Origin of the sequence: Gandjariella thermophila (genome assembly GCF_005405885.1) — a bacterium.
Lineage (GTDB): Bacteria > Actinomycetota > Actinomycetes > Mycobacteriales > Pseudonocardiaceae > Gandjariella > Gandjariella thermophila.
In genome coordinates this window covers 1-55,616 of sequence record NZ_BJFL01000001.1, presented here as the reverse complement: position 1 = coordinate 55,616, position 55,616 = coordinate 1, and the positions used below count along the sequence as shown (strand labels likewise).

At 72.4% G+C, this 55,616-nt stretch carries 55 protein-coding genes (1 of these 55 running past the window's edge); 22 read left to right on the top strand and 33 right to left on the bottom strand.

Annotated features, from left to right (window positions below; translation table 11 throughout):
- Nucleotides 1-786, bottom strand: partial view of a glycoside hydrolase family 27 protein gene (locus tag FFT21_RS00270; protein WP_225977992.1) — the 5' portion only. It extends 495 nt beyond the left edge of the window; the window shows 786 of its 1,281 coding nt (coding positions 1-786); the start codon lies at nt 784-786; its stop codon lies beyond the left edge, outside the window.
- Between the two features lie 236 nt (nt 787-1,022).
- On the opposite strand from FFT21_RS00270, the gene FFT21_RS00265 reads away from it, so the two are divergent.
- Both FFT21_RS00265 and FFT21_RS00260 read left to right on the top strand, forming a co-directional pair.
- The gene (locus tag FFT21_RS00265; protein WP_225977991.1) at nt 1,023-2,279 is read left to right on the top strand and encodes an NsdA family TPR-like regulatory protein; all 1,257 of its coding nucleotides are present in this window, start codon (nt 1,023-1,025) and stop codon (nt 2,277-2,279) included.
- Complete coding sequence (locus FFT21_RS00260) at nt 2,276-2,755, top strand: hypothetical protein (RefSeq protein WP_137811654.1); 480 nt, start codon at nt 2,276-2,278, stop codon at nt 2,753-2,755. The genes FFT21_RS00265 and FFT21_RS00260 overlap by 4 nt, the downstream gene beginning before the upstream one ends.
- 52 nt (nt 2,756-2,807) lie before the next feature.
- Here the strand turns inward: FFT21_RS00260 and FFT21_RS00255 are convergent, their stop codons facing one another.
- Together FFT21_RS00255 and FFT21_RS00250 are read right to left on the bottom strand one after the other, a co-directional pair.
- Entirely contained in the window at nt 2,808-3,791 is a 984-nt protein-coding gene (locus tag FFT21_RS00255) for an adenylate/guanylate cyclase domain-containing protein (protein ID WP_137811653.1), read from the bottom strand.
- Complete coding sequence (locus FFT21_RS00250) at nt 3,763-4,218, bottom strand: universal stress protein (protein WP_137811652.1); 456 nt, start codon at nt 4,216-4,218, stop codon at nt 3,763-3,765. Before FFT21_RS00250 ends, FFT21_RS00255 begins: the two co-directional genes overlap by 29 nt.
- A 391-nt stretch (nt 4,219-4,609) precedes the next feature.
- On the opposite strand from FFT21_RS00250, the gene FFT21_RS00245 reads away from it, so the two are divergent.
- A complete protein-coding gene (locus FFT21_RS00245; RefSeq protein WP_137811651.1) occupies nt 4,610-4,873 on the top strand; it encodes a GlsB/YeaQ/YmgE family stress response membrane protein in 264 nt (87 codons plus the stop codon).
- Nucleotides 4,874-5,085: 212 nt separating this feature from the next.
- Here FFT21_RS00245 and FFT21_RS28685 read toward each other — a convergent pair whose 3' ends face one another.
- From FFT21_RS28685 to FFT21_RS00225, 5 genes are all read right to left on the bottom strand, one after another.
- Nucleotides 5,086-5,256: a hypothetical protein gene (locus tag FFT21_RS28685; protein WP_153816520.1), complete on the bottom strand. Its 171-nt coding sequence runs from the start codon at nt 5,254-5,256 to the stop codon at nt 5,086-5,088.
- Nucleotides 5,257-5,392: 136 nt separating this feature from the next.
- Nucleotides 5,393-7,471: a xanthine dehydrogenase family protein molybdopterin-binding subunit gene (locus FFT21_RS00240; RefSeq protein WP_137811650.1), complete on the bottom strand. Its 2,079-nt coding sequence runs from the start codon at nt 7,469-7,471 to the stop codon at nt 5,393-5,395.
- On the bottom strand, nt 7,468-8,460 hold the full coding sequence (locus tag FFT21_RS00235) for an FAD binding domain-containing protein (RefSeq protein WP_137811649.1): 993 nt from the start codon (nt 8,458-8,460) through the stop codon (nt 7,468-7,470). The genes FFT21_RS00240 and FFT21_RS00235 overlap by 4 nt, the downstream gene beginning before the upstream one ends.
- A 61-nt stretch (nt 8,461-8,521) precedes the next feature.
- On the bottom strand, nt 8,522-9,025 hold the full coding sequence (locus FFT21_RS00230; protein WP_137811648.1) for a 2Fe-2S iron-sulfur cluster-binding protein: 504 nt from the start codon (nt 9,023-9,025) through the stop codon (nt 8,522-8,524).
- Nucleotides 9,026-9,145: 120 nt separating this feature from the next.
- Nucleotides 9,146-10,732 carry a Na+/H+ antiporter gene (locus FFT21_RS00225; protein ID WP_137811647.1) on the bottom strand — a complete coding sequence of 529 codons (1,587 nt, stop codon included), beginning with the start codon at nt 10,730-10,732 and terminating at the stop codon, nt 9,146-9,148.
- A 142-nt stretch (nt 10,733-10,874) separates the two neighbouring features.
- Here FFT21_RS00225 and FFT21_RS00220 point away from each other — a divergent pair, with 142 nt between their 5' ends.
- A complete protein-coding gene (locus tag FFT21_RS00220) occupies nt 10,875-11,270 on the top strand; it encodes a phage holin family protein (RefSeq protein WP_137811646.1) in 396 nt (131 codons plus the stop codon).
- A 43-nt stretch (nt 11,271-11,313) separates the two neighbouring features.
- Nucleotides 11,314-11,745, top strand: coding sequence for a hypothetical protein (locus FFT21_RS00215; RefSeq protein WP_371856677.1), 432 nt, complete (start codon nt 11,314-11,316; stop codon nt 11,743-11,745).
- A gap of 120 nt (nt 11,746-11,865) precedes the next feature.
- Here FFT21_RS00215 and FFT21_RS00210 read toward each other — a convergent pair whose 3' ends face one another.
- The 6 genes from FFT21_RS00210 to iolC all read right to left on the bottom strand — a co-directional run bounded on the left by FFT21_RS00210 (nt 11,866) and on the right by iolC (nt 19,125).
- On the bottom strand, nt 11,866-12,810 hold the full coding sequence (locus FFT21_RS00210; protein WP_137811645.1) for a TIM barrel protein: 945 nt from the start codon (nt 12,808-12,810) through the stop codon (nt 11,866-11,868).
- A gap of 11 nt (nt 12,811-12,821) precedes the next feature.
- A complete protein-coding gene (locus FFT21_RS00205) occupies nt 12,822-14,318 on the bottom strand; it encodes a CoA-acylating methylmalonate-semialdehyde dehydrogenase (protein WP_137811644.1) in 1,497 nt (498 codons plus the stop codon).
- 107 nt (nt 14,319-14,425) lie between these two features.
- A complete protein-coding gene (gene iolD, locus FFT21_RS00200) occupies nt 14,426-16,321 on the bottom strand; it encodes a 3D-(3,5/4)-trihydroxycyclohexane-1,2-dione acylhydrolase (decyclizing) (protein ID WP_443093350.1) in 1,896 nt (631 codons plus the stop codon).
- On the bottom strand, nt 16,318-17,208 hold the full coding sequence (gene iolB, locus FFT21_RS00195) for a 5-deoxy-glucuronate isomerase (RefSeq protein ID WP_137811643.1): 891 nt from the start codon (nt 17,206-17,208) through the stop codon (nt 16,318-16,320). The genes iolD and iolB overlap by 4 nt, the downstream gene beginning before the upstream one ends.
- Nucleotides 17,205-18,074, bottom strand: coding sequence for a Cgl0159 family (beta/alpha)8-fold protein (locus FFT21_RS00190; protein ID WP_137811642.1), 870 nt, complete (start codon nt 18,072-18,074; stop codon nt 17,205-17,207). Before FFT21_RS00190 ends, iolB begins: the two co-directional genes overlap by 4 nt.
- Complete coding sequence (iolC, locus tag FFT21_RS00185) at nt 18,067-19,125, bottom strand: 5-dehydro-2-deoxygluconokinase (protein WP_264081610.1); 1,059 nt, start codon at nt 19,123-19,125, stop codon at nt 18,067-18,069. Before iolC ends, FFT21_RS00190 begins: the two co-directional genes overlap by 8 nt.
- Before the next feature lie 125 nt (nt 19,126-19,250).
- Between iolC and FFT21_RS00180 the strand changes: the two genes are divergently transcribed.
- Together FFT21_RS00180 and FFT21_RS00175 are read left to right on the top strand one after the other, a co-directional pair.
- Complete coding sequence (locus FFT21_RS00180) at nt 19,251-20,330, top strand: LacI family DNA-binding transcriptional regulator (RefSeq protein WP_225977990.1); 1,080 nt, start codon at nt 19,251-19,253, stop codon at nt 20,328-20,330.
- 63 nt (nt 20,331-20,393) lie between these two features.
- Entirely contained in the window at nt 20,394-20,966 is a 573-nt protein-coding gene (locus FFT21_RS00175) for a hypothetical protein (protein WP_137811641.1), read from the top strand.
- A 22-nt stretch (nt 20,967-20,988) separates the two neighbouring features.
- On the opposite strand, the gene FFT21_RS00170 is transcribed toward FFT21_RS00175, so the two are convergent.
- On the bottom strand, nt 20,989-21,747 hold the full coding sequence (locus FFT21_RS00170) for an acetate uptake transporter family protein (RefSeq protein ID WP_137811640.1): 759 nt from the start codon (nt 21,745-21,747) through the stop codon (nt 20,989-20,991).
- Nucleotides 21,748-22,081: 334 nt separating this feature from the next.
- Between FFT21_RS00170 and FFT21_RS00165 the strand changes: the two genes are divergently transcribed.
- Nucleotides 22,082-22,642, top strand: a complete 561-nt coding sequence (locus tag FFT21_RS00165) for a hypothetical protein (protein ID WP_137811639.1) — start codon at nt 22,082-22,084, stop codon at nt 22,640-22,642.
- Nucleotides 22,643-23,139: 497 nt separating this feature from the next.
- On the opposite strand, the gene FFT21_RS00160 is transcribed toward FFT21_RS00165, so the two are convergent.
- Nucleotides 23,140-24,150: a cupin domain-containing protein gene (locus FFT21_RS00160; protein ID WP_192909313.1), complete on the bottom strand. Its 1,011-nt coding sequence runs from the start codon at nt 24,148-24,150 to the stop codon at nt 23,140-23,142.
- A 90-nt stretch (nt 24,151-24,240) separates the two neighbouring features.
- On the opposite strand from FFT21_RS00160, the gene FFT21_RS00155 reads away from it, so the two are divergent.
- On the top strand, nt 24,241-24,888 hold the full coding sequence (locus FFT21_RS00155) for a GntR family transcriptional regulator (protein WP_137811638.1): 648 nt from the start codon (nt 24,241-24,243) through the stop codon (nt 24,886-24,888).
- A 43-nt stretch (nt 24,889-24,931) separates the two neighbouring features.
- Here the strand turns inward: FFT21_RS00155 and proP are convergent, their stop codons facing one another.
- The 6 genes from proP to FFT21_RS00125 form a co-directional block, all read right to left on the bottom strand.
- Nucleotides 24,932-26,383 carry a glycine betaine/L-proline transporter ProP gene (proP, locus tag FFT21_RS00150; protein ID WP_137811637.1) on the bottom strand — a complete coding sequence of 484 codons (1,452 nt, stop codon included), beginning with the start codon at nt 26,381-26,383 and terminating at the stop codon, nt 24,932-24,934.
- A 647-nt stretch (nt 26,384-27,030) separates the two neighbouring features.
- Nucleotides 27,031-28,560, bottom strand: coding sequence for a phospholipase C (locus tag FFT21_RS00145; RefSeq protein ID WP_137811942.1), 1,530 nt, complete (start codon nt 28,558-28,560; stop codon nt 27,031-27,033).
- 154 nt (nt 28,561-28,714) lie between these two features.
- Entirely contained in the window at nt 28,715-29,974 is a 1,260-nt protein-coding gene (gene efeB, locus FFT21_RS00140) for an iron uptake transporter deferrochelatase/peroxidase subunit (RefSeq protein WP_225977989.1), read from the bottom strand.
- Complete coding sequence (locus FFT21_RS00135) at nt 29,971-31,170, bottom strand: EfeM/EfeO family lipoprotein (protein WP_137811636.1); 1,200 nt, start codon at nt 31,168-31,170, stop codon at nt 29,971-29,973. Before FFT21_RS00135 ends, efeB begins: the two co-directional genes overlap by 4 nt.
- Nucleotides 31,171-31,274: 104 nt before the next feature.
- A complete protein-coding gene (locus FFT21_RS00130) occupies nt 31,275-31,757 on the bottom strand; it encodes a patatin-like phospholipase family protein (protein WP_137811635.1) in 483 nt (160 codons plus the stop codon).
- 146 nt (nt 31,758-31,903) lie between these two features.
- Nucleotides 31,904-32,389: a DUF4383 domain-containing protein gene (locus FFT21_RS00125; RefSeq protein WP_137811634.1), complete on the bottom strand. Its 486-nt coding sequence runs from the start codon at nt 32,387-32,389 to the stop codon at nt 31,904-31,906.
- Nucleotides 32,390-32,791: 402 nt separating this feature from the next.
- On the opposite strand from FFT21_RS00125, the gene FFT21_RS00120 reads away from it, so the two are divergent.
- Entirely contained in the window at nt 32,792-33,019 is a 228-nt protein-coding gene (locus FFT21_RS00120) for a hypothetical protein (RefSeq protein WP_137811633.1), read from the top strand.
- Nucleotides 33,020-33,073: 54 nt separating this feature from the next.
- On the top strand, nt 33,074-33,697 hold the full coding sequence (locus FFT21_RS00115) for a TetR/AcrR family transcriptional regulator (protein WP_137811632.1): 624 nt from the start codon (nt 33,074-33,076) through the stop codon (nt 33,695-33,697).
- A 102-nt stretch (nt 33,698-33,799) separates the two neighbouring features.
- Here FFT21_RS00115 and FFT21_RS00110 read toward each other — a convergent pair whose 3' ends face one another.
- Nucleotides 33,800-34,477 carry a thioesterase II family protein gene (locus FFT21_RS00110; protein WP_192909312.1) on the bottom strand — a complete coding sequence of 226 codons (678 nt, stop codon included), beginning with the start codon at nt 34,475-34,477 and terminating at the stop codon, nt 33,800-33,802.
- 304 nt (nt 34,478-34,781) lie between these two features.
- On the opposite strand from FFT21_RS00110, the gene FFT21_RS00105 reads away from it, so the two are divergent.
- Complete coding sequence (locus FFT21_RS00105) at nt 34,782-36,326, top strand: S1C family serine protease (protein ID WP_137811630.1); 1,545 nt, start codon at nt 34,782-34,784, stop codon at nt 36,324-36,326.
- A gap of 250 nt (nt 36,327-36,576) precedes the next feature.
- Here FFT21_RS00105 and FFT21_RS00100 read toward each other — a convergent pair whose 3' ends face one another.
- From FFT21_RS00100 to FFT21_RS00075, 6 genes are all read right to left on the bottom strand, one after another.
- On the bottom strand, nt 36,577-37,566 hold the full coding sequence (locus tag FFT21_RS00100) for a zinc-dependent alcohol dehydrogenase family protein (protein ID WP_137811629.1): 990 nt from the start codon (nt 37,564-37,566) through the stop codon (nt 36,577-36,579).
- Nucleotides 37,563-38,393, bottom strand: coding sequence for a carbohydrate ABC transporter permease (locus FFT21_RS00095; RefSeq protein WP_137811628.1), 831 nt, complete (start codon nt 38,391-38,393; stop codon nt 37,563-37,565). Before FFT21_RS00095 ends, FFT21_RS00100 begins: the two co-directional genes overlap by 4 nt.
- Before the next feature lie 76 nt (nt 38,394-38,469).
- The gene (locus tag FFT21_RS00090) at nt 38,470-39,426 is read right to left on the bottom strand and encodes a carbohydrate ABC transporter permease (RefSeq protein WP_137811627.1); all 957 of its coding nucleotides are present in this window, start codon (nt 39,424-39,426) and stop codon (nt 38,470-38,472) included.
- 2 nt (nt 39,427-39,428) lie between these two features.
- Nucleotides 39,429-40,793, bottom strand: coding sequence for an ABC transporter substrate-binding protein (locus tag FFT21_RS00085; protein ID WP_137811626.1), 1,365 nt, complete (start codon nt 40,791-40,793; stop codon nt 39,429-39,431).
- A gap of 100 nt (nt 40,794-40,893) precedes the next feature.
- Entirely contained in the window at nt 40,894-41,655 is a 762-nt protein-coding gene (locus tag FFT21_RS00080) for a DeoR/GlpR family DNA-binding transcription regulator (RefSeq protein WP_137811625.1), read from the bottom strand.
- Between the two features lie 361 nt (nt 41,656-42,016).
- Nucleotides 42,017-42,823 carry an SAM-dependent methyltransferase gene (locus FFT21_RS00075; protein ID WP_225978026.1) on the bottom strand — a complete coding sequence of 269 codons (807 nt, stop codon included), beginning with the start codon at nt 42,821-42,823 and terminating at the stop codon, nt 42,017-42,019.
- Nucleotides 42,824-43,125: 302 nt separating this feature from the next.
- Between FFT21_RS00075 and FFT21_RS00070 the strand changes: the two genes are divergently transcribed.
- The 5 genes from FFT21_RS00070 to FFT21_RS00050 all read left to right on the top strand — a co-directional run bounded on the left by FFT21_RS00070 (nt 43,126) and on the right by FFT21_RS00050 (nt 47,386).
- A complete protein-coding gene (locus FFT21_RS00070; protein WP_137811623.1) occupies nt 43,126-45,555 on the top strand; it encodes a beta-glucosidase family protein in 2,430 nt (809 codons plus the stop codon).
- 14 nt (nt 45,556-45,569) lie between these two features.
- Nucleotides 45,570-46,241 (top strand): TetR/AcrR family transcriptional regulator, encoded by a 672-nt coding sequence (locus FFT21_RS00065; protein WP_137811622.1) that lies wholly within the window; start codon nt 45,570-45,572, stop codon nt 46,239-46,241.
- Between the two features lie 174 nt (nt 46,242-46,415).
- Nucleotides 46,416-46,697: a metal-sensitive transcriptional regulator gene (locus tag FFT21_RS00060; RefSeq protein WP_137811621.1), complete on the top strand. Its 282-nt coding sequence runs from the start codon at nt 46,416-46,418 to the stop codon at nt 46,695-46,697.
- Between the two features lie 30 nt (nt 46,698-46,727).
- Entirely contained in the window at nt 46,728-46,931 is a 204-nt protein-coding gene (locus tag FFT21_RS00055) for a heavy-metal-associated domain-containing protein (RefSeq protein WP_137811620.1), read from the top strand.
- Nucleotides 46,932-47,092: 161 nt separating this feature from the next.
- Nucleotides 47,093-47,386 (top strand): hypothetical protein, encoded by a 294-nt coding sequence (locus tag FFT21_RS00050; protein ID WP_137811619.1) that lies wholly within the window; start codon nt 47,093-47,095, stop codon nt 47,384-47,386.
- Nucleotides 47,387-47,629: 243 nt separating this feature from the next.
- On the opposite strand, the gene FFT21_RS00045 is transcribed toward FFT21_RS00050, so the two are convergent.
- Complete coding sequence (locus FFT21_RS00045) at nt 47,630-47,815, bottom strand: hypothetical protein (RefSeq protein ID WP_137811618.1); 186 nt, start codon at nt 47,813-47,815, stop codon at nt 47,630-47,632.
- A 148-nt stretch (nt 47,816-47,963) separates the two neighbouring features.
- Here FFT21_RS00045 and FFT21_RS00040 point away from each other — a divergent pair, with 148 nt between their 5' ends.
- Nucleotides 47,964-48,524, top strand: a complete 561-nt coding sequence (locus FFT21_RS00040) for a QsdR family transcriptional regulator (RefSeq protein WP_137811617.1) — start codon at nt 47,964-47,966, stop codon at nt 48,522-48,524.
- A gap of 148 nt (nt 48,525-48,672) precedes the next feature.
- Nucleotides 48,673-49,236, top strand: coding sequence for a hypothetical protein (locus FFT21_RS00035; RefSeq protein ID WP_137811616.1), 564 nt, complete (start codon nt 48,673-48,675; stop codon nt 49,234-49,236).
- A 141-nt stretch (nt 49,237-49,377) separates the two neighbouring features.
- On the opposite strand, the gene FFT21_RS30610 is transcribed toward FFT21_RS00035, so the two are convergent.
- The 3 genes from FFT21_RS30610 to FFT21_RS00020 all read right to left on the bottom strand — a co-directional run bounded on the left by FFT21_RS30610 (nt 49,378) and on the right by FFT21_RS00020 (nt 52,374).
- On the bottom strand, nt 49,378-49,764 hold the full coding sequence (locus FFT21_RS30610; protein ID WP_137811615.1) for a TetR family transcriptional regulator: 387 nt from the start codon (nt 49,762-49,764) through the stop codon (nt 49,378-49,380).
- A complete protein-coding gene (locus FFT21_RS00025) occupies nt 49,647-51,947 on the bottom strand; it encodes an MFS transporter (RefSeq protein ID WP_137811614.1) in 2,301 nt (766 codons plus the stop codon). Before FFT21_RS00025 ends, FFT21_RS30610 begins: the two co-directional genes overlap by 118 nt.
- Nucleotides 51,948-52,155: 208 nt before the next feature.
- Complete coding sequence (locus tag FFT21_RS00020) at nt 52,156-52,374, bottom strand: hotdog family protein (RefSeq protein ID WP_137811613.1); 219 nt, start codon at nt 52,372-52,374, stop codon at nt 52,156-52,158.
- 177 nt (nt 52,375-52,551) lie between these two features.
- Between FFT21_RS00020 and FFT21_RS00015 the strand changes: the two genes are divergently transcribed.
- From FFT21_RS00015 to FFT21_RS00005, 3 genes are all read left to right on the top strand, one after another.
- On the top strand, nt 52,552-53,460 hold the full coding sequence (locus tag FFT21_RS00015) for a haloalkane dehalogenase (RefSeq protein WP_137811612.1): 909 nt from the start codon (nt 52,552-52,554) through the stop codon (nt 53,458-53,460).
- A 131-nt stretch (nt 53,461-53,591) separates the two neighbouring features.
- Nucleotides 53,592-54,317 (top strand): PP2C family protein-serine/threonine phosphatase, encoded by a 726-nt coding sequence (locus FFT21_RS00010; RefSeq protein WP_137811611.1) that lies wholly within the window; start codon nt 53,592-53,594, stop codon nt 54,315-54,317.
- 112 nt (nt 54,318-54,429) lie between these two features.
- Complete coding sequence (locus tag FFT21_RS00005) at nt 54,430-55,269, top strand: polysaccharide deacetylase family protein (RefSeq protein WP_225977988.1); 840 nt, start codon at nt 54,430-54,432, stop codon at nt 55,267-55,269.
- Nucleotides 55,270-55,616 lie beyond the last annotated feature (347 nt).

Here is a 55,616-nt window from a genome sequence, read left to right as displayed (position 1 = left end):
GAGCGCCGCGTTCACCTCGATGATGTCGCTGATGCCCAGGCAACCGGCGCCGCGCAGGCCGGTGTGCCATGCCGCGGTGATGTCCTGGGTGGTGCGGCTGAGGTTGGCCAGCCCGGACCAGTCGTGCGTCTCGCCGGGATTGGCGTCCTGGTGGCTGTTGGCGTTGATGCTGTAAACGATCGGCCGGCCGGTGGCGCGCAACGCGTCCCGCATCAGCCGGAACCCGGCCACCAGATCGCCGAGATCCCCAGACGGGGAACACCAGTCGTACTTCAGGTAGTCCGCGCCCCACGCGGCGATCGTGCCCGCGTCCTGTACTTCGTGCCCCCTGCTCCCGGTCGCACCCGGGTAGTCGCCCGCGTACTGGGCACAGGTCCGCGTGGCCGGGGACAGGTAGATGCCGAACCTCAGGCCCCGCTCGTGCACATAGCGAACCAGCGCCGGGATGCCGCCGGGGAACCGGTCCGGTGCCGCCCGGAGCTGCCCGTCCGGGCCGCGTCGCGGGTCGAACCAGCAGTCGTCCACCACCAGGTACCGGTATCCGGCGTCCCGCATTCCACTGGCCACCAGCGCGTCCGCCACACCCCTGATCTTGGCCTCGTCGATGTCGCAGCCGAAGGCGTTCCAACTGTTCCACCCCATCGGTGGCGTCGCGGCCAACCCGTCCCGCCCCATCGCCGCCGGGCTGTCGTCCGGACCCTGCGGCACCGCGGCCGCCGCGCCGGCCAGCACCAGCAGCAGCACGGCGACGAGCAGCAGCCGCCCGGTGAGCACGGCGGTCGCCACGCGGACTCGATGCAAGACATACCCCCGCCTCGTATCGATATTCGGGCTGGCACGGCGCCAGCCGGCGCGCCACCCAGCCGACCCTAGGGGCCGCTCCTGTGAGCACCCTGGACGTCGCCGAAACACCGGGCAGCACCTCCTGCCGGCGACCCCATCGGGGAAGAGGTAGCGAGCGCTCTGTCTCGCTCCGTGTGAACGCGGACACACTCGGCTTGAGATCAACTAAGGGAGTACGGGTGTCAGAACCCAATGACCTGCTGCGATTCGCCCGCGAGCGCGCCCCATCGCCTACCTCGCCAGGCGAACCGCTGACTCGGCAAGAACTCGCGGACCTGGTGAACGCCCACATCTACCGCGTCACGGGCAGAGTGACCGCGGTCGACGCGAACCACGTGGGCAAGTGGGAGCGTGGTGTTATTCGTTGGCCCGCCGCCCACTATCGGGCAGCGCTCCGCGCGGTGCTGGATGCGCCGAGCGATGCCGATCTCGGTTTCACCAACCCTCGACGGGCTAACTTGGACAGGGTGAATCGCAAGACCTTCCTCAAGAGCGCGTTCGGCGTGGGCGCCGGCGCGTTCGTGTTACGTCCGGGCGAGGCGCACGCCCTACCAGCGGGCGACACCCGGTCCGCGATCGGAGGGCCCACGGCTTGCTACCGCCGGATGGAGTCGACCGTGTCGTCCGAGTATCTCGGCCCCGCCGTGGCGGCTCACCTGCGTCTGTCTTACGCCCTCGTCGCCGAGCAAGCGCGCACACCCAGCGGTTTCGGCCTACTCGCGGAGATCGCGGGGCTTGCCGCATGGCTGTCCGCCGACCGCGGCGACTCGGCTACCGCACGCCGCCGCTACGCCGAAGCCATCGGCTACGCGCAACAGGCCGCCCATCCACTGCTCGCCGGGTACATGACGGCCAGCCTCGGCCAATTCGCGGTGGACGGCGGTTATCCCCGTCAAGGGCTCCGGCTGCTGGATCGTGCCGTCACTCAACTCGGCGCCTCCGCTCCCGACTCTGCACACGCGTGGCTGGCTTCGCTGCGTGCGGTCGCACATGCAGCGCTCGGCGAGCGTCTGCCCAGCATCGCCGCGCTCAAGGATGCCGAACGGCTGACCGGCCGGGCTCGGGGAGAACCCGTGTGGCCATGGGTTTTCAGCTTCGACTCGGCCAAGGCTGCTCGTTACCAGGCTGCTGCGCTTGGTCGGCTCGGCGATGTGCGCGCCGCGCGTGCGGCCTACCAGGCTGCGTCGCCCGCGCTGACGGCGCCCAAGCCTCGGGCTCTGGCACAGGTGGAACATGCGCACGTCCTGGCCGGCGACGGTCACGTGGCCGAGGCGTGCGCGCTTGCGGCAGAAGCGCTTGCTACCGGGCAGGCGTACGGCAGTGAACGCGTCGCCATGCGGGTTCGTAATTTCCGCGCCACATTGCCGTTCCGGACGGCAGAGGCCCGCGAACTCGACGCGGCTCTCCAAGCCATATATGACACGGGTGCCCCATGACCACGGTGGCGGTCACGGGGCATCGGGGGCTGTCGGAGGCGACCGAGCGGCTGGTGGCGGAGGCGCTGCGCGCGGAGATCGACCGGCGGGCCGGGGCGGACCTGGTCGGCGTGTCCTGCCTGGCCGACGGGGCCGACACACTGTTCGCCGAGGCGGTGCTGGCGGCGGGCGGGTCGCTGGTGGTCGTGGTTCCCGCCGAGCGGTACCGGGACGGGCTGCCGGCGTCGCACCACGCCACATACGACGCGCTGCTGTCCCGGGCGGCCGAGGTGGTCCGCCTGCACCACGTGAAGTCGGTGGCCGAGGCGCACATGAATGCCAGCCTGCGCATGCTGGACCGGGCGGACGAGTTGCTCGCCGTGTGGGACGGCCTGCCGGCGCGAGGTTTCGGCGGCACCGCGGACGTGGTGGCCGCGGCCAGGGAGCGCGGCGTGCCGGTCACCGTGGTGTGGCCGGACGGCGCTCACCGGGACTGACCACAGTAGACGGTCCACGGGTGGCCGACCGCTGGAGGGTTTTCGGGGACGGTCAGCGGGCGCGGCGCAGCACCCAGGCGTGCAGCCCGCGGAATCCCTGCACCCGGGTGGGGCCGATGGGTTGCAGCGCGTACCGGGGATCGCCGCGCAGCGCGGTGGCCAACTCGCGGTCCACCAGCACGGAGGCCGGCCGAGCCAGGGAGGTCAGCCGGCTCGCGATGTTCACCGTCGACCCGTAGACGTCGCCGAAGCGGGCCAGCACGGTGCCCTGGGCGAGGCCGATCCGCAGCGGCGGTACCTCGGCGGCCTTGTCGATCGCCTCGTTGAGCGCCAGCCCGATCTCCGCGCCGGCCGCCGCGGTGTCCGCGACGAACAGCACCTCGTCGCCGACGGTCTTGACGATCCGCCCATGGTTCTCCGCGACCACGCCGGTGGCCAGGTCCTCGAACTCGTCGATCAGCCCGGCCAGCTCGGCTTCGGTGAAGTCCCGGATCAGGCGGGTGTAGCCGACGATGTCGGCGAACCCGATGACCTGGGTGCGCGCCACCGGACCGGAGCCGGCGCCGTCGAGTTCCCGGATCGCGGTGGCCGCGAGGTGGCGGCGCCAGACGTAGCTCTGCAGCTCCTCCATCACCGGCAGGACCGCCTTGGCGAACTCCACGGTGGTCGGCATGTCCTCGGCGAACGCCTCGCCGAGCACAGCCTTGAAGATGCCCACCTCCCACTCGGCCAGCCGGGACATGGTCTGCGCCAGAGAGCGGGCCACCGCCGTTTCGATCTCCGGCGGGATGACCTGGGCGGCGACCAGTTGCACCATCAGCCGCAGCGCGGCGACATCGGCGTCGGTGAACACCACGTCGTCGTCGCCGACGTGCGCGAATCCCATCGCCTGCCAGAGGCGCTCCGCGCGGCCCACGTCGACGCCGGCGGCCGCGGCCACGTCCGCCTTGCGGTACTTCGGTTCGCCGCCGAGCAGGGTGTCTTCGATCGGCAGGTCCGGTCGCGTGCTATCGGGTCGTTCGTACGACGAGTACATCGCAGTCCGCCCGGCGCGCCACCTCGGACGGAACCGAGCCCAGAATCCTTCCCTTCAGCGTGTTCAGCCCCCTGCTACCCACGACCAGCAGGTCGGCCGAGCGGTTCTCGGCCTCGTCGAGCAGCGAGCTGACCGGGGCGCCGAGCACCGCGACCGTCTCGATCTCGCTGGTCAGGCCGGCCGCGCGGGCGCGGTCGGTGGCCTCCCGGAGGGTGTCCTCGGCCGGGGCGGACCCGATCACCTGGAACGCCTCCTCGCGCAGTTCGTCCTGCGCCCGCTGCTCCTCCTCCTCACTCGTCGGATAGTAGGCACAGACGATGACGAGGTCCGCGGAGGAGTCCCTGGCGACCTCGGCGGCGCGCTCCACGGCGCGCAGCGATGGCTTGGAACCGTCCGTTCCGACGAGGACCTTGCGGTAGCTTGACATCGACTCTCACTCTCCGGCGACGACCGCCGCTTCCGGTGGGGACGTCAACACCAACGACCGCGGGCGGCGGCCGTCACGGTCGCCGGCGCCCGCCGGGCGTGTTGCCCGCCACGCGTACCGGGAACCGTGCCCGGGCCGTGCCCGGGCCCACCGCCGCCGCCCGCCCACATTTTCTTCGTCGAAGCACGCGTCCTGGTCGGTTTCGCAAACCGTTCCAGACGCCGCCGACCGTTCACCGCCGGGACATACCCGCGCTGATTCCCGCCGCCAGGTTGCCAGGTAATCCCGCCGTCGATCGGCGGGAAGGCATGGCGGCTCGCTCAATGGGGTAGTACGACGGCAGCGCCACGCATCGACACGACAGGGCGCGGGAGCCGAAAGGAGCATCACAATGGGCATTCTGAGTTGGATTCTCTTCGGCTTGATCGCCGGAGCGATCGCGAAGTTCATCATGCCGGGCCGAGATCCGGGCGGAGTCATCGTCACGATCCTGATCGGGATCGCCGGTGGTCTGCTCGGCGGCTGGCTGGGCAGCTCCGTCTTCGGCAGCACCGGCGTCACCGGGTTCAACGGGATGAGCTTCCTGTGGGCGGTGATCGGTTCGCTGGTCCTGCTGCTCATCTACCGCCTGGTCGGTCACCGCGTCCGGGCATGAGATGACCAGGTAGGTCATCCAGACCCGTGAGGCCCGGCTCGGCGGACAAGCCGAGCCGGGCCTCACGGGTCCGCTCCTGTTCTGCCCGGTGGTGCCCCGCGCGGGTCGCGGAAACGGACGCGGCCGGTGGGTTCCGGTCCGAGAACCGGGCCCACCGGCCGCGTCGTGTCGGGACTGTGCGTGCCTTGCTCTTCTTCGGTGGCCGGCACCGGTCAACCGCGTGCCGGCACGGGTAGCCGGGCGAGGCGGCGGCGCATTCCGCCGCCGAGGGTGGACCTGCCGACCAGCCAGCCACCCAGGCTGACGGCCCACCGGAACTTCCTCATCCGGCCGAGCAGGTATCCGCCGACGACCGCGGCGCCGACCCTGACCAGCACGTTCATCCCGTTGCCTCCTTTCCGGCCCCGGCGGGAAGCCGCCGCGCGGAAATGCGGAGCTCAGGGACGCAGCAGCACCTTCACGGCGCCGTCCCGCTTCTTCTGGAAGATGTCGTAGCCGTGCGGCGCCTTATCCATCGGTTCAGCGGAGGAACTTCTCCGGGGTCAGCGGCAGGTCCCGGACCCGGACGCCGGTGGCGTGGTAGGCGGCGTTGGCGACGGCCGCGGCCGCGCCCACGATGCCGATCTCCCCGATCCCCTTCGAACCCATCGGGTTGACGTGCGGGTCCTCCTCCTCGATCCAGATCGCGTCGATCGAGCGGACATCCGCGTTGGACGCGATGTGGTAGCCGGCGAAGTCGTGGTTGGCCACCTGCCCGAACCGGACGTCCATCACGCTGTCCTCGTGCAGCGCCATGGACAGTCCCATGGTCATCCCGCCGATGAACTGCGAGCGCGCGGTGCGCGGGTTGATGATCCGGCCGGCGGCGAACACGCCGAGCATCCGCGGCACCCGGACCTCGCCGGTGTCGGCGTGCACCCGCACCGCGGCGAACTGGGCGCCGTAGGCGTGCATGGCGAACCGTTCGAGGTCCGGGTTGTCCGGGGTGGCGCCGCCGGCCTCGTCGCCCTCCTCGGGGTCGGGGAACTTCTCCCGGAAGGTGCGTGCCGCGTCCACGATCGCCGAACCCCAGGAGGTGGTGCCGGACGAGCCGCCGGCGACCGAGCCGGGCGGCAGCGCCGAGTCGCCGATCCGCAGGTCGACGGCGTCCGGCGGGACGTCCAAGGCGTCCGCAGCGATCTGGGCGAGCGACGTCCAGGCGCCGGTGCCGATGTCCACCGCGTCGATCTGCACCCGGTACCGCCCGCCGGCCAGCCGGCGCACCGTGGCCGCCGAGCCGGGCAGGCGGAACACCGGGAAGGTGGATGCGGCCACACCGGTGCCAAGTAGCCAACCGTCCTCCCGGCGCACCCCGGGCGTCGGGTCGCGCCGCCGCCAACCGAACCGGTCGGCGCCCTCGCGCAGGCAGCGGATGAGGTTGCGGCTGGAAAACGGCAGACCGGTCTCCGGATCGATCTCCGGTTCGTTGCGCACCCGGAACTCGATCGGGTCGAGGCCGCAGGCGATGGCCATCTCGTCCATGGCGCACTCGAGCGCGAACATGCCGGGGCATTCGCCCGGCGCGCGCATCCAGGTCGGGGCCGGCACGTCCAGCGCGGCGAGCCGGTGCGTGGTGCGGCGGTTCGGCGCGGCGTACATGCTCCGGGTGGCCACCGCGGTCTGCTCGGCGAACTCCTTCAGCCGCGCGGTCTGCTCCACCACGTCGTGCGCGATCGCGGTGAGCCGGCCGTCCGCGCCGGCGCCCAACCTGATCCGCTGGATGGTCGGGGTGCGGTAGCCGACCAGGGAGAACATCTGCTGGCGGGTGAGCGCGAAGGACACCGGCCGGCCGGGCACCGCCCGCGCACCCATGGCGGCGAGCACGGTGTTGGCGTGGATCGTCTTCGACCCGAACCCGCCGCCGACGTACGGGGCGATCACCCGGACCTGGTCGGTGGCCAGCCCGAACAGCCGCGCGATCGTGTCCCGCACGCCGTGCGGCCACTGGGTGGACTCGTACAGGGTGAGCGTGTCCCGTGCCCACAGCGCCACGGTGGCGTGCGGCTCCATCGGGTTGTTGTGCTCCATCGGCGTGGTGTACGTGCGGTCCACGGTGACCGCGGCCGCCGCGAGCGCGCCATCCGGGTCGCCCTCGGTGGTGTCCGTGGGGTAGGTCGGGTTGACCACCTCGGGCGCGTACAGCCCGGCGGAGTCGGCGCGCAGTTCCACGTCGTGCGGCAGCTCGGCGTAGCTGACCCGGACCAGGTCGGCGGCCTGCCGCGCGATCTCGGTGGTCTCCGCGACGGCGGCGGCGATGATCTGGCCGCGGTAGGCGACCTCGTCGGAGGCGAGCACGGCCAGTTCCGGATCATCGCCGGGGGCCAGCCGGGGCGCGTTGCCGGGGGTGAGCACGGCGAGCACCCCGTCGAGGGCCTCCGCGGCGGTGGTGTCCATACCGGTGATCCGGCCCCTGGCGACGGTGGCCTGCACCGGGTGCAGGTGGGCGGTGTCCGCGGCGAGGTGCTCGGCCGCGTACGGCGCGGTGCCGGTGACCTTGGCGTGGCCCTCGAGGCGTTCCAGCGGCGCGCCGATCGACTTCGGCTCGATCAGGCCGGTCATGGTTCCTCCCGCCGGGTCAGCTCGCGCAGCGTGGCGACGATGGTGTTGCGCGCCATCGGCACCTTGAACGCGTTGTCCCGCAGCGGCCTCGCGCCGGCCAGTTCGGCTTCCGCGGCGGCGCGGAAGGCGTCGTCGGTGGCCGGTGCGCCGCGCAGCGCCTCCTCGGCGCGCCGGGCCCGCCAGGGCTTGTGTGCGACACCGCCGAGGGCGACGCGGACGTCGCGTACGGTGCCGCGTTCCACGTCCACCGCGGCGGCGACGGAGACCAGCGCGAACGCGTACGACGCGCGGTCACGCACCTTGCGGTAGGTGGAGCGGGTGGCCATCGGCAGCGCGGGCAGGTCCACCGCGGTGATCAGCTCGCCGTGTTCCAGCACGGTATCGTGCTGCGGGGCGTCGTCGGGCAGCCGGTACAGGTCGATGATCGGGATGCTCCGGGCGCCCTTGACGCCCTCCACCTGCACCACCGCGCCCAGCGCGGTCAGCGCCACGGCCAGGTCGGAGGGGTGCACCGCGACGCAGTGCCGGGAGGCGCCGAGGATCGCGTGGTCGCGGTGATATCCCTCCAGCGCCGAGCAGCCCGATCCGGGCCGGCGCTTGTTGCACGGGGTGGTGACGTCCTGGAAGTACGGGCACCGGGTGCGCTGCATCAGGTTCCCAGCGGTGGTGGCCACGTTGCGCAGTTGCCCAGAGGCGCCGGAGAGCAGCGCGGCGGAGACCATCGGGTAGCGCTGCCGGATCACCGGATCCACGGCGAGGTCGCTATTGCGCACCGTGGCGCCGATCCGCACCCCACCCCCGGCCAGCGGTTCGATCATGTCGAACGGCAGGTGGCTGACGTCGACCAGCAGGTCGGGGGCGGCCACGCCCAGCTTGAGATGGTCGACCAGGTTCGTGCCCGCCCCGAGGAACGCCGCACCGGGACGCGCGGTCACGGTGGCGACCGCGCTGCGCGTGTCCTCGGCGCGCTGGTAGTCGAACGGGATCACCGGGTGCCCCTCCGTTCCACGGGTTCGGTCGGGACCGCCGTCGCGCCGTCCGGCAGGCGGATCAGCGGACCGCCTCCCGGATCGCGGCGACGATGTTGGCGTAGGCGCCGCAGCGGCACAGGTTGCCGCTCATCCGCTCGGCGATCTCCTCGTCGGTGAGTTCCACGGCACCGGAGAGGTCGGCGGTGACATGGCTGGGCCAACCGGCCTCCGCCTCGGCGAGCATGCCGACCGCCGAGCAGACCTGTCCGGGCGTGCAGTACCCGCACTGCAGGCCGTCGTGGTCGAGAAGGGCCTGCTGGATCGGGTGCAGCCGCTCGCCGTCGGCCAGGCCCGCCGCGGTGACGATCTCCGCGCCGTCGTGCGCGACGGCGAGGGCGAGGCAGGTGGTGGCCCGGCGGCCGTCCAGCAGCACCGTGCACGCGCCGCACTGCCCGTGGTCGCACCCCTTCTTCGGGCTGGTGATGCCCAGCCGCTCGCGCATCGCGTCCAGCAGCGTGGTGCGGGTGTCCACGACCAGCCGGTGCGGCTCGCCGTCCACGCGGAGACCGATCTCCACGTCCATGATCCGCCACCTCCCCGCGTGCCGGGCGTCACCTCACCCTTGCCCAGCCACGCCGGGACCACCCAGGGCCTTTCGGCCCACCGCGGTGTCGGCGTCCGGCCCGACGGCCGGGGGTGGCTGTCAGATCTCCAGGCGGGACTCCTCCAGGTCGAACTCGCGAATGATCCGGTTCATCACCTCGTTGGAGATCTCGCCCTCGTTGCGCAGGCGGATCAGTTCCTGACGCTGGGTGTGCAGCACGGTGCGGACCATGCGCTGGTACGCCAGCGACCGTTCCTCGTAGCCGTCATCCTCGATCTTGCCGGCCCGGGCGGCCAGGCGCCGCTTGCGGTACTCGTACATGCCACGCATGCGTTCCACGGTCTCGTCCCGGGTCCATTCGAGCTGCGCGAGCGCGTCGATCTCCAGCAGTGCCGCCCTGGTGGCGGCGAGCCGGGCGCGCAGTTCCTCCTCCGCCACCTCTCCCCCGTCGTCGCCGAGCCGCAACCGCCGGATCAGCGCCGGCAGCGAAAGGCCCTGCAGCACGAGCGTGGCGAAGATGACGGCGAATGTGAGAAAGATGATCAGGTCCCGCCCCGGGAATGCCGCGCCCCCAACGGTGGCCAGCGGCAGCGCCAGCGCCGCGGCCAGCGACACCGCGCCCCGCATGCCGCTCCACGCGAGCACCAGCCGCGGGCGCGCACCCACCCGGCGAGCGCGCTGGCTTTCTCGGCGGTCCAGCGCACGGATCAGGTAGGGCATGGTGAACAGCCACACCAGCCGAGCCAGGACGACCACGGCGCTGACGGCGAGCGCGTAACCGGCGAGCGACGCGACGGACCACCCGTGCAGCCCACTGACCACGGTGCGCAGTTGCAGTCCGACCAGGACGAACAGGATCGCGTTGAGCAGGTAGTTGAGGATGTCCCAGACCATCAGGCCCTCCAGCCGCACGCGCGGCGGGATGATGGCGGGACCGCGGATGCCCATGTAGATGCCGGTGGTGACGGCGGCGAGCACCCCGGAAGCGCCGATCGCGTTGGCCGGGATGAACGCGGCGTACCCGCTGAGCAGCGAGATGGTGACGCTCACCTGCGGGTCGGCGGTGTGTTGCCGGATGAGCGCGACGGCCCAGCCGACCGCGATGCCGATCGCGACGCCGCCGGCCGCACCGCCGACGAACCGCAGACTGGCGTCGCCCAGGGAGAAGCCGCCACCGGCCACCGCGGCCAGCGCGACCTTGTAGGTGACCAGGGCGGTGGCGTCGTTGAACAGCCCCTCCCCTTCCACGGAGCTGATCAGCCGGCGGGGCAGCCCGAGCCGCCGCATGATCAGGGCCGCGGCCAGCGGGTCGGTGGGTGAGACGATCGCGCCGAGCGCCACCGCCGCAGCCCAGGGCAGCGCGGGCACAAGGGCGTGCGCGACCGCGGCGACCGCGGCCGTGGTGGCCAGCACCAGGCCCACCGAACTGAGGGTCAGCGAGCGGAGGTTCCGCCGCAGGTCACCGAAGTTGGCGAAGAACGCCGCCCCGTACAGCAGCGGTGGCAGGAAGACCACCAGGACGACGTCCGGGTTGAGCGCGACCGTGGGAATCCCGGGGACGAACCCGATCAGCGCGCCGCCGATCACCAGGACAATGGGATAGGGAACGGACACCGCCCGGGCCAGCGCGCTGAAGCCGGCCACCGCGACCAGCAACCCGGCGATAAGGATCTCGGCCTGACCCATCACGGCCGCCTAACGTCGGGAGACACCCGCGCCTCGTCACGCTTCGTTCAGGTCGCCGAGTGTAGCCGGAGCGGCGGCCGCGGACCCGGCGAACGCGGTGGTGTGCGGCGGCCGGTGGTCCGGCCGTGGGATGATCGGGGCGATGCGACTCCTGGTGCACCTCCTGATCACCGCGGCGGCGCTGTGGGTGACCACCGCGCTACCCGGCATCGAACTCGGGGGCGGTTCGCAAGCCGCGCGCATCGGCACGCTGCTCGTGGTCGCGCTGCTGTTCGGCGTGGTCAACGCGGTGGTCAAGCCGGTGGTGAAGGTGCTGGGCTGCGCGGTGTACCTGCTCACCCTCGGCCTGATCGGCCTGGTGGTGAACGCGCTGCTGTTCCTGCTCACCGCGTGGCTCGCCGGCAAGCTGCAGTTGCCCTTCCACGTGTCCGGGTTCTGGCCCGCCTTCTGGGGCGCGATCATCGTGTCCGTGGTGAGTTTCGTGCTGCACCTGGCCCTCGGCCGGTTCGAACGCCCGGTGCGGGAGGAGTCCGAATGATCACGGCGGGTTGCGGGCGCGCGCGCAGGCGGAGGGTCCAGCCGTGAACCACGCGCTGGCCACCGCCGCCGGGGCGATCGCGTTCCTCTGGCTCGGGATGGTGCTGGCCATCTCGTTCGTCGAGGCCCCGCTGAAGTTCCGCGCGCCAGGGGTGACCATCCCGCTCGGCCTGGGTATCGGGCGGATCGTGTTCCGCGCGCTGAACCGGATCGAGGCCATGCTCGCCGTGGCGGTGGTCGGCGTGCTGGCCGCCGCGCACCCGGCGGTGGGCGTGCTGTGCGCGACCGCCGTGGTCGTCGTGGTGCTCGCCGGGCAGCTCGCGGTGATCCGCCCCCGGCTGAACCGCCGCTCCGACCGCGTGCTCGCCGAGGGTGACACCGGCCAGCGCTCCTCCGACCACCTGGTCTACGTGGCCACTGAGCTGGTCAAGGTGGCCGGCCTGCTCGCGCTGGGGGTGCTGGCCCTGACCGGCTGACCGGGCCGCCGCCGCGCCTGGTCGACACCGCGTCGCCGTCCCGTCGCGGCGCGTCGGCGTCATCGAAACGGCCGTTCACCGGCTATTGACAAGCCCTGTGACCGCCGCCATAGTGGCAAATCACTTTCGCGCGCTAGTAGCGCGCTCTAGGTGACGCAGCGCCACGGCGGGCGGGTCGGGCAGTCGCACGGTGCCCAGCTCGCCGACGGTTTCGCACTGGATGTCGTAGCCGTACTGGCAGTTGACGAACACCTCGACGTCCACCCGCACGCCCTCGGCCGGGTTGGGCACGCCGGCCGGCGGCTCAACGCACACGCCCCGCCGGACCGCCTCGCCGAAGGACAGGTTCTCCGCGGCGACCTGGGCCAGCACGTCCGGGTCCATCTGCTTGATGTGCACGTAGTCGATGCGCTCGCCGTACCGGCGGATCAGGTCGAGGGTGTCGCCCCCGCCGTAGGCCACGTGCCCGGTGTCCAGGCAGAGGTTGGCGTACCGGGCGTCGGTGGAGTCGAGGAACCGCTCGATCTCCGCCTGGGTCTGGACGTGGCTGTCCGCGTGCGGGTGCAGGCACAGCCGCACGTCGTACTCCTCCAGCAGGATCCGGCCCAGCTCGTCGGCCGCGGTGCCGAGTGCGGCCCACTGCGCCGCGGTCAGTATGGGCTCCTCGGTGAACCCGCCCGTCTTCTCGTCCCGGTACATGGTCGGGATGAACACCAGGTGGTGTGCGCCCGCGGCGGCGGTCAGCTCGGCCACCCTGCGGGTGTGCGCGAGCATCTCGTCCCACTCGTGCGGGCGGTGCAGCGCGCCGAACGTGGTGCCGCCGGAGACCCGCAGCCCTCGGGAGCCGACCTCGTCCGCCAGCCGCCGAGGGTCGGTGGGCAGGTAGCCGTACGGGCCGAGCTCGAGCCACCGGTAGCCGGCCTGCACCAGCTCGTCCAGGAACCGGGTGAACGGCACCTGGTGCTCGTCGGAGGGAAACCACACGCCCCAGGAGTCCGGTGCGGAGCCGAGGCAGAGGTTGCCGGCGACGGTCCGGGGCAGGATGCGGTCGGACGCCGTTGTCATGGAACTCCCATCTAGTGGGACGTTGGGAAGTGGAAGGCGGCCTCGACGGACCGGTTGACGTGCGGCCAGCGGGAGGTGACCACCTTGGCGCGGGTGTAGAAGCGCACGCCCTCCGGGCCGTGGATGGGGCTGTCGCCGATCAGCGAGTCCTTCCAGCCACCGAAGGAGTAGAACGACATCGGCACCGGGATCGGCACGTTGACGCCGATCATGCCGACCTTGACCTCGCGCTGGAACCGGCGCGCGGCCGCCCCGCTGGAGGTGAAGATCGCGGTGCCGTTGCCGTACGGGTTGGCGTTGATGATGTTGATCGCCTCGTCCACGGTGTCCGCGCGCACCACGGACAGCACCGGCCCGAAGATCTCCTCCCGGTAGGCGTCCATGGCCGGGGTGACGTGGTCGAGCACGGACGGGCCGACGAAGAAGCCGCTCTCGTGGCCGGGCACGGTGTGGCCGCGGCCGTCCACCACCACGGTCGCGCCCTGCTCGGCGCCCCGCGCGACGGCGTTCTCCACCCGCTGCCGCGCGGCCTGGGTGACCAGCGGTCCCATCTCGCTGCTCGGGTCGTCGCCGGGGCCGATCCTGACCTCCCGGGCCTTGCGAGCCAGCACGTCCACCAGGGCGTCGCCGGCCTCGCCGACCGCGACGCCGACCGAGACGGCCATGCAGCGCTGGCCGGCGGAGCCGAACGCGGCGGCGGTGAGGTGGTTGGCGGCGAACTCCAGGTCGGCGTCGGGCAGCACCACCGCGTGGTTCTTCGCGCCGCCGAGGGCCTGCACCCGCTTGCCGGCGGCGGTGGCGCGCTCGTGCACGTACTTGGCGATCGGGGTGGAGCCGACGAAGGACACCGCGGCGACGTCCGGGTGGTCCAGGATGGCGTCCACCGCCACCTTGTCGCCGTGCACCACGTTGAACACCCCGTCCGGCAGCCCGGCCTCGGCGTACAGCTCGGCGATGCGGTTGGACGCGGACGGGTCGCGCTCGCTGGGCTTGAGCACGAAGGTGTTGCCGGCGGCGATGGCGATGGGATGCATCCACAGCGGCACCATGATCGGGAAGTTGAACGGGCTGATCCCCGCGCACACGCCCAGCGGTTGCCGGAAGGAGTGCACGTCCACGTCCCGGGAGACCTGGTCGGAGAAGCTGCCCTTGAGCACCTCGGCGATCCCGCAGGCGTACTCGACGACCTCCCGGCCGCGGACGATCTCGCCGCGCGCGTCGTCGACCACCTTGCCGTGCTCGGCGGAGACCAGCCGGGCCAGCTCGTCCTCGTGACGCATCAGTAGCTCGCGGAACGCGAACATGACACGCATGCGCTGGGTGAGCGAGGAGTTCGACCACGACTCGAACGCCTTGGCCGCCGCGGCCACCGCGTTGTCCACATCGGAGGGTTCGGCGAGCAGCACCTCGGCCTGCTGCTGTCCGGTGGCCGGGTTCCACACCGGCCCGGTGCGGGTGGAGCCGGCCGACGTGGCGGCCCCGTTGATCCAATGCTCGATGGTCCTCACGGCGAACTCCTGGTTGTCTCGTGCTTTCGGGCATGTGCCACCGGCGCGACGCCGGGGCCTCGCGTTGTCGGATGTTCGGCTGTGCCGCGTCGCGCCGGCGCGGCCGGTCAGAGGTAGTGGCGCTGGTTCCGCTTGGCGCGCCGGTAGTCGGCGTAGGCCCGGCGCGTGCTGTCCAGTTCGGACACCTCGCTGACCGGCACGTCCCACCAGGCGCTGCCCGGCGGGTTGGGGCCGAACAGGTCGGTCTCCACGTAGACCACGGTGGTGCGGTCGGCGGCCCTGGCCTTCTCGATGGCGGTGCGGAACTCGGCCACCCCGGATGCGCGCAGTACGTTCGCGCCGAGGCTGGCCGCGTTGGCCGCCAGGTCCACCGGCAGCACGTCCCCGTCGAGCAGGCCGGTTTCCCTGCTGCGGTACCGGTAGGCGGTACCGAACCGCTGCGAACCCAGCGACTCCGACAGCGAGCCGATGGAGGCGAAGCCGTGGTTCTGCACCACCACCACGATCACCTTCAGCCGCTCGGCGACCATGGTGACGATCTCCTGCGCCATCATCAGGTAGGAGCCGTCGCCGACCAGGACGAACACCTCGCGGTCCGGGGCGGCCATCTTGACCCCGACCCCGGCGGCCACCTCGTAGCCCATGCAGGAGTAGGCGTACTCCACGTGGTAGGCCTTCGGGTCCGAGGCGCGCCAGAGCATCTGCAGGTCGCCGGGCATGCTGCCGGCGGCGTTGATCACCACGTCGTGCTCGCCAGCGAGTTCGTTGAGGGCCCCGAGGATCTCGGTCTGCGCCGGCAGCGGGCCGTGACCGCGGTGGAAGCACTCGTCGGCGGTGCGCCGCCACGTCTCGGCCAGTTCCCGGGTGCGGGCCCGGTAGGCCTGGTCGACCTGCCACCCGGCCAGTGCGGCGGCCAGCGCGTCGAGCCCGTGCCGGGCGTCCGCGACGACCGGCAGCGCGGCGTGCTTGACCGCGTCCAGCCGGGCCACGTTGAGGTTGACGAAGGTGACGTCGGGGTTGCCGAACACGGTCTTGCTGGCGGTGGTGAAGTCGCTGTACCGGGTGCCGATGCCGAGCACCACGTCGGCGTCGGCGGCCAGCGCGTTCGCCGCCGAGGTACCGGTGGAGCCGATGCCGCCCACCGCGCACGGGTGATCCCAGGGCACCGCGCCCTTGCCGGCGTGCGTGTCGGCCACCGGGAGGCCGGTGGCCTCGGCGAAGGATCGCAACTGCTCGGTGGCCTCGGAATACACCACGCCGCCGCCGGCGACGATCAGCGGCCGGCGCGCCGAGCGCAGCAGCTCGGCGGCGCGCTCGATCGTCGGGGCTTCCGGCACCGGGCGGCCCACGCTCCACACCCGGTGCCGGAAGAACTCCACCGGCCAGTCGTACGCCTCGGCCTGCACGTCCTGCGGCAGGCACAGGGTCACCGCGCCGGTCTCCACCGGGTCGGTGAGCACCCGCATGGCGGCGAGCGCGGCCGGGATGAGTTGCTCGGGCCGGCTGATCCGGTCGAAGTACTTGGACACCGGGCGGAACGCGTCGTTGACCGACACGTCGCCGGCGCGGGTGTCCTCGAGCTGCTGCAGCACTGGGTCCGGGACGCGGGTGGCGAACATGTCGCTGGGCAGCAGCAGCACGGGCAGCCGGTTGGTGGTGGCCAGCGCGGCGCCGGTGACCATGTTGGTCGAGCCGGGCCCGGTGGAGGCGGTGCAGGCGAAGGTGGCCAGCCGGTTGCGCATCTTGGCGAACGCGGCCGCGGCGTGCACCATGGCCTGCTCGTTGCGGGCCAGGTAGTAGGGCAGGTCGGCCTCGCCGGTGCGGGCGGCCTGCAGCAGCGCCTGGCCCAGCCCGGCGACGTTGCCGTGCCCGAAGATGCCCCACACGCCGGGGATCAGCCGCTGCTCGACGCCGTCCCGCTCGCTGAACTGGTTGGCCAGGAACCGCACCAGGGCCTGCGCGGTGGTGAGCCGAACGGTCTGCTGGGTGGACACCGCCCTCACCCGTCCCTCCTGGTCGTGCCGAACGGCAGCCGGGGGTCGACCCGCTGGGACTCCCAGGTCTGCCGCACCCAGCCGTGGGCCGGGTCGTCGCAGATCAGCCAGGCGCGTTCCGGGCCGGGCCCAGCCATCACGTTGAGGTAGTACAGGTCGTAGCCGGGCACCGCCATGGAGGGGCCGTGCCAGCCGTGCGGGATGAGCACCACGTCGCCGGAGCGCACCTCGGCGAGCACCTCGATCGGCCGGTCCACCGTCCCGTAGACCCGCTGGTAGGCCATGCCCGGCCCGGCCGGGCCGTCGGCGACCTCGAAGTAGTAGATCTCCTCGAGCTCGCTCTCCCCCTCGCGCGCCTCGTCGTGCTTGTGCGGCGGGTACGAGGACCAGTTGCCCCCGGGGGTGAGCACCTCGCACACCAGCAGCCGGTCGGCGTCGAAGGTGTGCGGCAGGCAGTAGTTGTTCACCTGGCGGCTGCAGGTGCCGGCGCCGCGCAGTTCGGCGGGCACCTGCTCGGCGGCGCCGTAGCGGGCCGGTAGCCGGCGCTCGCAGCGCGCCGAGGGCAGCGCGAACCGGCCGCCGCCGGCGCTCTCCACCACCGCCTCGGCGTCCCGGGGCAGGTAGGCGAAGTCGGTCACGGACGCGAACACGTCCGGCCGGCCAGCCAGCTCGAATGGCTTCTCGTCCACGGTCACCGTGCACGAGCCGGCGAGCGGCAGCACCAGGTGCTCGGCGTCGCCGGTGCGGATGGTCTCGCGCTGCCCGGGGGCGAGTTCCAGGACACGCAGCCCGGAGAAGCCCCACCCGGCCGACTCCGGCGTGACGACCAGGCTGAACGGCCCCTCGGCCGTGCTCCCGGCCGGCCGGTACAGGTCGCGGTGCTCGGTTACGGTCACAGCAGGCTCACCGCCTTGTCGACAGCCCCGGCCACGTCCCCGTCGGCCGGGTACAGCAGGGAACGTCCGACAACGAGGCCCTGCACGGTAGGCAGGGAAAGCGCCTTCTGCCAGGCGGCGAACGCCGCATCCGCGTCGGTCACCTCTCCGCCGAGCAGCAGCACCGGCAGCGTCGAGGCGGCCAGCACCCGCTCCATGTCGTCCACCACCGGCAGCTTCAGCCAGGTGTAGGCGCTGCGCCGGCCCAGCCCGGCGGCGATGGTGATGGAGGTGATCACCGCCTCCGGGGACAGGTCGTTGCGGATCCGGCCGTCCACCCAGCGGGAGAGGAACGGCTCCACCATGGCGATCAACCCGCGGTCGGCCAGGTCGTTCACGGCCCGCGCGCAGCCTTCCAGGGTGGCCGCCGTGGCCGGGTCCTCCAGCGCGATGCGGGTGAGCATCTTGCCGCCGTCGAAGCCCATCGCGGCGATGGTCGCCGCGTCGTAGCCGGTGAACCGGTCGTCGATCTCGAAGCTCGATCCGGCCACACCGCCTCGGTTCATCGAGCCGAACACCGACTTGCCGTCCAGCACGCCGAGCAGCAGCAGGTCCTCCACGATGTCGGCGGTGCCGAGCACCCCGGTCACCCCGGGCCGGGACAGCGCCACGCACAGCCGGTCCAGCAGTTCGCCGCGGTCGGCCATGGCCAGCGGGTCGTTGCCCACCGCGTTCGCCCCGCGGGCCGGGTGGTCGGCGGCGATGATCATGGCCCGGCCGGTCTCGCCGAGCGGGGAGGCGGCCGGTACCCGCCGGGCGGCGGCCTCGGCGATCGCCTCGGGGTTGCCCACCCGGGCGCGGACGATCTCGGGAACCCGGTCAGCCACCGGTCACCTCGCTCCGTGCCTGTTCCCGAACCCACCCCGGGGTGTTCCGGTGCTCGGCCTCGCACGCCTGCCCGGTTCCGGGCCAGGCCGCCAGCCTGGCCTCCACCTCGGCGGTGGTGGGCATCGCGTCCGAGCAGGCCAGTTGCCCGGCCACGTGGGCGCCGGCGGCGTTGGCGAAGGCGATCATCCGGCGGGTGGCCCAGCCGGCGAGCAGGCCGTGGCACAGCGCGCCGCCGAAGGCATCACCGGCGCCCAGGCCGTTCACCACGTCCACCGGCACCGGTGATACCCGCACCGGCCCCGCGCCATCCACCGCGAGCACACCCCTCGGTCCCTGCTTCACCACGGCCAGCCCGACGCCGCGGTCCCGCAGCGCGGCGGCAGCGGCGTCCGGCTCGCGCACGCCGACCGCCGTCTCGCACTCGTCCAGGTTGCCCACCGCGACCGTGACATGCGGCAGGGCCTTGCCGATCCACGCCCGCGCCTCCTCCCGCGAGGTCCAGAACATCGGCCGGTAGTCCAGGTCCAGCACGGTGATCCCGCGCCGGCCGCGGGCCGCCAGCGCGGCAAGCGTGGTGCTGCGGCTGGGCTCCTGGCACAGCCCGGTCACCGTCACCCAGAAGATCCGCGCCGCCCGGATGGCGTCCATGTCCAGGTCGTCCTCGGTCAGGTCGAGGTCGGGCGCCGTGGGGAAGCGGTAGAAGTACAGCGGGAAGTCGTCCGGCGGGAAGATCTCGCAGAACGTCACCGGGGTGGGCAGGTGCGGCGACTCGCCGACGAATCGGGTGTCCACGCCGTAGCCGTGCAGCGCGCGGCGGACGAACCGGCCGAACGGATCCGCGCCGGTCTTGGTGACCACGGCGGCGCGGCGGCCGTGCCGGGCCGCGGCCACCGCCACGTTGGTCGCGCTGCCGCCCAGGTACTTGCCGAAGGAGGTGACGTCCTCCAGCCCGACGCCGACCTGCAACGGGTAGATGTCGACGCCGATGCGACCCATGGTCACCACGTCGAACGGAACCTGCGTGGTGGGGTCAGCGCGCCAGGCGGCCACCCGCACACCTCCCTGTGTCTCGACACCCTCTAGCGCGATCTACTAGCGCGCTCTAGGTAGAGGTATGCTGCTGGTGCTCACCCGGGAATGTCAATACCCTCGGCCGGCGCAGACATGGAGGGGCGGTGCGAGAGCAGCAATCCGGCGGTGACCGCGGCGCGGCGGACGGCCGGCGCCGGGACAAGCGACCCACCATGGCCGATGTCGCGGCCCGCGTGGGCGTGTCCCGGGCGCTGGTCTCGCTGGTGTTCCGGAACGAACCCGGCGCCAGCCAGGAGACCCGCGCCCGGGTTTTCCAGGCCGCGGCCGAACTCGGCTACCGCCCGGACAGCGCCGCCCAGATGCTCGCCCGCAGCCACAGCAAGGTGCTCGGCGTCGCCGCCACCGTGCGTAACCCCTTCCACGCTGACCTCGTGGAGGCCATCCACCCGGTGGCCGAACGGCTCGGCTACGACGTGCTGCTGTCCGTCACCGCGCCCACCCGGGACGAGGTGAAGGCCGTCGAGGCATTGCTGAGCCACCGCTGCGAGGGGCTGATTCTGCTCGGTCCGAATACCGAGCCGGAATACATCGCCGATCTCGGCCGCCGCATTCCCGTCGTGGTGGTCGGCCGCCGTTTTCCCGGCCGCGGCGTGGATTCCGTGCACACCGCGGAGGCCAAGGGCGTGCGCCAGGTGATCGACCACCTGGTCGAGTTGGGCCACCGGTCGATCGTGCACGTCGACGGCGGCCGGCAGCCCGGGTCGGTGGAGCGGCGGCGCGCCTATCAGTCGGCGATGCGCCGGCACGGGCTCGCCGGAGAGATCCGGGTACTGCCCGGCGACCACACCGAGGAGTCCGGCGTGCAGGCGGCGGAGACGCTGCTCGCCGAGCCCCGGCTGCCCACCGCCGTGCTGGCCGGCAACGACCGGTGCGCGCTGGGCCTGCTGGACGCGCTACGGCGGGCCAAGGTGGACATTCCCGGCCAGGTCTCGGTCGCCGGCTACGACGACAGCCACATCGCCCACCTGTCCTACGTCGACCTCACCACCGTCCGGCAGGATCCGGACCGGTTGGCCGAGCTGGCGGTGCGGACCGTGGTGGAACGCCTCGGTGGCGCCGACCTCCCGGCCCGCGAGCAGGTACTGGAACCCAAGCTGGTGGTACGCGGTACCACCGGCCCTCCGCCGGGCCGTGCCGAGGAGGCGGCCGGCGCAGGCGGGTGACGTGCTTTCCAGTCGGCGGCTGACCGTCCCGACAATTGGCGGTAACCGGACAACCGGAAACGTGTGCGCGGGCCGAAGGTTTTCTGCGGAGCGCTACCGGACGCCGAAACGCAGCAACAGCTCCGCCAGATGCTCTCCGCCAGCCATGACGGCGTCGCGGACGACCTGTGGGACGCCGAGGGCGGCCCCGCCCTGGTGACCAGGATGGCCGGCATGCTCGGGCTCACCGGGACCCAGCCGCCGGACGATCCCGGCGAGTGGGGCGACACGCTGACCACCGCGCGCGACGTGGTGACCGTCTACCGCTACATCGCCAACCGGCTCGCCGCCCCAGACCGCGACCTCGTCCTGAGCGCCCTGACCGAAGCACCGCGCACCGCCACGGACGGCTTCGACCAGTACTTCGGCATCCCGGACGGGCTGCCGCACACCCCCTGGGCGATCAAGCAGGGCTGGGGCACCAGCGGTGATGCGGCGGTGATGAACAGCACCGGCCTGGTGGGGCCGAGCCAGCGGTACGTGGCCGTGCTGCTGGCCTCGGCCCCGGCCAGCGCCTACGGCATGCTGCCCCAGGCGGTCACCGCCGCTGCCGGCGCGCTGGCCGGCCTGCTCGGCGCGGCCGGGGCCGGCCAGTGACCGTCCGGCCAACGGCGGCCGATCACTGGCCCACCTTCACCCCCGGCTCGCCCAGCTCGTACTGGATCGGCTGGCTCGGAATCATGCCGGGCCGGTTCGCGCGGCCGCGGCCGCCGATCGGCAGCACCACCCGGCCCAGGGTGCCCTGCAGCAGCATCGCGCTGGCGGTGTAGAAGGCGAGCACGGCCGCGGCCACGAACAGGTTGCCGGCGATCGGCACCGCGGCGCCGATTCCCGCGGTCCACCCGATGGCCAGGATCGTGGCGGCCACCGCCAGGACGACCAGGGTCGCCGACAGGGCGAGGTTCTCCGGCACGGCGGCCAGCGCGCACATCCACGTCACCGCGGCGAGCACGATGAACCAGTAGCCGGCGCCCACCAGCGCACCCGGCGCGGTGAACAGCACCGGCGACCACAGCGTGATCACCGAGTACAGCCCGAAGGCCAGCCAGAACGCGCCCCACATGCCGTGGACCGCGGTAGCGAGGCCGTCGCGGGCGCGGAAGGACCACATCCCGGCAAGGAACTGTGCCAGGCCCCCGAAGAAGAACGCGAACGGGAAGAGGACCAGCGGGGTGGCCGGCCCGCCGTACCAGCCGGCGAGGTTCGCCGCCACCATGAACGTCGCGCCGGCGAGACCGTACAGCCCGAGGATCGACGGCGCGGCCACCGGCTGGAGCGAGATCTGGGTGTGCGACCGCCAGAACGAGACGTCCCGCCCCTCCGCGGCCTCACGCTGGCCGGGCACCGACGGGGCCTGTTCCGCTGACGCGTGTGTCATGGCAACCTCCGACAAGACGACGTCCACGAGTGCCGACCCACGCCCGGCACGGGCGACGTCGCCGCCCGCCCGAGCTCCGGGCCGCCCGATGGGCGGGCACGTCGGACACGGCGGTGCCCCCCACCGACGCGCACCGGCTACCCGCACCCGGTCCGAATATGCGCGGATATGCCGATTCGCCCGTTTCTCCCCGGGCCCGCTGTGCACCCACGGTGACCGCTTGCTCGCGGTCGTGCGCAACCACCGCACGTGAGCACGGCGTTTCCGCGGCGGGAAAAGAGGGCATCTAGGGACCGATCAGACATTCGGATGTCGCCGCCTGGAGGAGGACGTGATGGCCGCGCCCACGATCGTCGGCATCGTCGCGGTGATGGTGATCGTGCTGGTGCTGCTCTCCATGCTGGTCCGACAGCTGGCGCAGCACCGCCACCTGCGGCGGGTGTTCGGGCCCGAGTACGAGCACGCCGTGGCGAGCGCGGAGAGCCGCCGCGCGGCCGAGCGGGAACTGGCTGAGCGGGAGAAGCGGCACGACGATCTGGAACTGCGGCCGATCCCGCCCACCGCCCGCGAGCGCTACACCCGCCGCTGGAACCAGGTCCAGGAAGAGTTCGTCGACAAACCCACCGAGGCGGTCGCCGAGGCGGATCAGCTACTAACCGAGCTGATGGCCGAGCGCGGATACCCGACCCAGGGATTCGAGCAGCAGCTCGGCGATCTGTCCGTGGAGCACGCGGAGACGGTCAGCTCCTACCGCGAGGCGCACGCCATCTCGCAGCGCAACCGCAGCGGCGAGGCATCCACCGAGGAGTTGCGCACCGCGATGGTGCGCTACCGCGGCCTGTTCGACGACCTGCTCCGGCACGGCACGCCCGGCGGGGGAGCCCGGTCGCGCTGACGATGGCCTGACGGCGGCCCGGGCGCCGCGAGTCCCGGCCGTTGGCGTCACCCACCTGCCGACCAGACCGTTGCCCCACCGCGAGCGCTCCGAACCCGAACGCGGGTGATCGGCTCCGCGGGCGGCGACGGGTTAGCCGGCGGCGTGTCGAGGTATCTCACGGGCATGTGGTTGCTTCGACCGCCGGGCGCCGACGGAGCACGGCGATGACCCACTCCGACAGCGGGCCGCGTGGTCGCGGCAGGGTCGGCGTGGTCGCCATGCGGTCCACGACGGTGGCGGGCATCGCTCCTCCGGTGTCCGCGCGGTCGCGTCCGGCACGCGGCGCGGCCGCGGTGGGCGGGTCCACGCCAGGACTACCCTCGGTCGCACCGGTCGGACACTGAAGGTCCGCCCGCGTTGTCCGCCGCAGCCTGCCACGACCGGGTGACCGCGTCCGTTTCCGCCGCGCCCGCCGGCGCCCCGGACCAGCCGTTCCGGGCGCCACCGTCGGGGCATCAGCGGCGGTCGCTGAACCGGATGTCCAGCGAGCGCAGGTAGGTCTGCAGGCCCGCGTCCTGCACCGGGATCAGGTGCGCGTCCGCCCCCGACTCGTTGACGTGCGCGTGCCACTTGCCGGGCGGGGTGACGAACGCGCCACCGGGTTCCCAGTCCACCCGCTGCGGGTTGACGATGTTGCCGCGCTCGTCGAGGCGGTCGCCGAGCAGCGTGTAGCAACCCGGGCGGCAGTCCAGGATCAGGTCGAGCGCGACCGACTGGTGCCGGTGCGGTCGCTGTGTCTGCCCCTCGGGCAGCAGCCCGAACATCGCCCACAAAACGTGCGTGATGGTCAGCGTCTGCTCTTCCTCGGCGTTGGCGAGCAGCACGCTGACCCGGTTGCGCTCGTTGGCGCCGGGTTGCTCGGCGATCCGCCGCAGCTCCGACACGGCGCGGGCACGCGGGAACTTGGTCGGCCGGAAGCGGGGCCGGGTCGCGGTGGCGCCGAGGTAGCGCAGCAGCGGCTCGTCGGTCACCCAGTAGATCGCCGCGTCGGACTCGGCGTGGTGGGTGCCGCGGCTGCCCGCCGGCAGGGTGATGAAGTCGCCCTTCTCCCAGCGCACCAGCCGGCCGTTGACCGCGGAGAAGCCCCGGCCGCGCAGCACGTAGTACAGCTCCGAGGTGGCGTTCGGCTCGGTGCGGATCGACTCGTCCGCGCGGATCCGCAGGAAGTTGGCGACCAGGCCGGGGCTGGTCGCCGGACCGGAGTCGACGCCGAGGTGCTCGGCGAGGTCCAGCGGGACGATCCGGGTCGGGCCGTCCGCGTACAGCTCGGGGGCGAAGCGCTCCACCGGCACCCGGCTGACGTGGCCGGAGCCGATTGGGTTGGCGGCCTTGGTGTACTCGAAGTACCGGGCGTCCTCGGTCCAGTCCTCGAACCGGCCCTCGAAGCCGTACTCGGCGACGTTGACCAGGGGCGCGGGCACGGTCGGGTCCAGCTCGTCGGTCGCCGGCTCGCCGATCGCGGTCATCGGTCATCCTCCCCAAGTGTGAGATACGACTTGTATCTATAACGCTGCCCTACCGTATTCGCCGAACCGACCAGTGGCAATGGAGACGGGATGGCGCAGCAGACGGCGGCGAAGGACCGGGCCTACCGGTACACCAAGGACCGGGTACTGAACGGCACCTTCGCCGGCGGTGAGTTGATCAGCGAGGGGCAGGTCGCCGACGCGCTGGGGATGAGCCGAACCCCGGTGCGCGAGGCGTTCCTCCGGCTGGAGGCGGAGGGGCTGCTGCGGCTGTACCCGAAGCGCGGCGCGGTCGTGGTGCCGGTGTCAGCCCGCGAGGTGGAGGCCGTGCTGGAGGCCCGGGAACTGATCGAGAGCCACGCGGTGACCAAGCTGCTGGCCAAGCCGGCGGCGGTGCGGGAGGCGGCGGTCGCCCGGCTGCGGGAGCTGCTCGCCGCCCAGACCGAGCTGCGCGAGCGCGGCGACGTGCGCGGATTCGTGGACGCCGACCGCCGCTTCCACAGCACGATCGTGGCCGAGGCGGACAACCCCATCCTGTCCGAGCTGTACGAGTCGCTGCGCGACCGGCAACTGCGCATGGGGGTGGACGCGCTGGTGCGCGACCCGGACCGGCCGCGGACCATCCACCGGGAACACACCGAACTGGTGGAGCTGATCGAGCGCGGCGAGCCGGATGCCTTCCGCAGCCGGCTGGCGCACCACCTCGGCGGTACCCGGCGCACCCTGCTGGGTCCCTGACCACGGGTGCCGGCAGCGGGCCCCGCGGCCAGGGACGGGGCGCTCAGCGCGTCGCGTTGACCAGTTCGCGGGCGTCCTCAATGGACTCCACGGCCGGTGCGGACCCGGCGAGCGGCCGGTTCGCCGACTCCCGCGTGAACCACAGCGAGACCGCGCCGATCACACCCGCGATCATCAGGTAGTACGCCGGCCAGTTCAGCTCGCCCGTGCCGCTGACCAGCGCGGTCATCACGGTGGCAACGGTGCCGCCGAACAGCGACACGGAGATGTTGAACGCGATGGACAGCGAGCCCTGCCGGATGTGCGTGGGGAACAGCGCCGGCAGCGTGGACGGCAGCGACCCGCTGAAGATCACCAGCGTCAACCCCATGATCAGCAGGCCGAAGAACACCGGCACCGTGTGGCTGTTCTCGATCAGCAGCAGCGACGGGATGGACAGCACCACCAGCGCCACGCAGCCGATCATCACCACCGGCTTGCGGCCGAACCGGTCGGAGGCCCGGCCGACGAAGGTCACCGCCGCCATCATTACCAGCATGACCGCGATCTGCAGCAGGTAGGACTCGGTGTCGCCCATGGCGCGCCCGCCGCGCGCGGGTAACTCGGTGCTGAGGTAGGTGGGCATGTACGAGGTCAGCATGTAGTTGGTGACGTTCCACACCAGCACTAACCCCACGCACTGCAGCAGCGCCGGCCACTGGCGCAGGAAGATCGCGCGGAACTCCTCCGCGGTGGCGCTGCGCTCGGCCTGGGCCCGCTCGGCGTGGGCGCGCTCGGCGGCTTCGGTGAGCCGGGCGAAGGCCGGCGTCTCCTCCAGCTTGATCCGCAGGTAGAGGCCGACGATGCCGAGCGGTCCGGCGATCAGGAACGGGATGCGCCATCCCCAGGACAGCAGCTCCTGGGCGGACAGCGTGGCGCTGAGGATCGTGACGATGCCCGCGCCCATGACGTAGCCGGTGAGCGTGCCGAACTCCAGCCAGCTCCCCAGGAAGCCGCGGCGGCGGTCCGGCGCGTACTCAGCGATGAAGGTCATCGCGCCGCCGTACTCGCCACCGGTGGAGAAACCCTGCACCAACCGGGCGAGCAGCAGGAAGACCGGTGCGGCGATGCCGATCGAGCCGTAGCCGGGGATGACGCCGATGCAGAACGTGCCGATCGCCATCATGATCATGGTGACGGCGAGCACGCGGGTACGGCCGATGCGGTCCCCGAGCGGGCCGAAGAACAGCCCGCCCAGCGGGCGCACCACGAACGCGGCGGCGAAGGTGCCGAACGCGGCGAGCATCTGCACCGTCGCGTTCGACCCTGGATAGAACACCTTGCCGATCGTCGTCGCGATGTAGGCGTAGACGCCGAAGTCGAACCACTCCGTCACGTTGCCGATGGCCGCGGCGGCCACGGCGCGCTTCATCGTGCCGGGGTCGACGACGGTGATGTCATCGAGGCTCAACCCGGCCGAGCCGTCGCCACGGCCGGAGTTGGCGCTCTCCGTCATGCGGAACACCTCGCTCGTTCGTTTGTGGACGCGCAACCGTCGACCGCGTCGCCGCGGCCGCCGGCTGACCGGCGACCAGCGGCTTCGCGGCCCGGCCCGGCGCGGCGCACCGCCGCAAGCGTGCGGCTGGCGCCCGTGCGCGTCCGCGAAGGCCGCTCAGCGTCCGGCGCCGGGTCGACGTCCCTCGCCGGGCCGGTTCGCGGCCGCCGGCGCCGACGGATCGGGCGCCCTCGACTCGTCCGATCCGCTGGTCCCGGCGCACCGCCGAAGCCGGGCGACGCCCTCGCGCTGCCGGCCGGGGCGGCCGTTCCGCGGGAGCACGGGTTCCGCCACGCCCGCGCTGGGACGCTGAGCTTCGTTGTGCTGTCACATCCGGGTGGGATCCGAGTGGGCTCGATAGACGTCCTTCCGTCCGCGTGGTCTCGGCACCGCGGCGCGCGGGCGACCGGCCGCCGTGCCGGTCAGCGGGCGGCCGGCCGCTGACCGGCACGGGGCCACCCGGTGATCGGGACCATAGCCACCCGATCACGGGGCGTGCCAAATGGTTGAACAGGGTGCGACATAGATCACCCTCCGCGGTGCCCGACACACGGCGGCCCCTTCCCCGGACTGCCGGGGAAGGGGCCGCGCACCTTCCCAGGCGGAGGTCAGTGGCCGACCACCGCACCCGTCTTCGGGTCGAGGATCAGTTGCTGCGCCTGCGGGCGGCGGAAGTCGAACATGCCGTCCAGGCTGCTCGCCCGGCTGTCGAACGACGCGTCACCGATCCGGCCGGTGTGCCAGTTGTCCTCGATGAACCGCAGTACCGAGGTCTGGTCGGTGAGCTGGTGGTCGACGAAGTTCTGCCGACTGAACGGGGACACCACCAGCAGCGGCAGCCGCGGCCCGTAACCGCAGCGGTCCGGGTAGCCGCCCTGCGCGGACCGGGCCGAGCACAGCGGCTGGTCCACGGCGGCGTCCTGGGATCCGTTGACGATCGGCGAGGCCTGGTGGTCGTACCAGCCGTCGGAGTCGTCGTAGGCCAGCACCACCGCGGTGGACTTCCACTCCGGCGAGCGCTGCAGCTTGTTAACGGTGTCCACGACGAACGCCTGCTCGTCCAGCGGGTCGGAGTAGCCCGCGTGACCGTCCTGGTACTCCGGCGCCTTGAGGAAGCTCACTGCGGGCAGGTTGTGCGCACCCAGCGCGGCGTCGAAGTCGGCCAGATCGTACTGGTGGTTGGCCTGGTCGGTCTGCCCGATCGCCGCGGTGGAGCTGGGCGGCAGGTGCTTCTCGTTGGCGGTGGACCTGTAGTACTGGAACGGCTCGTGGTGCGGGCTGTAGTCCACCACCGAGTTGCCGCCCACGTTGCGGTGGGTGGAGCCGCAGACGGCGTAGCCGTTCTGCGTGCCGGTGGGCCGGAAGCCGCCCTGGAACCAGCCCCAGGTGACGCCGCGCGCGTTGAGCAGGTCACCGATGTTGCGGCCACTCATCGCACCGAGGTTGTTGGACGCGGTGTGGTTCTTGTCCGAGCAGTCGTCCCAGGCCGGATCCGGGTCGTTGATGACGGTGCCGACGCCGCGGGCGTTCGGGGACTGCGTCACGTACGGGTCGCTGACCGGCTGGTGGGTCTTCGGGTCGACCGCCTGGATGCCGTGGGTCTGCCCGGAGATCAGGTTGATCGCGCCAGGGGTGGACGGCCCGAACACCGTGTTGAAGGAGTTGTCGTTGAGCGCGTAGTGCTGCGCGTAGTTCCACAGCCCGGTGACGGTGTTGCCGTCGTAGTAGTCCATCACCAGGCCGGGCTCGCCGAACAGCACCGGCTGGCCGGTGCACTTGCTGCGCTCGGTGTTCTCGACGAACTTGTCCATCTTGCCGCCGTCGAACGCCTTCTGCTCCGAGTCGTAGTCGTGGTCCTGGTCGCAGGTCATCGCCTGGGACGGGGACAGCCGCTTCGGGTTGTAGGCGTTCGGATTGTGGGTCAGCAGCTCCGGCGTGAGCCCGTTGACCTTCGGCGTGTCCGGCGCCGGGGTGAACTTCGTGCCGTCGGTGTTGGCGGCGTGCGGGTAGGTGCCGAAGTAGTGGTCGAAGGAGATATTTTCTCCGAAGATCACCACCAGGTGCTTGATCGGAGTTTCGGTGTGGAAGCCGTCCGCCTGCACCGGCACCAGGTTCTTCGGGCTCGCGTTGCTGACCATCGTGCCGATGACCACGGCAACCACGGCGGCGGTGCCGATGGCGCCGCCCGCGAGCAGCCCCCGCTTTCTGGACCGCTTTCCGCTGTCGTCCTTCACATTCCCTCCACGTGACGCGATCCTGGTCGCGAAACCGGACGTCGGGGCCTCCCTGCCGTCAGCCCAACATCGACCGTCCGAAGTAGTCGGTGCCGTCCCGGACGCCGGGCAGCACGAAGAAGTAGCCACCGCCGAACGGCGAGATGTAGTCGGCCAGCGGCTCGTCGGCCAGCCGCCGCTGCACCGCCTCGAACTGGCGGGCGATGTCCTGCTGGTAGCAGCAGAACAGCAGGCCCATGTCCAGGTTTCCGGCGGGGTCGACGCCGCGGTCGTAGTTGTAGCTGCGGCGCAGGATGCGGCTGTCGTCGGTGTCCGGCCGGCGCGGGTTGGCCAGCCGGATGTGGCTGGTGAGCGGGATGACGTCGCCGGTGGGGTCGTCGTCGTATCCGGGCTCGTCGTGCTCGGCGGCGCCGGTCAGCGGAGCGCCGGTGTCCCGCCTGCGGCCGAAGATGTTCTCCTGCTCGGAGATGGAGATACGGTCCCAGAACTCCACCAGCATCCGGATCAGCCGCACCACCAGGTAGCTGCCGCCGGCGGTCCACGCCGGCTCGCCGGGGCCGGCCCACACCAGGCGGTCCATCGCGGCGGGGTCGCGGACGTCCGGGTTGGCGATGCCGTCCTTGAACCCCATCAGGTTGCGTGGTGTCCCGCTGGGCCGCGGCGCGCTGGTGAACCCGTTCATCCGCCAGCGCACCTGGGCCGCTCCCCTGGTGTGCCGAGCGACGTCGCGCAGCGCGTGCAGCACGGTGTCCGCGCTGCGCGCGGCGAACTGGATGCTCAGGTCGCCGTGGCAGTGCGCGGGGTCGAGCCGGTCGTTGGGGAAGGTGGCCATCGGGGTCAACCGGGCGGGCCGCCGGTCGGCTAACCCGTACCGGTCGTCGAAGAGCGAGGCGCCGACGCCGACGGTGACGGTCAGCCCGTCGGCGGGCACGTCCGGGCCGAGCACTCCGGAGTCGGCGGGCGGCCCGGAGATGCCCACCGGAGCCGGGGTTCCGCCCGAGGTGAGCGCCCTGGCCCGCGCGGTGATCGTGCGGAACAGGTCGGTGAGCTCCGCCCGGTTCGCCGCGATCACGTCGAAGCTGACGAAAGCGGTGTGCGCCGCGGGTTCGGCGAGCACGCCGGCCTGGTGCTCGCCGTGGAACGGGACGGTGGTTTCGGCCGGTGTGGCGTCCACACCGGACGGTCGGGCGGCGGCACCGATCGCCGCCCCACCGGCGGCGGCGCCGGCGAGTCCGGCGCCGAGCAGCGCGCCGCGCAGCAGGTGGCGCCGGGGCAGCAGCGCGCCGCCCTCCTCCGGCTGGGCGTTGGGCGCGCTCACGACGTCCTCCTGGCCTGGCAGATCTCCGCGATCGGCGCGAGCAGTTCGAGTAACTGGCCGGTGGCGCCGTTGATCCGCGCCCGCGCGCCGGCGGGCAGTTGGTCCAGCGGTGTCCAGCCACCCCCGGGGCGCGCTGCCGCGGCGAGTTGCCTGGCAAGCCGGTCCATCCAGGCGTCCACTTCGGACATCGCGGGATAGCGGGGTGCCAGCAGCGGGCGGAGCACGGCCAGCACCTCGCGGGTGCCGTCCAGGTTGGCCGCGGCGGTGGCCAGGCTGGTACCGCTGCCCGCGTCAGCGGCTCCGGTCAACTCGAACCGCTCGGTGTCCTCGAGGATCTCGTGCGCACGCCGGCCCAGGTCGTTCGGATCGACCTGCTGGTTCGGGAAGTCCGCGCGCAGCGCGGCGGTGTCCGCGGCGAGCGCGTCCGCCGCGGCGGCCAGCCCGGCCGCGTCCTCGCCGTGCCACAGGCCGTACTCGACCCGGTGGAAGCCGGTGAAGCCGGGATCGTGCACCCCGCCGGGCAGGCCATCCGGCCGGCCGTCGATCCGGTCCGCGACGTCGCCGAACGCGCCGTAGGCGGCGCCGAGCCGCTCGTAGGCCAGGTGGGCGGGCAGCCAGGCGGCGCGCGCCGCGTCCAGGTCACCAGCGCGCACCGCGTCGCGCAGCGCCGCCGTCCTGGTGACCACCTCGTCTAGCCCCGCGGCCACGTAAGCCTGGTACTGCCGCACCGGTCCGAGCAGGTCGTTGCTGGTCACCGGGACCACCGCCGGCCCGCCGGTGCCGGTGCCGGTGATGTGCACGCGCGGGCCGCTGATCGGGGCGGCCCCCTCCGGGGCGCAGCGGAACGCGTAGGTGCCCGCACCGAGGTCGACCCGCATCGGCCGGGTGACGCCCGGGCCGAGCCCTTCCACCTCGCCGTACACCGCGCCGGTGGCCGTCTCGACCAGCGCCACCTCCTCGCTGGTCGTGTCGGTGTTGCGGAGTTGGAAGGTCTGCTGGCCGGGCCGCGGATCGGTCCACCCCTCGCCGCAGTGGCTGTGCGACACGCTGATCGTGCCCTGCGCGGCGGCCGGCGCGACGTCCCCGGACAGGCGCTGCCAGGCCAGGACGGCCGCGGCGCCGACGGCGAGCACGACCAGCGCGGCCAGCGCCTGCCAGCGGGTGGGGCGCCACGGCGGGCGGGCAGCGGGCCTCAACGACACTCCTCTCGCGCATGGGCGGGGCCGAGCCGGATCCTAGGAGCCGGGCGGCCCCCTTCCAGCCCGCCAAACGTCGCTACCTGCAGACATTCACCGGGCCTTCACCCGCATGTAGGCACGCAACCGGCAAACCGGACAGTCCGCCAGCGGCTGCCGCGGCGCGGGCGGGCACCGCCGGCGCCCGGGGACCCCGGGGCGCGGGCGATCTCAGGAGGCCACCGCGCCGAACCCGTCCAGGCGGCGCAGAGAGTCATCGGGTCGACCGGGAACGCGTAGTTGGCCATGCCCAGTGCCCGCCGGATGCCCCGCGACGGCGCGAACGGCAGGTCGTGCAGTAACGCCTCCAGCGGCTGGGCCACTTCGACCGGAAACAGGTCGTGGCCACCGAGGTCCCGCCATAAGGTGGCGAGGTCGTCGACGCCGTCCGGGGTGGGATCGGCCGGGTAGTGCACGCCGTTGAGCGCGCCCACCGAGTTGCCGACCGCGACGTGCGGCCGGATGTCGGCGTCGGTGAGCGCGCGGAGCATGCCCACCTGCACGGCGCCCAGGCTTCCCCCGCCCCACAGCACGAACGCGGTGGTCATCGTCGACCTCCCGACTCCCCCGGTGATGCCGGTTCGCCGAGCCGTTCCGGGTCGCTGGTCACCATTCCTCCGGGATCCGCGGTGGACGCCGTGCCGGCGAGGCGGGCGCTCCGGGACGCGCAGGATCCGTCCGGCCGGCGGGCGGCTCAGCGGCGGCCGGCAGCGGCGCCCGCGTGCCGCCGCCCTCGGGGCGGCTTGCCGCGGTGGTCCGGCGCGCGATGCGTCTCGAACGCGTTCGCCGACACGGCCATCGCGACCGCCATGCCATAGATGAACAGCACGATGTGCAGCGCGTTGTCGGCCGGGTTGAGGTTGTAGGACGTCGGGTTGCCGCCGTTGGCCGAGCCCCACACGAACAGAAGCAGGTAACCGAACGACTGCAGCAGGCACACCGCGACGAGTGCTCGCCGCCCGGTCAGCGCCACCGCCGCGGCGACGGCCGTGACCAGCAGCAGCACGCTCTGCAGCCCGTTCAGCTTGAAGAACCACACGAGCGACTCGGTCTGGCCGGTGAACGGGCGCACGCCGGCGATCACCAGTCCCGCGACTCCCAGGGCCAGCAGCACCACGGCCTCGACGGCCATGGCCACGCGGGCCCCGCGGAGCCGCCGACGATCATCCGTCGGTGCCATGTGTCCACCTCCGGCTCTCTACGGTTGCGTTCCCCGAGTACCCAACCGGATTGGCCACCAACCGGCCGGCCGCGTACCCGCCGGATAGCCGCCGGCCCGGGGCCGGCGGGCGGTGCCCGGAGAACCGGACCAGCAAACCCCTTGTGGCGCTTGCGACCGACGCTGGCGGCGCGGGAGCGCGGCCGCATACCGTTTGCCGGGAACCAGGCCCCGACGCCGGTTTCGCCCGGCGGCCCCACCACACAGCAGGCCGCCGTTCCCGCCGGGTACGCGGGACGGTGGTCGGGAAGGACCCGGCGATGCCGCCCCAGGTCGACCAATCTCCGGAAGCCCCGCGCACCCGCGGTCCGCTGCCGGTCACGGTCCCCCTCCCCGACACCGGCACCCGGCTGATCACCAGCCATGCAAACTGACCCGGATGCGGCCGAGTCGCGGTCCACCCTGCTCCCACCGCCCGAGCGGAAAATACGCGGCGGCCAACCGCTGGACCTGGCGACCAAGGCGACGGCCGCGGCGCTCGCCCAAGTCGGCGAGGTCCTGCTGACGGTGTTGAGCCCGCGCCCCTGGTACCAGCGGATCCTGGAGTACGAGGTGGGCGGCGACCGCGATGAGGAGCCCGGCGACGGGTGAGAGATGCGCGCTGAGCAATCTTACGTGGCACGCACTTTCTGCTAGCCTCGCCTGGTGGCCGGCACCCGATCCCCCGCACCCGGCCTGCGGGAACGGAAGAAGCAGCAGACCCGGCAGGCGCTGAGCCGGGCGGCGGTCCGGCTGGCGGTCGAGCGCGGGCTGGGCAACGTCCTGGTCGAGGACATCGCGGCCGAGGCGGGCGTGTCGCCGCGCACCTTCAATAATTACTTCGGCAGCAAGGCGGAGGCGATCTGCGCGCGCCACCTCGACCGGGCTCGCCAGGTGGTCGCCGCGCTGCGGGCCCGGCCGGCGGGCGAGCCGCTCTGGGAGGCGGTCACGCAGGCGGTGCTGGCGCAGTTCGGCGGCGAGGAGCGGGCACCGGACCCGGAATGGACCGCCGGCGTCCGCCTGATGACCGGCGAACCCGCCCTGCAGGGCGAGATGTTGCGCGCCGACGCGATCGCCGAGCGCGAACTGGCCGCGGTGATCGCCAAGCGGACCGGCACCGACGCCGACCGCGATCTCTACCCCGTGCTGGTGTCCGCCGCCGCCGGCGCGGCCACCCGGGCGGCGACCCACCGGTGGCTGCGCGCCGACCCGCCCGTACCCATGGGGCCGCTGCTGCGTGAGGCACTCGGTCTGCTCGCCGCCGGGTTGCCCGCCCCCTCCACCACGTAGTCCACAGCGGACTCTTCGGAATCCGGGGGCCCGCGACGCGTCGTGCCCGCGGCGGGCCCGGCCCGCGGGAGCGCGCACCGGGTTCGGCACGCCTGGTTCGTTTCAACGTCCGGACACCGGGCGCAGTTCATCACGCAGCGCGGGCAGCACGTCCGGGTGCTCGTAGGCGAAGAAGTGCCCGCCGGAGAAGGCGCGGACCCGGCAGCCGCCGCTGGTGTGCCGCTCCCAGCCGGCCAGTTCGGCGACGGATGCGCGCTCGTCGTCGGTCCCGCCGAACGCGACGATCGGGCAGGCCAGCGGCGGGCGCGGCCGGTAGTGGTAGGTCTCCACGGCCCGAACGTCGGCGCGCAGCACCGGCAGCAGCAGGTCCAGCAGTTCCGGGTGCTCCACCACCTCCCGCGGCGTTCCGCCCAGCTTCAGCAGCCCCGCGACGAACTCCTCGGTGGGCAGGTCGTGGATGGGTGGCTGGTCGTCCGGCCGGTCCGGCGGGCGCCGCCCGGACAGCACCAGCAGCCGGGGCGGGACCTTCCCGCGCGCGGCCAGGGCGCCGGCGGTCTCGAAGGCCAGCAGCGCGCCCATGCTGTGCCCGAAGAACACCGGGGGACGGTCCAGCCACCGGGCCAGGACGGGGACGAGCCGGTCGACCATCGCGCCGATGGCGGTCAGCGGCTGCTCGTCAAGCCGGCGTTCCCGGCCGGGCGGCAGCACCGCGCACACCTCGACGCCCTCCCCCAGCGCCCCGGCCCCACCGCCGGAAGGCGGCGCTGCCGCCGCCGGCATGCGGGAAGCAGAACAACCTGACCCGCGCATGCGCGCTCGTCCGGAAACGGACAATCCAGTTGCCAGCCGCGCTCAACGGTATCCTCCGTGTGTTCGCCGTCGCCGATGATCCGCGCTCCGGCACTATCCCAGCCCTCTGATCATGGGCGCTGCACAACCCGGTGATTGCTGCCGGGATGCCCGTTTCCGCGGCCGTGTCCCTCAGCGGATCCATGGACATCGTCAAGGAATCTCTCAGGAAACGCGGGTTTGCTGGAGGCGGCGAAAGGATCGCCGTGGCGCACGGACGTGCGGAGGGAACACCATGAGCTTCGAGCAGGGCGACGCGCCCGGCCGGCAGGAGCGTGGGCGAGGCCACCCGCGGGGCGACGCACCGTGGTCCCCGTCCGGCGAGGACCATCCCCACGACGCGACCGGGCAGTGGTATCCGCACCCCGGCTCGGGCAGGGTTGGCGAGGAGCCGAACTGGGGCACCGGCGACACCGGACAGTGGTTCTTCGGTGCCGGCGCACAGGTCGGTGACGAGTCGCCCTTGTCGCCGGGCGGTACCCGGCGGTGGTCCGGCGCCGGGCAGGCGTACCACGGTGCCGGCGGCCCGGGCGGTACCGGCCCGAACTGGACGGCGGCCGGCGGCTGGCCGCCGCCACAGTACCCGGCGGGATTCCCGCGGCAGCCGCGCCGGCCCCGGCGCCGGGTCGGCCTGGCGCTGCTCGTGGTCGCGCTCTCCGTGCTGGTCGGCCTCGGGGTCGGCCGGTACGCCCTGCAGAACGCCGCCGGCTTGGCGCCGTCCATCGCGGCGCAGGACAACCCGCCGTCCAGCCAGGGCTCCCCCGGCGCGACGGCCACCAACTCGCTGAACGTGGCGGGCATCGCCGCCAAGGTCGACCCGAGCATCGTGAACGTCAACACGGTGCTCGGCTTCCAGAACCGCCAGGCCGCGGGCACCGGCATCGTGCTGACCTCCGAGGGCGAGGTGCTGACCAACAACCACGTCGTGGAGGGCGCGACCAGCATCCAGGTCAGCGACGTGGGCAACGGCCGCACGTACAAGGCCACCGTGGTCGGCTACGACCGCTCCCACGACGTCGCGGTACTCCGCCTGCAGGGCGCCTCCGGGCTGCGCACCGCGTCGATCGGCGACTCCAGCAAGGTCGCGGTGGGCGACGCGGTGCTCGGCCTCGGCAACGCGGGCGGCGGCGGGGGCACGCCGGTTCCCGCCGCCGGCACCGTCACCGCGCTCGGCCAGTCGATCACCGCCGCGGACGACCTCAACGGCAGCTCTGAGCAGCTCAACGGGCTGATCCAGGTGAACGCCAACATCCAGTCCGGCGACTCGGGTGGCCCGCTGGTGAACGCCTCCGGCCAGGTGATCGGCGTGGACACCGCGGCGTCCACGGGCTACCAGTTCCGGGGCCGCGGCGGCCGGGGTGCCGCGCGCGGCGGGCAGGCCGCCGACGCGCAGGGCTTCGCCATCCCGATCAACCAGGCGATGTCCATCGTGAAGCAGATCGAGTCCGGGTCCGGCACGTCCACCGTGCACATCGGCGAGACCGCGCTCCTCGGGGTTTCGGTCAGCTCCGCGGGCGGGCAGGGCCTGCCGGAGGGTGAGTCGCCCGGCACCGGCGCCGTCGTGCAGCAGGTCATCTCGGGTTCGCCGGCGGAGCAGGCCGGGTTGGAGCGCGGTGACGTGATCCTGTCCCTGGACGGGCAGAGCGTGGACTCGGCGACCGCGCTGACCAACCTGATGGACACCCACCACCCCGGCGACCGGATCACCATCACCTGGACCGACCAGACCGGCCGGCAGCACACCGGCACCGTCGTGCCGGTCAGCGGGCCGGTCGGGTGAGCCGGTCCGCCGAAGAGCGGGTGCCGCTGCCGAGCGAGCCGGCGGCGCCACCCACAGCCGTCCGGCCGACCTAGAACACGTTCTATTATGCTGCGCATGCCGGGGCGCCGCGAGACGGAACGGTCGGAGGGTCCACCATGGCCGCTGCCACCCCGACGCCGGTGCCGCGCCGGCCCGTACCCGCGCCGCAGGCCGGGGCCGGCGACGAGCAACCGCTCGCCGAGGCCGCGGCCTGCGGCGACACCAGCGGTTAGGGGATGACCTGTACCTTGCGCCCCTTTCCGGCCCGGAACTGCTCCAGGCCCTCGGCGTAGCGGTCCAGCGGCAGCCGGTCGCTGATGAACACCTCGGGGTCGAGCACGCCGCCGGCGAAGAGGTCGGCCGCCCGCTCGTAGCTGTGCAGGACGGCCATCGAGCCGGTGATGGTGATCTCCTGGTTGTAAATCTTGTACGGCTCGATGGTGGCCCGCGCCGCGTAGTCGGCGACGCCGAACTGCAGGAAGGTGCCGCCCTTGGCGACCCGGCCCAGGCCGTCCTGGATGGCCGCCGCGTTGCCGGTGGCGTCGATGACGACGTCCCAGCCCTCGGGACGGTCCAGTTCGTCGGCGCTGGTCGCCGTCGCGGTGCAGCCGAGCAGCCGCGCGGTGGCGAGCCGGTCCGGGTTGATGTCGACGACCTCGACGCTCGCCGCGCCGGACAGCTTCCCGAGCTGCAGCATCATCAGCCCCATCGTGCCGGAGCCGTAGATCAGCACGTGGGCGGCGAGCTGGGCGCGCAGCACGTCGTAGCCGCGCACCGCGCAGGACAGCGGTTCGATCAGCGTCGCGTCCTCGGTGCGGACGTGTTCGGGCAGCTTCACGCAGTTGGCCACCGGGGCGAGGGCGTACTCGGCGGCGCCGCCCGGTTCGGACACGCCGATCGCGGCCCACCGCTCGCACAGGTTGTTGCGGCCAGCCCGGCAGTACCGGCACTCGAAGCAGTACAGCGACGGGTCGACCGCCACCCGGTCGCCCACCGCGACCTCGGTGACCTCGGTGCCGACCGCGGCCACCGTGCCGGCGAACTCGTGGCCGGGCACCACCGGCAGGCGGGGGGCGAACTCGCCCTGCAGGATGTGCAGGTCGGTGCCGCACAGCCCGCACGCCGCCACGTCCACCACCACCTGCCTCGGCCCCGGCGTCGGGTCGGGCACGGTCGCCACGTCGACCTTTCCCGGGGTGCTGATCACGGCTGCCTTCACTTGACGGCTCCCAACGACAGGCCCTGGACGAGTTTGTCCTGGGCGGCGAATCCGGCGACGAGGACGGGCAGGGAGATCACCGTGGCCGCCGCGCACACCTTGGCCAGGAACAGGCCCTGGCTGGTGACGAACCCGGTGAGGAACACCGGCGCGGTACCGGCCACCACCCCGGTGAGCACCCGCGCGAACAGCAGCTCGTTCCAGCTGAAGATGAAGCAGATCAGCGCGGTCGCGGCGATCCCCGGTGCGGCGACCGGCGCCACCACCCTGCGCAGCGTGGTGAGCAGTCCCGCCCCGTCCAGGGCCGCGGACTCCATGATCTCCTTGGGCACCTCGGCGAGGAAGGACCGCATCAGCCACACCGCGATCGGCAGGTTCATCGAGGTGTAGAGGACGGCCAGCAGGGAGATGTTGTCCAGCAGGCCGGTGTACTGCGCGAACAGGTAGACCGGGAGCAGCCCGGCCACCATCGGCAGCATCTTGGTGGACAGGAAGAAGAACAGCACGTCCGTCCACTTGCGAACCGGCTTGATGGCCAGCGCGTACGCGGCCGGGATGGCCAGCAGCAGCACCAGCACGGTGGAACCGACGCTGGCGGTGGCCGAGTTGATCAGCGGCGGCCACGGGCTGACGCCGGTGCCCGCGCCGAAGAACTCGGCGTAGCCCTGCAGGGTCAGCGGCGCGGCCACCGAAGGCGGGTTGGTCGCCGCGTCCGGCTCGCTGTGCAGCGCGGTCAGCACCATCCAGGCCGCGGGCAGCACGAACAGCACTCCGGCCAGCCAGGCGACCGCACCCCACGGCCGCCACACTCTGCGCGGATTTCTCATCGCGCGCCCTCCTCCGCCCGGTCGCCGAGCCGGGGGGCGCGAGCATGGTTGCCCCGGTGGGTGCGGCTCGCCCTGATCATTGGTATTCCTTCCGGAGCAGCGACGACACCACCCGCAGCGCGAACGTGGCGATGACGATGGACGCCGCGACCACGATCACGCCACTGGCCGACGCCTGGCCGTAGTCGTGCGCCTGGTAGAAGGTCTGGTAGATGGTGTACGGCAGGTTCGCGGTGCCCAGTCCACCCGAGGTGATGGTGAACACCGCGTCGAAGTTCTGCACGATGTAGATGGAGCCGAGCAGCGCCGCCAACTCCAGGTACTGGCGCAGGTGGGGCAGGGTGACGTAACGGAAGATCTGCCACGCGCTGGCCCCGTCGATGCGGGCGGCCTCGACCGCGTCGGTCGGGCGGCTCTGCAGCCCGGCGAGCAGGATCAGCATCATGAACGGGGTCCACTGCCAGATCAGCGCCGCCTCGACGGCGATCTTCGGCATGGTGCTGATCCAGTCCGGCTGCGGTGGCCGGGTGCCGCCGAAGGCGTGCCACACCGCGGTGAGCACGCCGTTGAACAGCCCGTACTCCGGGTTGTAGAGCACGTGCTTCCACAGCAGGGCGGCGGCCACCGGGACGATGAGGAACGGCGCGATGAACATGGTGCGCACCACCGGCCGGCCGCGGAACGGCCGGTCCAGCAGCAGCGCGACCCCCAGCCCCAGGACCAGGCTGACCAGCACCACGCTGGCGGTGAGCACGGCGGTGGTGAGCATGGCGGAGCGCAGGTTGGGGTCGGTGACCACGGTGGCGTAGTTGTCCAGGCCGGCGAAGCCGCGGTGGGTGGGGTCCAGCGCGTTCCACCGCAGGAACGAGATCACCAGGGTGGCCGCGAACGGCACCTGGGTGACCACGATCAGGAACAGCAGTGCGGGAAGCAGCGGGGCGCGCCGGGCCCACCGGGCCGCCCGGCTTGCCCCGCCGGCCGGCGCGGCGCCGGCCAGGCGCCGCGCCGGAGCGGGAATCGTCCGCGCGGTCATGGTCACTTGCCCCGGTACTTGGCGGCGACCTTCTCGGCGAGTTGCTGGCCGGCGTCGAGGGCGGCGTCCACCGACTCGCTGCCCGCGATCGCCGCGCTCACCCGCTGCGACACCTGGGTGCCCAGGTCGGTGAACTCGGGGATGTCGACGAACTGGATGCCGATGGTCGGCCGGGGCTGCACACCGGGGTTGCGCGGGTCGGCGCCGGCGATGGCCTGCTCGGTGGGCGCGGCGAACGCGCCGGCGGCCTTGAGGTAGTCCGGGTTGGTGTAGGTGGAGGCGCGCTTGCCGGCCGGCACCTTGGACCAGCCGAGCTTGCTGCCGACCAGGTTCTCGTAGTCCTTGCCGGACGCCCAGGAGATGAACTTCCACGCGGCGTCCTGCTTCTTGCTGGCCTTCTGCACGCCCCAGGCCCAGGTGTAGAGCCACTGGGAGTTCTTCGTCCTCACCACCGGCGCCTGCGCGTAGCCGATCTTGCCGGCCACCGGCGAGTCCTGCGTCTCGAGCTGGCCGGCCGCCGAGGTGGCGTCGTACCACATGGCCACCTTGCCCTGGGTCATGTTGTTGAGGCATTCGGAGAACCCGGCCTGCGGTGCGCCCGCCTCGCCGTGTGCCCGCACCAGGTTGACGTAGAAGTTGGTGGCGTCCTTGAACTCCGGCGCGTTCACCTGGGGCTGCCAGTCCTTGGTGAACCAGGTGCCACCGAAGGTGTTGACCACGGTGGTCAGCGGCGCGAACAGCTCACCCCAGCCCGGCTGGCCACGCAGGCAGATGCCCTTCATGCCGGGCTGGGCACCGTCCGCCGCCGCGGCGAGGTCGGCGACCTGCTGCCAGGTCGGGTTGGGCGGCACGCTGAGGCCCTTGGCGGCGAACACGTCCTTGCGGTACATCAGAAATGACGACTCGCCGTAGAACGGCTCCGCGTAGACCTTTCCGTCATCGGCGGTCAGCGACTGCCGCATGGACGGAAGAATATCGTTCTGGTCAAAGGCGGTGTCCTTGGCGATATGGTCGTCGAGCGGGGCGAGCCAACCGTTCTTCGCGTAGAACGGCACCTCGAAATTGCTCACCGTGGCCACGTCGTACTGGCCGGCCTGGCTGGAGAACTCCTGGGTGATCTTGTCGCGGACGTCGTTCTCCGGCAGTACCGTGTAGTTGACCTTGATGCCGGTCTGCTTGGTGAAGTTGTCCGCGGTGAGCCGCTGGATGTCCACCATCTGCGGGTTGTTCACCATAAGCACGTTGATGGTCGACTGGTCGCCGGCCGCACCACCACCGCCCGCACCCGCGCAGGCCGTGCCCGCCACCGAAAGAAGGGTCACGCCGGCCGCGGCGAGTGCGGCTCGGCGAATTCGGGATGACGTCATCGTCCTCTTCTCCTCACACCGCGGAATCGAACGGGACAGGGCATGGGAGTACCCCGCGCGGGACTCCGCCTTGGGTCGTTCTTGGGTTGTCGCCCCCGGGTCAGGCTCTGATGACCCGGGGGCCGAGCAGCGCGTATCGGTGGGCCTCCGCGGCCGGCAACGATGAATCCGTGATTATCGCCTCGAAATCGGCGACCTCGGCGAAGCGGTGGAACGTGGCGACACCGAACTTCGTGTGTACACCAACGAAGATGCGGCGCCGCGCGGCGCGCACCGCCTGCGCCTTGACCGCACCCACCGCGGGGTCCGGAGTGGTCAGTCCCTGCTCGCGGGAGATCCCGTTGGCGCCCAGGTAGGCCAGGTCGATGACCATCTCGCCGAGCATGCGGGTGGCCCAGTGGTCCACCGTGGCCATGGTGCGGCCGCGCAACCGGCCACCGAGCAGCAGCACGGTCACCCGTGGGCACTCGGACAGCGCCGAGGCGGTGGGCAGCGACGCGGTGACCACGGTCAGCGGCTGGGTCAGTGGCAGGGCCTCGGCGACGAGTTGCGGGGTGAACCCCTCGTCGACGAACACCGTCTCCGCGTCACCCAGGCGTTCCGCCGCGGCACGCGCGATCCGCCGCTTCTCCGGTACGTGCGAGGACGACCGGTAGGCCATCCCCGTCTCGAACCCGGCGCTTTCCACCGGGACCGCTCCGCCGTGGGTGCGGCGGACCAGCCCGTGCTCGTCCAGCAGGCGCAGGTCCCTGCGGACGGTTTCCGGGGCGACCGACAGTTCGGCGGCGATCTCCCCCACGTCCACGTGCCCGGCGGAGCGCGCCCGGGCGAGGATGCGCCGCTGGCGTTCGTCTGCCTGCATGCGTCCACCTCCTCCACGCGCGCCACCGCCGTCGCGTCGCCGGGACGCCTCGCCGGCGCCCGTCCGGTCGTCCCGAGTAGCGCTCCGCCCGGGTCGCGGGCCGGCCTGCCCGATCGGTTCGGCGATGCCCGTTCGGGCTGCGGATAGGTTTAACACCGGCGTCACGCTGTGGCCAGCGCCACATCGAGCGCGTCGGTGCCCGATTGGTGCCCGATTCGCCACGCGCCGACCTGCGGTTTCGGCCGCACCGGCCGTTACCCCGGTGGCCGCCGTGCCCGTTTACCGTCCACCGGCGGCCCGTTCGATGGTCGGCCCGACGCATGGCCCGCGGCCGCGGTGGTGCGCCCGGACCCGCCGATGCTCAGCGCGGGCGGGCGAGGGCCGCGCAACCGAAGAAGTGTTCCGGGTTGCGGTCGGTGTCCGCGCCCGGCTCGGGGCGCCACAGCGGCACCGGCACGACTCCGGGGGCCACGATCTCCAGCCCGCCGAGCAGTTCCACCACCCGCATCGGGTGCCGGAAGGTCATCGCCGGCGACGGAGCGTAGAGCTGCGCGTACAGCTCGAGTCCGGCCAGCGTGTCGGGGTCCGGGCTGGTGTGCGAGATGGCCAGGTAGCCGGCCGGGCCGACGGCGGCCGCGTACGCGGCGATCAGCCCGGCCGGGTCGTCCTCGTCGGGGATGTGCTGCAGCACGTCGACCATGACCACGGCGGTGGGTCGGCCGAGGTCCAGCAGGCCGCACTCGGCGACTGCACCCAGCAACCGCTCCGGATCCCGGATGTCGGCGTGCACGTACCCAGTTCCCGGCACGTCCGCGAGCAGCCGCCGCCCCTCGGTCGCCACCGCGGCGTCGAGGTCGGTGTAGACCACCCGGCAGTCGGGGTTCACACCCTGGGCCACCTCGTGCACACTGCCGTCGGCGGGCAACCCGGAGCCGAGATCGAGGAACTGCGCGACGCCGAGGCCGACCAGGTACCGCACGGCGCGGCGGAGGAAAGCGCGATGGGTTCGGACCAGGTAGGGCAGGTGCGGGACGCATGCCAGCGCCCGCTCCGCCCGGTCCCGGTCGGTCGGCAGGTAATGCGAGCCGCCCAGCCAGTAGCTGTACATGCCCGCCTTGCTCGGTCGCCCTCCGCCGTCCGCGCCCGGAGTACCGACCGCCCGCCTCACCAGGTCGCCCCGCCTCACGACTCGCCCTCTGCCCGTAGTGCTCCGATCACCGATCGCGCCCGCCCCACTCTAGGAGGTCGTTCGACGGCGGGTCGCGCCGGCCTTGATTACTTGATCATCTCGGAACGGTCACGCCACGGTATACCGACCGATCACTCGGTCTGCACCCGTGATGTGCTCGGCACCACCTCGGCCGCGTGCGCCGGTCGTCCGCCGACCGCACCGGAACGGGTGGATGCGCCGGGACCCGCGCGTCACCGGACGCCTGGTCACCGAAGGGTCGTCAGCGAGGGAAGGACACCATGGCAGCGACACCCGTCACCGACCTCGACGCGCACATCGACGAGGCGATCGCCGCGCTCGAGCTGGAGCGCAAGGTTCGGCTGCTGACCGGCGCGGCGATGTTCGCGCTGCGCGGCGAGCCGGCGATCGGGCTTGCCCCGATGATCCTCTCCGACGGCCCGACCGGGGTGCGCGGCGCGGAGTTCGTCGGCGGGCGGATCGCCTGCCTGCTGCCCAACGCCACGCTGCTCGCGCAACACTGGGACACCGCGGTGACCGAGGAGGCCGGCGCGCTACTCGCGGACGAGGCAGCGGCGCAGCGGGTACACGTGGTCCTCGGTCCGACGATCAACCTGCATCGCACCCCGCTGGGCGGCCGGCTCTTCGAGGCCTACGGCGAGGACCCGCTGCTCACCGGCGAGCTGGCCGCGGCATACGTGCGCGGCCTTCAGGAGAAGGGAATCGCGGCCACGCCGAAGCACTTCCTGGCCAACGAGAGCGAGACCGACCGCACCACGGCCGACTCGGTGGTGGACGAGCGAACCCTGCGCGAGGTCTACCTGCTGCCGTTCGAGATCGTCGTGGACCGGGCCGACCCGTGGGCGGTGATGGCCTCCTACAACCTGGTCAACGGCGTCCCGGCTACCGAGCACGCGGAACTTCTCGACGGCGTGCTCAAGGGCGAGTGGCGTTACCGGGGGCTGGTGATGTCCGACTGGTTCGCCACCACATCGACGGCGGCCAGCGCGAACGGCGGACTCGACCTGGTGATGCCCGGCCCGGGCGGGCCGTGGGAGGGCAGGCTGGTCGCCGCGGTGCGCGACGGCCGGGTGGCGGAGTCCACAGTGGACGAACACGTGCGCCGGCTGCTCCGGCTGGCGCACCGGGTCGGGGCGCTCGGCACACAACGGGAGTGGCCGACCGACCTGCCGGCGCCGGACGGCCTGTACCGCAGGCGGCAACTGCGCCGGCTGGCCGCCGGCGGGATGACCGTGCTGGTCAACCGAAACGAGACGCTGCCGCTGGCCAGCTCCGGCACGGTGGCGCTGATCGGCCGGCATGCGGTGGAGACCGTCGCGCAGGGTGGCGGCTCGGCCCGGGTGCGCCCGCCGCACGTGGTCAGCATCGCGGACGGGATGGTCGCCGCGCTCGGCGCGGATCGGGTGTCCGTGGCGGACGGCGTGGAGGTGCGGCGGCATCCGACGGCGCCGCCGCCGGAGGCACTGCGCGACCCGGAGGACGGCCGCCCGGGGATGCGGGTGACGGCCAGGGACGCCGCGGGTGCGGTGCTCGGTTCGCGGCACGTGGAGCGGGCCGAGGTGCTGCTCAGCCCGGGCGGCTGGCTGGAGAGCGCGGCCACCGTGGAACTGTCCGCGGAGGTGGTGCTGGACCGGCCAACGCGGATGCGGGTCGGCGTGCGCGGCCTGGGCGAGTGGGTGTTCCGCGCCGGGCAGCGCCGCGACACGGCGAACCTGCGCGGCACCGGAGCGCTGGGCGAGGGCGTGCTGGTGCCGCACGCGTGGACCGCCGACCTGGAACTCCGACCCGGGGACCGGATCATCGCCGCGGTCCGGCCCGGCGGTGACCACAGCCTGCTCGGCCTGGTCGCCCGGCCGGCGCCGCGGCCGGCCGCGGAGGTCATCAGCGCCGCCACCCGCGCCGCCCGGGACGCCGACGTGGCCGTCGTGGTCGTCGGGCTCACCGAGGAGCAGGAGACCGAGGGGCTGGACAAGTCCACCCTCGCCCTGCCCGGTGAGCAGGACGCCCTGGTGGCCGCGGTCGCCGCGGTGGCCCCGCGCACCGTCGTGGTGGTCAACGCCGCGACTCCGGTGCTCATGCCGTGGCTGGACCGGGTCGACGCGGTGCTGTTGGCCGGGTTGCCCGGTCAGGAGGCCGGCGACGCGGTTGCCGCCGCGCTGCTCGGCGAGGTGGAGCCGGCCGGTCGGCTGGTGACCACTTTCCCGGCGCGGGACGGGGACGGCCCGGCGTGGTCGCCGGTGCCGGTGGGCGACCGGGTGGCCTACGCCGAGGGCACCGCCGTGGGGTACCGGGGCTGGTTCCGGGAGGGCATGCCGGAACCGCTGTTCTGGTTCGGGCACGGGCTGGGCTACACGACCTGGGAGTACGGCGAGGGCGATGTCACCGTCCACCGCGACGTGGTCCGCTCGGTGGCCGTGACGCTGACCAACACCGGTCGGCGCCCGGGCCGCGAGGTGGTGCAGGCGTACCTGCGCCCCGCCGATCCGGCCGAGCCGGTGCGGTTGATCGGCTGGACCGCGGCGCACCTCGCACCCGGCGAGACCGCGCGGGTCGAGGTCCCCTGCGACATCCGCACGCAGCGGATGTGGGACGCCGAGGCCGGCGGGTGGGAACCGCTGCCCGCAGGCGGTGCCGTGCTGATCGCCCGTGGGCTTGGCGACGTGCGGGTTACGCTGCCCCTGATCGGCTGACGAAGGAGACGGTGATGTCCTTCCCACCCCGTTACCGCACGGCGGGAGATCGTGCGCGATCACGGGGCGGGGCCAGCGGGGCACAGTCCCGAGCCCGTGCGGTCCAGGCAGCCCTGGAACTGTTCGCCACCTCCGGCTTTCGCGGCACCTCGGTCGCGGCGGTGGCCGAGAAGACAGGGCTGTCCCAGTCCGGTCTGCTGCATCACTTCCCCAGCAAGGCCGCCCTGCTCAGCGCGGTGCTGGAGGCGCGGGACGCCGAGGACGGCGAGTTCCTCGCCAGCGCCGACGGCACCCCGCCGCTGGGTTGGGCCGCGTTCGAGGCGCTCGCCGCCCTGGTGGCGCGCAACTCCACGCGGCCGCACCTGGTCGGGCTGTTCGTGCGGGTGACCGCGGAGGCGGTCGAGCCGGACCATCCCGGCCACGCGTGGGTCAGGCGGCACTACGCGGGCGTCGAGAACTGGTTGACCGAGGCGGTCCGCGCCGGGCAGGAACGCGGCGAGATCCGGCGGGACGCGCCGGTGGACGCTCTGGTGCGCACCACCATCGCGGTCATGGATGGCCTGCAGCAGCAGTGGCTGCTCGACCCGGAACGGGTGTCCATGGTGGCCGAGTTCAGCGCGTTCGTCGACACGCTGCGCGCCCGGTGGGGCGCGCGGCAGGTACCCGCCCAACCGGCGGCGACCTGAGCACCCCGGCCGGGATGTGCCGCCTCCCGCGCCGGCGCATCCTTCCCTGGGTCCGCCCGGACCCTCGAGATCTATGCCTTACCCCCCTATGGTATATAGGACGCATCGGGCGCCCCGCTCCCCCTGCCGCCGGCAGGCCGCGCGGGGCGCCCCGAACCGAAGTGGAGCGAGACCATGCGCGGCTACTCCGAGCACAAGGACGACCACCTGCGCCGGCTGCGCCGGATCGAGGGACAGATCCGCGGGCTGCACCGGATGATCGAGAACGACGAGTACTGCATCGACGTTCTCACCCAGATCACCGCGGCCACCAGGGCGCTGCAGGCGGTGTCCATCTCGCTGATCGACGAGCACCTACGGCACTGCGTCAGCGAGGCGATGGCCGAGGGCGGCGCACTCGCCGAGGAGAAGATCACCGAGGCCAGCAACGCGATCGCCCGACTGGTCCGCTCCTGACACCACCCCGGCACGCGAGGAGACACGCCCATGACCCGGTCCACCTACACCGTCACCGGCATGACCTGCCACCACTGCGTCGCCTCGGTGACCGAGGAGATCAGCGAGATCAGCGGCGTCCGGCAGGTCGACGTCGACCTCGCCTCCGGTCTGGTCACGGTGACCAGTGACGAGGCGCTGGACCCCGCGTTGGTGCGCGCCGCGGTGACCGAGGCCGGTTACGAGCTGGCCTGAGGCGCCCGCCACGCGGAGGCCACCGCCGCGAGCGGGCCCGGCCGGCAGCCGCCGCTCGCCACCGGCGGGTCGCCGCGACGCACCTCGGCGCGATCACTCGAAAGAGCGGCCTGGCCGCCTTCGGATGGTGCCGGCCCGGACAGTGATTACCGTGACTCAACATGAGCGAAGCGACCGTCGAGCAGCTGCGCGACCTGGTCGAGGACACCCTGCTCCAACTGCTTCGGCTGAGTCCGGACACCCCACTCGCCGAGCCTGAGCAGTGGATCCGGCGACTCCAGGCCAGCGGCGCCAGTCACGTGGACGACGGCGGGCCCACCGGGCGGGCTGCCGCCGAGGTCATGGTGGCCTGCGAACACCTCACCGGCAGCGACCTCACCGGCGCCCGTATCGCGCTGATCAGCGCCCGGCGCTACCTGGGTCCGGCCCTCGCGCACCACGCCGTCGACGGCTGACCGGCGCCCAGAGCTGACCGGCGCCGACGGCTGGATGGTGCAGCCGGGACCGTTCGGCGGGACGGTGGTGAAGCTGCATCCGGTGGGCGGGCGCAGCGAGGTCACCTTCACCGTGGCGTAGCGGCCGGCGTCCGCGTGCCGCGGCCGGGATCAGCGGTCGCGGCACGCGGACGGTCAGCCCCTGTTGACCGGGGTGGTGACCTCGCAGGTGGTCTGCACACGGTCTCGCCGCCGGCGGTGAGGTCACGCGCCCGGCCGGCACGACCAGTCGTTGGCGCCCGCCGGCGCGGTGTCCGGGCGCAGGGTGGCGTTCGTGGTCGCGGCCGCGCCGGAGTACACCACCGGCAGTTCGTGGCTGGCCGACGCCGATGCCGAGGTGACCAGCCGTGGTCCTGGCCGATCACCGCGCTCGCCGCCAACGCCGTCCATACCCGGCGCATTGTGCAATCACTCGCGCCACGTCGGGGGATGTCGCCGGCCCACGGAATGCAACACATGCGCGAGGTGTTGCACAGCTCATACTCGACGTGTCGGAGATGTCAAGACCGACGGCGCACGACCGGGATTCGAGGGAGCGATGGCCGCACCACCACGCCGATCGACCAGGGAGGACGCGATCCGTCTTGCCCGGCGAACGTTCCTTTCCTGCCGGCGGCTGGACATGCGGGCGCTGGCGGCGGAACTGGGCGTCAACCGGGTCACCCTGTACCGCTGGGTCGGCACTCGGGAACGGTTGCTCAGCGAGATCCTCTGGTCGATGAGCGAGCGGTTCCTGGAGTCGGAGTCGGCCCGGCTGCGGCCGAGAGCGGGGTCCCGCGTCCCCGTGCTGCTCACCGAGTTCATGCACCACGTGCTGGCCAACCCGGGCATGCGCCGGTTCCTGGACGAGGAGGGCGACTTCGCGATGCGCCTGCTCACCCTGGCGGACGGCGGTTTCCAGCCGCGCTTCGTCGCCTTCGTCCGCGCGTTGCTGGCCGAGGACGTGGACGCCGGCCGCTTGATCACCACGGTGCCGCTGGACGACCTCGCCTACACCGCGGTACGCATCGTCGAGTCCTACGTCCACCTGCGGGCGATCACCGGTGAGCCGCCGGACGCGGACCGGGCTGGCCGGGTGCTGGCCGCCCTGTTCGGATAGCTCCGCGAATCCGAAAAGCGAAGGTGCTCTGCACGTGCGAACCACCGCGGGTAGCTTCCGCCGGTTGGTGTGCCACGGGCATTGCGCCGCTCGAGGGTTCCGTTGCGGGCGTTGAAACCGCTCAGCCCGTGCGCGCGTAAGTAGGGCCATGGACGAGACACCGCACGAGCAATCCGCTGAAGCCAACGAGCACACCGATGTAGCCGACGAGCACACCGTTGCGGCGGGCGAGCACACCAAACCATTCGCCGAGCACACCGATGCGGCCGGCGAGCAGGCCGATGACGCCCAGGCGGCGCCGGCGGCAAGGCGACCGACGGTGTTCGTGGTGGCCGCGGCCAGCCTGGGTGCGGCTGTCCTGTTGGGCGGTGGCCTGTGGGCGGCCCGTGAGGCCGCAACACAGCCGGCGGCCGGCGAGGCCGTCGCCGCCGGCACCACGGCACCGACCACGGTGAACCAGGACGATCCGATCGGCATGGCCCCGACGACCCTGCCGTCCGAGACCCCGCCGCCGCAGACCGGGACGGTCCCGCCGGCCGTCCCGCCGCCGACCGCGATCCGGGCGGGCGGGTATCGATCGTCCACGCAGCCGCCCTGGTCGCCGCCAGCGCGATACACGTCGTACCCGACCAGGGCGGCCTGGGCGCCGACCTACCGGAGGTGCAACGGGAACGGCAACGGTTGGGGCTGGGGCTGGGGCAACTGCTCCTGAGCGGCGTGCAGGGGGCCGGGGGGCGGCGGTGCCAGAGGATGGCCTCGATCCCTTGGGGCGGAAGGGGTCGAGGCCATCATGCGGCGGAGGGCGTTCCTCAGGCTTCGGAGAGCGCGCGCTCCAGCGCGTCGAAGGTACGGTTCACCAGCGCCGCTGCCCGTCGACGAGGTCGACGGTGCGCTCGCCGACCATCAGGCGGCGGGCCGCGGCGACGTAGATCGCGCGGCTTCCGGCGGTGATCAGCGCCGCGGCCAGCAGCACCCGCGGCGTGTCCGGCGCCACGCCCTCGGCCTCGGCGATCTCGGCCACGGTGACGTTGTCGAACCCGCGCGCCACGAACAGTTCCGTGGCGACGTCGGAGATGCGCTGCCGCGTCGCGGCCTTCTTGTCGGCGCGGACCCGATGGTGCGCTACAGCCGCGCGTGGCCGAGTTCGATGTCGAAGCGCACCGGCTCGGCCGAGTCGACCACCAGCGCGCCCACCGTGGGCGCGTACCCGGAGGCGATCACCGTGTAGTCGCCGGGACATACCGTGACGAACCGGTAGGTGCCGGACCCGTCGGTGGTGGCGGTGTCCACCACGATGCCGAACGGATCCAGCAGCGCCACCCTGGCATGAGCGACCGGCCGGCCGGTGCGGTCCCGGACGGTACCGGACAGGGCGGCGTGCCCGGTCAGCTCGACGTCCTGCTCGGCCGGCGCCTGGTCCCGCAGCCGCACCGGCAGCGCGGTGGGGTGGTGACCGGCGTGGCTGACCGCGAGGGTGTAATCCCCCGGCGGGAGACCGTCGAAGGTGTACCGCCCGTCGGCCCCGGTCGTGGTGGAGGCGACCACCTCTCCCCTGGCGTCGGCGAGCACCGCCAGCGCGCCGGCCACCACGGTCCGGGCACCGGCCAACTGGACCGTGCCGGACAGCCCGGACGCGCCGGCCAGCCGGACCGGGAACTCCACCGCACCGGCGCCGAGGGTGACCGGCGCGGCCTCCGGCTGGTAGCCGGTGGCCGAGGTGATCAGCACGTAGTCGCCGCCGCGCGGAGCGGCCAGCCGGTACCGGCCGTCCTCGTTCGTGGTGGTCTGGTCGATCTGGTGGCCGGCCGGGTCGATCAGGGTGAGCGCCGCGGCCGGCACGCCGGAGCCGTCCACCGCCGTCACCCGGCCCCGCAGCTCGCTCCCCGTGCCGGCCGGCTGCGGTGCCGGTGCGGGGGCCGCGCGGGCGGCGGGCGGCGGCCCCGCCGCCTGCCGTCGCGGATCGGCGTTGATCAGCGCCGCGGCGACCAGGGCGGCAAGCACGAGCACGCCGACCGCCCACCAGATCGCCACCGTGTAGCCGTGCACCGTGGCGACCGCGAGCTGCCGGGGGTGGTCGGCGAGGTACCGGGTGGTCGCGGTGGCCGCGATGGTGTTCAGCAGCGCGGTGCCGATCGACCCGCCCACCTGCTGGGAGGTGTTCACCGTCGCCGAGGTCACGCCGGCGTCCCTGGGCGCCACCCGGCTGGTGGCCGTGTTCATCGACGGCATCATCACCAGGCCCATGCCGAAACCGAGCAGCAGTTCCGCGGGCAGCACGAGCGAGGTGTAGTCGCTGTCCACCCGCAGCCGGGTCATCAGCACCATCCCGGTGGCGGCGATCAGCGCCCCCGGCACGATCAGCAGCCGGGTCGGGACGCGGGTCATCAGCCGGGCGCTGACCTGGGTGGAACCGGTGACGATCGCCGCGGTCAGCGGCAGGAACGCCAACCCCGTCCTGATCGGCGAGTATCCCTTGGTGACCTGCAGGAAGTAGGTGAGGAAGAGGAACTGGCCGAACATGCCGATGACCACCAGCGCCACGGCGAGGAAGGCACCGCCGCGGTTGCGGTCGGTGAGGATGTGCAACGGCAGCAGCGGTCCCGGGCTCCTCGCCTCGACCAGCACGAACAGGGCCAGCAGCGCCAGCCCGCCGAGGAGCAGGCCGAGCACCCTGCTGTCGGTCCAACCCCGCGACTCCGCCTCGCTGAACCCGTAGACGATGGCGAGCAGGCCGCCGCAGCCGAGCAGCACCCCGGGGATGTCCAGCCGGCGCACCGCGTGCTCGGACGGCCGGTCCCGCAGCAGCGCGAGGCCGCCGAGCACCGCGACCACCGCGATCGGCACGTTAACGTACATGCACCAGCGCCAGTCGAGCTTCTCGGTGAGCACCCCACCGGCGATCAGCCCGATCGCGCTGCCGCCGCCGGCCAGCGCGCCGTACACACCGAACGCCCTGCTGCGCTCCCTCGGCTCGGAGAAGGTGGTGCTGAGCAGCGACAGCGCGGACGGAGCCAGCACGGCGGCGAAGACACCCTGCAACGCCCTGGCGCCGAAGAGCATGGCGGCGCCGGTCGCGGCGCCGCCGAGCGCGGAGGCCACGCCGAAACCGACCAATCCGATCAGGAAGGTGCGCTTGCGGCCGACCAGGTCCGCCACCCGCCCGCCGAGCAGCAGCAGCCCACCGAAGGCGAGCGTGTAGGCGGTGACCACCCACTGCCGGTCAGCGTCGCTGATGTGCAGGTCCCGCTGGGTGTGCGGGAGCGCGATGTTGACGATGGTCATGTCCAGCACCACCATCAACTGGGCCAGGGCGATGACGCACAGCGCCCACCATCGCCTGGAGTCGGCCGGGGGCGCCGGGTCCGCCTGCCCCGGGCCGGCGCGGGTGTGCTCCGGGGCGGCCTGGTTCGACGTCGTTGACATGCGACAGGGGGCCTCTCGATCCTCGTCCGGGTACGCGGTTGCGCGCTCGTCGGCGTCGAAGCGACCAGCCGTCCTCGCCCGCACCCGGTGCAACTCCGCGCGCCGCGCTCTTCTTCCACGGCCGGCGGAAAATCCCGCGGCAAGCTGCGAAAGGCAGGTATCACCGCCCGAACCATCCGGATGGTCCGGTTTGGACGCTCTACTCGATCTACTCGAAATCGATGTCGGCCTCGGCGCGGGTCTCGCCGACCGAGGCGGACACCGCCAGCCGGGCCGCGTCCTCGCCCACCGGGTCGCCGTGCACCAGGACCGGGTCGTCGGCGAACACCGGCCGGCGCAGGCGGTAACGCAGCGACCGCACGGCCCGCCCCGCGGCGTGCCGCCGCACCAACTCGGCCATCAGCATGGCCAGCAGCGGCCCGTGCACGCTTGGTGACCACGTCGGCCAGGCAGGAGGTCCGATCGGCGGGGCGGCCGGCGCGCCGCGGCGCGTGGATCCGCAGCCGGCCGCCGACGATCCGCTCCACTCTCCCACGCGGGCGCGTCCGGAGGGCAGGAGATCGGCGGTGCGCAGCATCGCCGGTTCCCGCTACGGTGCCCCTTCGTGGAGCTGTTCAGGACCCCGGAATCGTGCTTCGACGGACTGCCCGACTTCGACATCCCACCGCGCTACGCCGATGTCACCGACCACGAGGGCGGTGCGCTGCGCATGGCCTACGTCGAGGTCGGCCCCTCCGACGGTCCGGTGGTGCTGCTCCTGCACGGCGAGCCGAGCTGGTCGTTCCTCTACCGGAAGATGCTCCCGGTGCTGGCCGCGGCCGGGCTGCGGGCGATCGCCCCCGACTTGGTCGGCTTCGGCCGCTCCGACAAGCCGGCGCGGATCGCCGACCACAGCTACGCGCGGCATGTGGCCTGGGTGCGCGAGCTGGCGTTTGACGTGCTGGACCTGCGTCAGGTGACCCTGGTCGGGCAGGACTGGGGCGGGTTGATCGGCCTGCGGCTGGTGGCCGAGCACGCCGAACGCTTCGCCGCGGTGGTCGCCGCCAACACCGGCCTGCCCACCGGGGACACCGACATGCCCGAGGTGTGGTGGGCCTTCCGCCGGGTGGTCGAGTCCGCGGACACGCTGGACATCGCGCGCCTGGTGCAGAGCGGGTGCCGCACCGAGTTGCCGCCCGAGGTGCGGGCCGCCTACGACGCGCCGTTCCCCACCGAGTCCTACAAGGCCGGTCCGCGGGCCATGCCGCTGCTGGTGCCGACCCGCCCGGACGACCCTGCCACCCCGGCGAACCGGGCGGCCTGGGGAACGCTGTCCGGCCTGCCGGTGCCCTTCCTGTGCGCGTTCTCCGACGGCGATCCGATCACCGCCGCGATGGCGCCGGTGCTGCGGCGCACCATGCCCGGAGCATCCGGGCGGGAGCATCCCACCATCGCCGGTGCCGGGCACTTCCTGCAGGAGGACGCGGGTGAGGCGCTGGCCGAGGCGGTGGTGCGGTTCGTGACCAAGGGGTGACCTGCGCCGGGCGGCCGCCGGTGTCGCGGCCAGCGAATTCTCAGCGTCTTCTGTGCCGATTTTGTGGCCATGGCGGCCATTCCCAGGTTCCCTGGAGTTATCCGCATCGACACCAGACCCGGGGGTCCGCCATGTCGACCGACAACACGCTGCCCATCGAGCACCTCCGGTGGGACGCCGCCAGCGCGCGGGGACCGCGCGAACTCAACGCCGACGCCACCGCCGCCGTCACCGATCCCGGCGCGGGACGGTGGGCCTTCGCCGTGGCCGACGGGGTTGGGGACAACCCGGCCGCCGCGGCCGCGGCCAGGACCGCCGCCGACGCGGCGGTCGGCGCCGCGACGTCGGATCCCCGCGGGGCGATCATGGTCGCTCGGGAGGCCCTGGCGGACGCGCCGGACACCGGTGACTGCGTGCTGGTCGTCGCCGTGGGGGGAGCCGGGGACCGCTGCGAGATCGCCTGGGTCGGCGACTGCCGGGCCTACCTCTGGGCGGAAGGGACACTGCGCCAGGTCACCGAGGACCACACCCTGGCGGCGTACTTCCGGGCCCGCAACCTGCCGGTGGCACCGGGAATGGAGCACGTGGTCACCACCAGCGTTCGCACTGCGGCCGCGGAACTGATCGGCACGGCGGATGTCCCGCTGCCCGCCGGCCGGCTGCTGCTGTGCAGCGACGGCGTGCACAAGACACTCCCCACCGCGCGGCTACGCACCATCCTGGAACGCGCCGCCGACCCGGGCGGCGCGGTGACCGACCTGGTGGACACCGCGCACCGGCTCGGCGGGCAGGACAACGCCACCGCACTGGTGGTGGACCGTACCGCCGAGCACACCGCGAACAGCAGCGCAGCCTGACCACCCCGGCCGCCACGGACGAACCGGGCGAGCGTCGACGTTCCACCCCGAAACCCGGCGGCTGGCGGGTCAGGGTGGCGATCACGCCCGGTCCGGTAGCTAGCGTGGGGCCATGCCCGGCTCCCCCGCGCCCCTCCACCGACGACGGTTCTTCAGCCTGCTCGCCGTGGGACTGGCGGCCACGGTCGCCGGTTGCCGCGACGGCCCGGCGAGCGCGCCACCACCCGACGGCATGCCGCCCACGGGTGCGTTGACTCCGCCGTCCGGACCGCCCGGCTGGGACGAGTCCCCGCCGCCCGCGCCGCCCGCACCGCCGCGCGGCCCGAACCGGGTGCTCAGCAAGGGCCCGGCGGGCGCCAACCGGATCGCGCTCACCGTCGACGACGGCTACAGCAACGAGGTCGTCGCCGGGTACGTGGACTTCGCCGCGCGCACCGGCATCCACCTCACCTTCAGCCCGAACGGCATCTACGCCCACAGCTGGGCGCCGCATGCCGAGACGCTGAAGCCGCTGGTAGAACGCGGTCAGGTGCAGATCATCAACCACACGTTCAGCCACCCCGACCTGCGGCGGATGAACGACGCGCAGATCCGTGCGGAGCTGGAACGCAACGAGGAGTGGGTGAACCGGACCTTCGGCACCAGCACCAAGCCCTACTACCGGCCGCCGTTCGGTTTCCACAACGAGCACGTCGACGGGCTCGCCGGCGACCTCGGTTACCGGAACACGGTGATGTGGAGCGGATCGTACGGGGACTCCAGGCTGGTCACTCCGCAGTTCCTGATGAACCAGGCGAACCGCTACCTGCAGCCCGGTGTGATCATGCTGGGGCACGCCAACCATCCCACCGTGCTCGGACTTTTCAACCAGCTCACCGATCTGATCAGGCAGCGCAACCTCGACCCGGTCACGCTGAACGAGATGTTCGGGTATCCGGCCGCGTCGCCCTGACCGCGGCGGCGACCGACCGACCTGACGCGCGCCGAGCCTGCTACCCACGGTCACCGGCGAGGCACGAACCGAGAAGGTCCGGAGGGAGGTGCCGACCGTGGCGCCGGATAGGGAAGAATGCCAGCCGGGCGGGCAAGCCGACACCGCCCACACCATGCTGTCGACCACTACGGGGAATGGGTTGCTCACCTCCGACAGAGGGCCGTTCCAGCAACATCTGAGCGTGCGTGCTTCGGCCGCGGTGGGGTTGGGGCGTGCCGCGTCCTGGCTGTCCCGGGCGGCCGGGCGCGGGGACGGGGCCATCATCGGGGGCCGGGTCGCGCTGGCGGTGGACCCGGGCGTGCTGC

Bases quoted from the DNA above. Each gene is read 5' to 3' on its own strand.
- FFT21_RS00260 (WP_137811654.1), top strand. From the start codon at position 2,276: ATGACCACGGTGGCGGTCACGGGGCATCGGGGGCTGTCGGAGGCGACC.
- FFT21_RS00255 (WP_137811653.1), bottom strand. From the start codon at position 3,791: ATGTACTCGTCGTACGAACGACCCGATAGCACGCGACCGGACCTGCCG.
- FFT21_RS00250 (WP_137811652.1), bottom strand. From the start codon at position 4,218: ATGTCAAGCTACCGCAAGGTCCTCGTCGGAACGGACGGTTCCAAGCCA.
- FFT21_RS00245 (WP_137811651.1), top strand. From the start codon at position 4,610: ATGGGCATTCTGAGTTGGATTCTCTTCGGCTTGATCGCCGGAGCGATC.
- FFT21_RS28685 (WP_153816520.1), bottom strand. From the start codon at position 5,256: ATGAACGTGCTGGTCAGGGTCGGCGCCGCGGTCGTCGGCGGATACCTG.
- FFT21_RS00240 (WP_137811650.1), bottom strand. From the start codon at position 7,471: ATGACCGGCCTGATCGAGCCGAAGTCGATCGGCGCGCCGCTGGAACGC.
- FFT21_RS00230 (WP_137811648.1), bottom strand. From the start codon at position 9,025: ATGGACGTGGAGATCGGTCTCCGCGTGGACGGCGAGCCGCACCGGCTG.
- FFT21_RS00225 (WP_137811647.1), bottom strand. From the start codon at position 10,732: ATGGGTCAGGCCGAGATCCTTATCGCCGGGTTGCTGGTCGCGGTGGCC.
- FFT21_RS00220 (WP_137811646.1), top strand. From the start codon at position 10,875: ATGCGACTCCTGGTGCACCTCCTGATCACCGCGGCGGCGCTGTGGGTG.
- FFT21_RS00210 (WP_137811645.1), bottom strand. From the start codon at position 12,810: ATGACAACGGCGTCCGACCGCATCCTGCCCCGGACCGTCGCCGGCAAC.
- FFT21_RS00170 (WP_137811640.1), bottom strand. From the start codon at position 21,747: ATGACACACGCGTCAGCGGAACAGGCCCCGTCGGTGCCCGGCCAGCGT.
- FFT21_RS00165 (WP_137811639.1), top strand. From the start codon at position 22,082: ATGGCCGCGCCCACGATCGTCGGCATCGTCGCGGTGATGGTGATCGTG.
- FFT21_RS00160 (WP_192909313.1), bottom strand. From the start codon at position 24,150: ATGACCGCGATCGGCGAGCCGGCGACCGACGAGCTGGACCCGACCGTG.
- FFT21_RS00155 (WP_137811638.1), top strand. From the start codon at position 24,241: ATGGCGCAGCAGACGGCGGCGAAGGACCGGGCCTACCGGTACACCAAG.
- proP (WP_137811637.1), bottom strand. From the start codon at position 26,383: ATGACGGAGAGCGCCAACTCCGGCCGTGGCGACGGCTCGGCCGGGTTG.
- FFT21_RS00145 (WP_137811942.1), bottom strand. From the start codon at position 28,560: ATGGTCAGCAACGCGAGCCCGAAGAACCTGGTGCCGGTGCAGGCGGAC.
- FFT21_RS00130 (WP_137811635.1), bottom strand. From the start codon at position 31,757: ATGACCACCGCGTTCGTGCTGTGGGGCGGGGGAAGCCTGGGCGCCGTG.
- FFT21_RS00125 (WP_137811634.1), bottom strand. From the start codon at position 32,389: ATGGCACCGACGGATGATCGTCGGCGGCTCCGCGGGGCCCGCGTGGCC.
- FFT21_RS00120 (WP_137811633.1), top strand. From the start codon at position 32,792: ATGCAAACTGACCCGGATGCGGCCGAGTCGCGGTCCACCCTGCTCCCA.
- FFT21_RS00110 (WP_192909312.1), bottom strand. From the start codon at position 34,477: ATGCCGGCGGCGGCAGCGCCGCCTTCCGGCGGTGGGGCCGGGGCGCTG.
- FFT21_RS00105 (WP_137811630.1), top strand. From the start codon at position 34,782: ATGAGCTTCGAGCAGGGCGACGCGCCCGGCCGGCAGGAGCGTGGGCGA.
- FFT21_RS00095 (WP_137811628.1), bottom strand. From the start codon at position 38,393: ATGAGAAATCCGCGCAGAGTGTGGCGGCCGTGGGGTGCGGTCGCCTGG.
- FFT21_RS00090 (WP_137811627.1), bottom strand. From the start codon at position 39,426: ATGACCGCGCGGACGATTCCCGCTCCGGCGCGGCGCCTGGCCGGCGCC.
- FFT21_RS00085 (WP_137811626.1), bottom strand. From the start codon at position 40,793: ATGACGTCATCCCGAATTCGCCGAGCCGCACTCGCCGCGGCCGGCGTG.
- FFT21_RS00080 (WP_137811625.1), bottom strand. From the start codon at position 41,655: ATGCAGGCAGACGAACGCCAGCGGCGCATCCTCGCCCGGGCGCGCTCC.
- FFT21_RS00070 (WP_137811623.1), top strand. From the start codon at position 43,126: ATGGCAGCGACACCCGTCACCGACCTCGACGCGCACATCGACGAGGCG.
- FFT21_RS00065 (WP_137811622.1), top strand. From the start codon at position 45,570: ATGTCCTTCCCACCCCGTTACCGCACGGCGGGAGATCGTGCGCGATCA.
- FFT21_RS00060 (WP_137811621.1), top strand. From the start codon at position 46,416: ATGCGCGGCTACTCCGAGCACAAGGACGACCACCTGCGCCGGCTGCGC.
- FFT21_RS00055 (WP_137811620.1), top strand. From the start codon at position 46,728: ATGACCCGGTCCACCTACACCGTCACCGGCATGACCTGCCACCACTGC.
- FFT21_RS00050 (WP_137811619.1), top strand. From the start codon at position 47,093: ATGAGCGAAGCGACCGTCGAGCAGCTGCGCGACCTGGTCGAGGACACC.
- FFT21_RS00045 (WP_137811618.1), bottom strand. From the start codon at position 47,815: ATGGACGGCGTTGGCGGCGAGCGCGGTGATCGGCCAGGACCACGGCTG.
- FFT21_RS00040 (WP_137811617.1), top strand. From the start codon at position 47,964: ATGGCCGCACCACCACGCCGATCGACCAGGGAGGACGCGATCCGTCTT.
- FFT21_RS00035 (WP_137811616.1), top strand. From the start codon at position 48,673: ATGGACGAGACACCGCACGAGCAATCCGCTGAAGCCAACGAGCACACC.
- FFT21_RS30610 (WP_137811615.1), bottom strand. From the start codon at position 49,764: ATGTCCCGGCGACTACACGGTGATCGCCTCCGGGTACGCGCCCACGGT.
- FFT21_RS00025 (WP_137811614.1), bottom strand. From the start codon at position 51,947: ATGTCAACGACGTCGAACCAGGCCGCCCCGGAGCACACCCGCGCCGGC.
- FFT21_RS00010 (WP_137811611.1), top strand. From the start codon at position 53,592: ATGTCGACCGACAACACGCTGCCCATCGAGCACCTCCGGTGGGACGCC.
- FFT21_RS00005 (WP_225977988.1), top strand. From the start codon at position 54,430: ATGCCCGGCTCCCCCGCGCCCCTCCACCGACGACGGTTCTTCAGCCTG.